The 50227-nt window shown below is 68.7% G+C and carries 49 protein-coding genes, 8 tRNA genes and 1 other RNA gene; 33 read left to right on the top strand and 25 right to left on the bottom strand.

The window, feature by feature from the left end; genetic code table 11:
• The coding region (locus ACIBB8_RS24685) for a DEAD/DEAH box helicase (protein WP_398955513.1) at positions 1–1723 on the bottom strand (1723 nt) is incomplete at its 3' end.
• A 369-nt stretch (positions 1724–2092) separates the two neighbouring features.
• On the opposite strand from ACIBB8_RS24685, the gene ACIBB8_RS24680 reads away from it, so the two are divergent.
• Positions 2093–2509, top strand: a complete 417-nt coding sequence (locus tag ACIBB8_RS24680) for a hypothetical protein (protein WP_398955511.1) — start codon at positions 2093–2095, stop codon at positions 2507–2509.
• 153 nt (positions 2510–2662) lie between these two features.
• Here ACIBB8_RS24680 and ACIBB8_RS24675 read toward each other — a convergent pair whose 3' ends face one another.
• Positions 2663–3013 (bottom strand): metallopeptidase family protein, encoded by a 351-nt coding sequence (locus tag ACIBB8_RS24675; RefSeq protein ID WP_030929660.1) that lies wholly within the window; start codon positions 3011–3013, stop codon positions 2663–2665.
• A 119-nt stretch (positions 3014–3132) separates the two neighbouring features.
• On the opposite strand from ACIBB8_RS24675, the gene ACIBB8_RS24670 reads away from it, so the two are divergent.
• The 4 genes from ACIBB8_RS24670 to ACIBB8_RS24655 all read left to right on the top strand — a co-directional run bounded on the left by ACIBB8_RS24670 (position 3133) and on the right by ACIBB8_RS24655 (position 3890).
• Positions 3133–3354: a hypothetical protein gene (locus tag ACIBB8_RS24670; protein ID WP_398955508.1), complete on the top strand. Its 222-nt coding sequence runs from the start codon at positions 3133–3135 to the stop codon at positions 3352–3354.
• Between the two features lie 254 nt (positions 3355–3608).
• Positions 3609–3681 (top strand) — tRNA-Glu (locus ACIBB8_RS24665).
• A 38-nt stretch (positions 3682–3719) separates the two neighbouring features.
• Positions 3720–3794, top strand: a tRNA-Asp gene (locus tag ACIBB8_RS24660).
• Between the two features lie 22 nt (positions 3795–3816).
• Positions 3817–3890: transfer RNA gene (locus tag ACIBB8_RS24655), tRNA-Phe, on the top strand.
• Positions 3891–3931: 41 nt separating this feature from the next.
• On the opposite strand, the gene ACIBB8_RS24650 is transcribed toward ACIBB8_RS24655, so the two are convergent.
• The 3 genes from ACIBB8_RS24650 to ACIBB8_RS24640 form a co-directional block, all read right to left on the bottom strand.
• Complete coding sequence (locus ACIBB8_RS24650; protein WP_398955506.1) at positions 3932–4780, bottom strand: cytochrome c biogenesis CcdA family protein; 849 nt, start codon at positions 4778–4780, stop codon at positions 3932–3934.
• Positions 4777–5568 carry a DsbA family protein gene (locus ACIBB8_RS24645; protein WP_398955503.1) on the bottom strand — a complete coding sequence of 264 codons (792 nt, stop codon included), beginning with the start codon at positions 5566–5568 and terminating at the stop codon, positions 4777–4779. The genes ACIBB8_RS24650 and ACIBB8_RS24645 overlap by 4 nt, the downstream gene beginning before the upstream one ends.
• Positions 5569–5630: 62 nt before the next feature.
• Entirely contained in the window at positions 5631–5993 is a 363-nt protein-coding gene (locus ACIBB8_RS24640; RefSeq protein ID WP_398955501.1) for a hypothetical protein, read from the bottom strand.
• A gap of 153 nt (positions 5994–6146) precedes the next feature.
• On the opposite strand from ACIBB8_RS24640, the gene hrpA reads away from it, so the two are divergent.
• The 3 genes from hrpA (at position 6147) to ACIBB8_RS24625 (ending at position 10735) form a co-directional block, all read left to right on the top strand.
• A complete protein-coding gene (gene hrpA / locus ACIBB8_RS24635) occupies positions 6147–10079 on the top strand; it encodes an ATP-dependent RNA helicase HrpA (protein WP_398955499.1) in 3933 nt (1310 codons plus the stop codon).
• Positions 10080–10227: 148 nt separating this feature from the next.
• A tRNA-Asp gene (locus ACIBB8_RS24630) sits at positions 10228–10302 on the top strand.
• A gap of 139 nt (positions 10303–10441) precedes the next feature.
• Entirely contained in the window at positions 10442–10735 is a 294-nt protein-coding gene (locus ACIBB8_RS24625; protein ID WP_398955497.1) for a DUF6274 family protein, read from the top strand.
• A 465-nt stretch (positions 10736–11200) separates the two neighbouring features.
• On the opposite strand, the gene bldC is transcribed toward ACIBB8_RS24625, so the two are convergent.
• The gene (gene bldC, locus ACIBB8_RS24620; protein WP_003949541.1) at positions 11201–11407 is read right to left on the bottom strand and encodes a developmental transcriptional regulator BldC; all 207 of its coding nucleotides are present in this window, start codon (positions 11405–11407) and stop codon (positions 11201–11203) included.
• Between the two features lie 546 nt (positions 11408–11953).
• Complete coding sequence (locus ACIBB8_RS24615; protein ID WP_398955495.1) at positions 11954–12799, bottom strand: hypothetical protein; 846 nt, start codon at positions 12797–12799, stop codon at positions 11954–11956.
• 176 nt (positions 12800–12975) lie between these two features.
• Here ACIBB8_RS24615 and ACIBB8_RS24610 point away from each other — a divergent pair, with 176 nt between their 5' ends.
• Both ACIBB8_RS24610 and ACIBB8_RS24605 read left to right on the top strand, forming a co-directional pair.
• Entirely contained in the window at positions 12976–14058 is a 1083-nt protein-coding gene (locus ACIBB8_RS24610; protein ID WP_358858234.1) for a Glu/Leu/Phe/Val dehydrogenase dimerization domain-containing protein, read from the top strand.
• Positions 14059–14385: 327 nt separating this feature from the next.
• Positions 14386–14643 carry a DUF3073 domain-containing protein gene (locus tag ACIBB8_RS24605; protein ID WP_358858233.1) on the top strand — a complete coding sequence of 86 codons (258 nt, stop codon included), beginning with the start codon at positions 14386–14388 and terminating at the stop codon, positions 14641–14643.
• Positions 14644–14997: 354 nt separating this feature from the next.
• Here ACIBB8_RS24605 and purM read toward each other — a convergent pair whose 3' ends face one another.
• The 7 genes from purM to purS form a co-directional block, all read right to left on the bottom strand.
• Positions 14998–16071, bottom strand: a complete 1074-nt coding sequence (purM, locus tag ACIBB8_RS24600; protein ID WP_398955493.1) for a phosphoribosylformylglycinamidine cyclo-ligase — start codon at positions 16069–16071, stop codon at positions 14998–15000.
• A gap of 60 nt (positions 16072–16131) precedes the next feature.
• The gene (purF, locus tag ACIBB8_RS24595) at positions 16132–17658 is read right to left on the bottom strand and encodes an amidophosphoribosyltransferase (protein ID WP_398955491.1); all 1527 of its coding nucleotides are present in this window, start codon (positions 17656–17658) and stop codon (positions 16132–16134) included.
• A gap of 527 nt (positions 17659–18185) precedes the next feature.
• Positions 18186–18383: a hypothetical protein gene (locus ACIBB8_RS24590; protein WP_398955489.1), complete on the bottom strand. Its 198-nt coding sequence runs from the start codon at positions 18381–18383 to the stop codon at positions 18186–18188.
• Positions 18384–18435: 52 nt separating this feature from the next.
• Complete coding sequence (locus ACIBB8_RS24585; RefSeq protein ID WP_398955487.1) at positions 18436–19236, bottom strand: sterol carrier family protein; 801 nt, start codon at positions 19234–19236, stop codon at positions 18436–18438.
• A 93-nt stretch (positions 19237–19329) separates the two neighbouring features.
• The gene (purL, locus tag ACIBB8_RS24580) at positions 19330–21579 is read right to left on the bottom strand and encodes a phosphoribosylformylglycinamidine synthase subunit PurL (RefSeq protein WP_398955484.1); all 2250 of its coding nucleotides are present in this window, start codon (positions 21577–21579) and stop codon (positions 19330–19332) included.
• Positions 21576–22256, bottom strand: a complete 681-nt coding sequence (gene purQ, locus ACIBB8_RS24575; RefSeq protein ID WP_398955482.1) for a phosphoribosylformylglycinamidine synthase subunit PurQ — start codon at positions 22254–22256, stop codon at positions 21576–21578. Before purQ ends, purL begins: the two co-directional genes overlap by 4 nt.
• The gene (gene purS / locus ACIBB8_RS24570; protein WP_037695153.1) at positions 22253–22513 is read right to left on the bottom strand and encodes a phosphoribosylformylglycinamidine synthase subunit PurS; all 261 of its coding nucleotides are present in this window, start codon (positions 22511–22513) and stop codon (positions 22253–22255) included. The genes purQ and purS overlap by 4 nt, the downstream gene beginning before the upstream one ends.
• 383 nt (positions 22514–22896) lie before the next feature.
• Between purS and ACIBB8_RS24565 the strand changes: the two genes are divergently transcribed.
• From ACIBB8_RS24565 to ACIBB8_RS24530, 8 genes are all read left to right on the top strand, one after another.
• Positions 22897–23232 (top strand): Lsr2 family protein, encoded by a 336-nt coding sequence (locus tag ACIBB8_RS24565; protein ID WP_398955480.1) that lies wholly within the window; start codon positions 22897–22899, stop codon positions 23230–23232.
• 125 nt (positions 23233–23357) lie between these two features.
• Positions 23358–23429, top strand: a tRNA-Gly gene (locus ACIBB8_RS24560).
• Positions 23430–23510: 81 nt separating this feature from the next.
• Positions 23511–23583, top strand: a tRNA-Gly gene (locus ACIBB8_RS24555).
• A gap of 144 nt (positions 23584–23727) precedes the next feature.
• Positions 23728–24654, top strand: coding sequence for an ABC transporter ATP-binding protein (locus tag ACIBB8_RS24550; RefSeq protein WP_398955478.1), 927 nt, complete (start codon positions 23728–23730; stop codon positions 24652–24654).
• A complete protein-coding gene (locus ACIBB8_RS24545) occupies positions 24651–25418 on the top strand; it encodes an ABC transporter permease (RefSeq protein WP_398955476.1) in 768 nt (255 codons plus the stop codon). Before ACIBB8_RS24550 ends, ACIBB8_RS24545 begins: the two co-directional genes overlap by 4 nt.
• Before the next feature lie 130 nt (positions 25419–25548).
• Entirely contained in the window at positions 25549–26793 is a 1245-nt protein-coding gene (locus ACIBB8_RS24540) for a sensor histidine kinase (RefSeq protein WP_398955474.1), read from the top strand.
• Positions 26790–27410 carry a response regulator gene (locus tag ACIBB8_RS24535; RefSeq protein WP_398955472.1) on the top strand — a complete coding sequence of 207 codons (621 nt, stop codon included), beginning with the start codon at positions 26790–26792 and terminating at the stop codon, positions 27408–27410. Before ACIBB8_RS24540 ends, ACIBB8_RS24535 begins: the two co-directional genes overlap by 4 nt.
• 22 nt (positions 27411–27432) lie before the next feature.
• A tRNA-Gly gene (locus ACIBB8_RS24530) sits at positions 27433–27508 on the top strand.
• 43 nt (positions 27509–27551) lie between these two features.
• On the opposite strand, the gene ACIBB8_RS24525 is transcribed toward ACIBB8_RS24530, so the two are convergent.
• The 6 genes from ACIBB8_RS24525 to ffs all read right to left on the bottom strand — a co-directional run bounded on the left by ACIBB8_RS24525 (position 27552) and on the right by ffs (position 36408).
• On the bottom strand, positions 27552–28451 hold the full coding sequence (locus ACIBB8_RS24525; protein ID WP_398955470.1) for a phosphoribosylaminoimidazolesuccinocarboxamide synthase: 900 nt from the start codon (positions 28449–28451) through the stop codon (positions 27552–27554).
• A gap of 323 nt (positions 28452–28774) precedes the next feature.
• A complete protein-coding gene (locus ACIBB8_RS24520) occupies positions 28775–30238 on the bottom strand; it encodes a N,N-dimethylformamidase beta subunit family domain-containing protein (RefSeq protein ID WP_398955468.1) in 1464 nt (487 codons plus the stop codon).
• Between the two features lie 417 nt (positions 30239–30655).
• Positions 30656–32416, bottom strand: a complete 1761-nt coding sequence (locus ACIBB8_RS24515; RefSeq protein WP_398955466.1) for a hypothetical protein — start codon at positions 32414–32416, stop codon at positions 30656–30658.
• A gap of 280 nt (positions 32417–32696) precedes the next feature.
• On the bottom strand, positions 32697–33947 hold the full coding sequence (purD, locus tag ACIBB8_RS24510) for a phosphoribosylamine--glycine ligase (RefSeq protein WP_398955464.1): 1251 nt from the start codon (positions 33945–33947) through the stop codon (positions 32697–32699).
• A gap of 83 nt (positions 33948–34030) precedes the next feature.
• Positions 34031–36196 carry a DNA polymerase III subunit gamma and tau gene (locus ACIBB8_RS24505; protein ID WP_398955462.1) on the bottom strand — a complete coding sequence of 722 codons (2166 nt, stop codon included), beginning with the start codon at positions 36194–36196 and terminating at the stop codon, positions 34031–34033.
• Between the two features lie 115 nt (positions 36197–36311).
• Positions 36312–36408: signal recognition particle sRNA small type (gene ffs / locus ACIBB8_RS24500), an RNA gene on the bottom strand.
• Between the two features lie 109 nt (positions 36409–36517).
• Between ffs and ACIBB8_RS24495 the strand changes: the two genes are divergently transcribed.
• Both ACIBB8_RS24495 and ACIBB8_RS24490 read left to right on the top strand, forming a co-directional pair.
• Positions 36518–36605, top strand: a tRNA-Ser gene (locus ACIBB8_RS24495).
• A 305-nt stretch (positions 36606–36910) separates the two neighbouring features.
• Positions 36911–37894 carry a tyrosine-type recombinase/integrase gene (locus tag ACIBB8_RS24490; protein ID WP_398955460.1) on the top strand — a complete coding sequence of 328 codons (984 nt, stop codon included), beginning with the start codon at positions 36911–36913 and terminating at the stop codon, positions 37892–37894.
• Positions 37895–37980: 86 nt separating this feature from the next.
• Here ACIBB8_RS24490 and ACIBB8_RS24485 read toward each other — a convergent pair whose 3' ends face one another.
• Positions 37981–38232 carry a GntR family transcriptional regulator gene (locus tag ACIBB8_RS24485; RefSeq protein ID WP_398955459.1) on the bottom strand — a complete coding sequence of 84 codons (252 nt, stop codon included), beginning with the start codon at positions 38230–38232 and terminating at the stop codon, positions 37981–37983.
• A 196-nt stretch (positions 38233–38428) separates the two neighbouring features.
• Here ACIBB8_RS24485 and ACIBB8_RS24480 point away from each other — a divergent pair, with 196 nt between their 5' ends.
• Positions 38429–38767 carry a hypothetical protein gene (locus tag ACIBB8_RS24480; protein ID WP_398955457.1) on the top strand — a complete coding sequence of 113 codons (339 nt, stop codon included), beginning with the start codon at positions 38429–38431 and terminating at the stop codon, positions 38765–38767.
• A gap of 260 nt (positions 38768–39027) precedes the next feature.
• On the opposite strand, the gene ACIBB8_RS24475 is transcribed toward ACIBB8_RS24480, so the two are convergent.
• Positions 39028–39216 (bottom strand): hypothetical protein, encoded by a 189-nt coding sequence (locus tag ACIBB8_RS24475; protein WP_398955455.1) that lies wholly within the window; start codon positions 39214–39216, stop codon positions 39028–39030.
• Positions 39217–40425: 1209 nt separating this feature from the next.
• The gene (locus tag ACIBB8_RS24470) at positions 40426–40824 is read right to left on the bottom strand and encodes a hypothetical protein (protein ID WP_398955453.1); all 399 of its coding nucleotides are present in this window, start codon (positions 40822–40824) and stop codon (positions 40426–40428) included.
• A 272-nt stretch (positions 40825–41096) separates the two neighbouring features.
• On the opposite strand from ACIBB8_RS24470, the gene ACIBB8_RS24465 reads away from it, so the two are divergent.
• The 7 genes from ACIBB8_RS24465 (at position 41097) to ACIBB8_RS24435 (ending at position 44119) form a co-directional block, all read left to right on the top strand.
• The gene (locus tag ACIBB8_RS24465) at positions 41097–41483 is read left to right on the top strand and encodes a hypothetical protein (protein ID WP_398955451.1); all 387 of its coding nucleotides are present in this window, start codon (positions 41097–41099) and stop codon (positions 41481–41483) included.
• Positions 41484–41637: 154 nt separating this feature from the next.
• Positions 41638–42069 (top strand): hypothetical protein, encoded by a 432-nt coding sequence (locus ACIBB8_RS24460; RefSeq protein ID WP_398955449.1) that lies wholly within the window; start codon positions 41638–41640, stop codon positions 42067–42069.
• Positions 42070–42073: 4 nt separating this feature from the next.
• Positions 42074–42661 (top strand): hypothetical protein, encoded by a 588-nt coding sequence (locus tag ACIBB8_RS24455; RefSeq protein ID WP_398955447.1) that lies wholly within the window; start codon positions 42074–42076, stop codon positions 42659–42661.
• 56 nt (positions 42662–42717) lie between these two features.
• Positions 42718–42951: a hypothetical protein gene (locus ACIBB8_RS24450; protein ID WP_398955445.1), complete on the top strand. Its 234-nt coding sequence runs from the start codon at positions 42718–42720 to the stop codon at positions 42949–42951.
• Complete coding sequence (locus ACIBB8_RS24445; protein WP_398955443.1) at positions 42948–43172, top strand: hypothetical protein; 225 nt, start codon at positions 42948–42950, stop codon at positions 43170–43172. Before ACIBB8_RS24450 ends, ACIBB8_RS24445 begins: the two co-directional genes overlap by 4 nt.
• A 202-nt stretch (positions 43173–43374) precedes the next feature.
• The gene (locus tag ACIBB8_RS24440; protein ID WP_398955442.1) at positions 43375–43518 is read left to right on the top strand and encodes a hypothetical protein; all 144 of its coding nucleotides are present in this window, start codon (positions 43375–43377) and stop codon (positions 43516–43518) included.
• Positions 43505–44119: a hypothetical protein gene (locus tag ACIBB8_RS24435; protein ID WP_398955440.1), complete on the top strand. Its 615-nt coding sequence runs from the start codon at positions 43505–43507 to the stop codon at positions 44117–44119. Before ACIBB8_RS24440 ends, ACIBB8_RS24435 begins: the two co-directional genes overlap by 14 nt.
• A gap of 260 nt (positions 44120–44379) precedes the next feature.
• Here the strand turns inward: ACIBB8_RS24435 and ACIBB8_RS24430 are convergent, their stop codons facing one another.
• Positions 44380–44712: a hypothetical protein gene (locus ACIBB8_RS24430; RefSeq protein ID WP_398955438.1), complete on the bottom strand. Its 333-nt coding sequence runs from the start codon at positions 44710–44712 to the stop codon at positions 44380–44382.
• Between the two features lie 140 nt (positions 44713–44852).
• The gene (locus ACIBB8_RS24425) at positions 44853–45092 is read right to left on the bottom strand and encodes a hypothetical protein (protein ID WP_398955436.1); all 240 of its coding nucleotides are present in this window, start codon (positions 45090–45092) and stop codon (positions 44853–44855) included.
• Positions 45093–45458: 366 nt separating this feature from the next.
• Between ACIBB8_RS24425 and ACIBB8_RS24420 the strand changes: the two genes are divergently transcribed.
• From ACIBB8_RS24420 to ACIBB8_RS24400, 5 genes are all read left to right on the top strand, one after another.
• Positions 45459–45896 carry a hypothetical protein gene (locus ACIBB8_RS24420; protein WP_398955434.1) on the top strand — a complete coding sequence of 146 codons (438 nt, stop codon included), beginning with the start codon at positions 45459–45461 and terminating at the stop codon, positions 45894–45896.
• 327 nt (positions 45897–46223) lie between these two features.
• A complete protein-coding gene (locus ACIBB8_RS24415) occupies positions 46224–46406 on the top strand; it encodes a hypothetical protein (RefSeq protein ID WP_398955432.1) in 183 nt (60 codons plus the stop codon).
• A 41-nt stretch (positions 46407–46447) separates the two neighbouring features.
• Positions 46448–46759 (top strand): hypothetical protein, encoded by a 312-nt coding sequence (locus tag ACIBB8_RS24410; RefSeq protein ID WP_398955430.1) that lies wholly within the window; start codon positions 46448–46450, stop codon positions 46757–46759.
• A 67-nt stretch (positions 46760–46826) separates the two neighbouring features.
• The gene (locus ACIBB8_RS24405) at positions 46827–48812 is read left to right on the top strand and encodes an AAA family ATPase (RefSeq protein WP_398955428.1); all 1986 of its coding nucleotides are present in this window, start codon (positions 46827–46829) and stop codon (positions 48810–48812) included.
• A 222-nt stretch (positions 48813–49034) separates the two neighbouring features.
• Positions 49035–50227 (top strand): IS1380 family transposase (locus ACIBB8_RS24400; protein WP_398955426.1); only part of this gene is annotated, 1193 nt, incomplete at its 3' end.

The following is a 50227-nucleotide window of genomic DNA, read 5'->3' as shown; positions in this document are numbered from 1 at the left end:
GGTCGTCACGACGCTGGAAACCACCACGGTCGCCACCGCGGTACCCACCGCGGTCGCCGCCCCGGTCGTCCCGGCGGTCGCCGCCCCGGTTGTCGCGGCGCTCGAAGTTGCCGCGGTCGTCGCGACGGTCGTCGCGCGCCGTGGGCTGCTCCGGTACGGAGACGGCGGCCTCGATCGCGGCCTCCGCCTCGGCGGCGACCTCGGCGACTGCTGCCTCGGGGTCCTCGCCCCGCTCGCGCGCGGCACGGGCGACCAGGCGGTCGGCCTCCTCGCGGAGCTCACCGGCGCGGCGCTGGACGCGCTCCAGCTGCCTGGTCAGGTCGGCGACCTCGCGCTCCGCCTGCTTGGCGGCGTTGTTCGCGGAGTCGGCCTGGACCTCGGTCAGCGAACGGGCACCGGTGATCTCGGCGACCTCCGGGTCGAAGGCGCCCGCGCCGCCGACGATGTGGCGCGAGGCGTCGACACCCGCGTCCTCCATCAGGCGGAAGATCTGGCGACGCTGGTGCGGCAGCGCCAGGGAGACGACGACACCGGACTTGCCGGCGCGGGCGGTACGGCCCGAGCGGTGCAGGTAGTCCTTGTGGTCACCGGCGGGGTCCACGTTCAGCACCAGGTCGATGCCGTCGACGTGGATACCGCGGGCGGCGACGTCGGTCGCGACGAGCGCGTTGACGTAACCGTCCTTGAAGTCGGCGAGCACGCGGGTACGGGCACCCTGCGTCATGCCGCCGTGCAGCGCGTCCGCCTTCACGCCCGCCTCGACGAGCTGCTCCGCGATGCGGTCGGCGCCCAGCTGGGTGCGGACGAAGATGATCGTGCGGCCCTTGCGGGCAGCGATCGCGGAGGTGACCGGCGCCTTGTCCTTCGGCTTCACGACGAGGACGTGGTGCGTCATGGTCGTGACGTTGCCCTGGGCGCTGTCGACCTCGTGGCTCACCGGGTTGCTCAGGTAGCGCTTGACCAGCGTGCCGATCTCGTTCTCCATGGTGGCGGAGAAGAGCATGCGCTGACCGCCGACCGGAACCTGGTCGAGCAGCTCGGTGACCTCGGGCAGGAAGCCCAGGTCGGACATCTGGTCGGCCTCGTCGAGGACGGCGACCTGGACGTTCTCCAGGGAGCAGGCGCCCCGGTTGATGATGTCGCGCAGTCGGCCCGGGGTGGCGACGAGGATGTCGACACCGCGCTCCAGCGCGTAGATCTGGTTGCCCATCGACGTACCGCCGCAGACGACCTTCATCTTGAGGCCGAGCACGTCGCCGTAGGGCTGCAGCGCGTCCGCGACCTGCATCGCGAGCTCACGGGTCGGGGTGAGGATGACCGCGCGCGGCTTCTTCTTCTCGGTATGACCGCCGGCCAGCGTGGCCAGGGTCGGCAGACCGAAGGAGAGCGTCTTGCCGGAGCCGGTGCGGCCGCGGCCCAGGATGTCCTTGCCGGCCAGCGCGTCCGGAATGGTCGCGGCCTGGATCGGGAAGGGCGCGGTCACACCGTTCTGCGCGAGCTTGCGGACGACGCCCTCGGGCAGGCCCAGGTCGGCGAAGGTGACGGTCGGCTCGGCGTCGGTGGCGGAGTCGGTGGTGGCCTCGGTGGAACCGGCGAAGTCGACGGACTCGGCCGTCTCGACCGGCTCGGACACCTCGGCGGCCTCGGCCACTACGGCCTCGGCTTCGGTGACAATCTCGTCGTTCTCGGGCACGACGGTGTTGTCAGAGCTGAAATTGGACATGCGAAATGCGAAACCTTCCGGAGTCTCGGCACGCGCCCATAACTCCGTGATTCGCAATTTCGACCGCCTCAATGCGGTCCAGCCACGGCAAGGGAGAGTACGCGCCACACGGCGCTCTTCTGTGTCGGCGCCGGGCAATGGGATCAAACGATCTACTACCATACGCACTCTCACCCGCATCGCGCAAACCACACGCTCCGGACCACCCGCTACACCGGCCCCACCTGCGGTGATGCCTCGGGAGTCCGCAGCGCCTCCAGGTCGTCCGGCACGCTCATCGCCTCACTGCGGAACTGCGCGGCCGGAGACGCGGAAGGCACCGGAGCCGGACTTGAAGGTTCCGGATCAGGTGAGCTCGGCGGCTCCGGGGTGACCGGCGCGGACGGCCCGGAGGACACCGACGGCTCCGCGGACGGCACCGGCTGCTGCGACCCCCCGCCCCCCGGCGGGGACGGCACCGGCGGATGCCCGCCCCGGGTCGGCAACGGATCACCGGACCCCACGCCCGCATGCGCGCCACCGGGCACGGCCGAGGCACGCGCCGACGCGCTCGGGCTCGGCGATTCGGCGGCCTCCCGGTCGGAGTGCGCCTCCGCGCCCCCTCGGGTACGGGCCCGTCCCGTACCCGCCACCGTGGAGCCGTCCGGTTCACCCGACGGGCCCTTCTGCTCGGCCGACCGCGACGGGGCCGGCTTCCCGGCGTCGTCGCTGATGCTCATGCAGCCGGTGGACGCGGCAATCGTCACTGCGGTGACGGCTGCCCATCGGACAGGGGATGGCAACTGACGCACGGCGGGCACCTCCGGGAGGCGGGAGCGAAGCAGGGCGGGAACGGACAGGGGCGCTGTGCCCAACTCCCGTTCCCCCGCATGGGACACGCCCCACGCACCACCGACCGTTTCGCCGCCGGCCCCTCCGCCGCCGCTCTCCCGGGTGTACTCAGCCGTAACCGAGCGCGTGCAGCCGCTCGTCGTCGATGCCGAAGTGGTGGGCGATCTCATGGACGACCGTGATTTCCGTCTCGGCCACGACGTCCTCACGCGACTCGCACATCCGCAGCGTCGGCCCGCGGTAGATCGTGATCCGGTCCGGGAGCACCCCGGCGTACCACTCGCCGCGATCGGTCAGCGGCGTGCCCTCGTACAGCCCGAGCAGCTCCGGATCGCCGGGGTCCGGTTCGTCCTCGACGAACACCGCGACGTTGTCCATCAGCCGTGTCAGCTCCGGCGGAATCCGGTCCAGGGCCTCGGCGACCAGTTCCTCGAACTCTTCGCGCGTCATCTCCAGCACCCCGCCATTGTCACGTACCCCCGCCGGACCGGCCCCGGACCGCCACTCCCTGCTCTGCCCCGCAATCCCGAATCCCGCGCCCGCGCATGGCCGCCCCCGAACCCGGACACAGGCATCCAATGGCCCGCGCCTCGTTCCGCGCCGCAGTCGCCCGCATCCGCCACGACTGCCGCTCCCGCTCCACCGCCCCCGGCAGCGCCCTCACCCCCGCTCCGCACCCCTACGGGCGCGCCGGGTCTGATCGCCGTCGTCGTGTTCGGCGCCTGGCCGGGCTGCTGCTCGTCGGCAGTGTCCGTACGCCCCTCGGCCCGATGGACACCCGCTCGGCGGGCTCGGCCTGACAACGGCCGAGGTCAGCCGCCATCTGCCGGAGGGAAACCAACCCGGAGCGACCCCTTCGCCTATTCGGTTTGGCTGACACCGAAACGCCGTAGTACAGTCTCCGACGTGCCCAAGGGCGCCGGTCAGGGCTTAACCGTTCCGATACCCCAGAGGTTGAAGAAGAAGCGGAACCTCTTGAGGGGAAGCGGAGTCACATGCTTCTCACGTCCCCTTTCCGGGGGGCGATAGACGCAGAAGCGACACCAGCAGTTCTGCCCTCATCGTCTAGTGGCCCAGGACGCCGCCCTTTCAAGGCGGTAGCACGGGTTCGAATCCCGTTGGGGGCACGCACCACCTTGTGCGACACTTAGTCGCACAAAAGCTTGGTCCTGTGGAGCAGTTTGGAGTGCTCGCCACCCTGTCAAGGTGGAGGCCGCGGGTTCAAATCCCGTCAGGACCGCTGCAGCTCGTAAGTGCTGCGTGGCTGGGTAGCTCAGTTGGTACGAGCGATCGCCTGAAAAGCGATAGGTCGCCGGTTCGATCCCGGCCCCAGCCACCTCTCGAAGGCCCCATCCGGCGGATGGGGCCTTCGTCGTGTCAGTCCTCTTCCCGGTCCACGGAGTTCAGGTCCCGGCTGCGCCACGCCCGCACCCCGAGGACCAGCAGCACCACCGCGACCGCGGCCACCAGCGCAAACGCGTCCGGCACCTGCTCGCCGATGCGCCGGGCCCACTGTTCGACGGCGAACGAATCGTCCACATCCAGCAGTCCGGGCAGCGCGGTCGTCCCGTCGTAGGCCAGGAACAGCGCGCCGAGCCCGATGAAGAACAGCCCCGACAGCAGGGTCGTGGTGTGCAGTTCGAAGCGGCCGAGCCGGAAGGCGCGGCCGCGCAGCCAGGCGCGGCGCCCGAGGTCGAAGCGCTCCCAGACCAGCGCCAGCAGGAACAGCGGGACCGCCATGCCCAGGGCGTAGACGGCGAGCAGCAGTCCGCCGTAGACCGGGCTGGCGCTGACCGCCGCCACCGTCAGGACGCTGCCGAGGATCGGCCCGGCGCAGAACCCGGCCAGCCCGTAGACGGCGCCGAGGGCGTAGACCGACACGGCGGTCGTCGGCCGGATCCGCCCGCTGAGGGCCGCGATCCGGCGTGAGGTGAAGCCGAGGCCCACGATCTGGGCCACGCCGAGCCCGATGATCAGCCAGCCGGCGCCGAGGACCAGCTGGTCGCGGTGGCTGTAGAAGAGCCGTCCGGCGTACGAGCCCGCGGCGCCGAGCGGCACGAGGGTGGTGGCCAGACCGGCGTAGAAGATGCTGGTACGGGCCAGTAGCCGCGAGGCCGAGTCGATGGAGTAGGCGAAGAAGGCGGGCAGCAACAGGGCGCTGCAGGGGCTGACCAGGGCCAGCAGCCCGCCGAGGAAGGCGGCGAAGTAGCCGATGTCCGCCGTCACTTGTCAGCGCCCCCGGAGCCACCGGAGTCCTTGGAGCCGCCCTCTCCCTTGGCGTCCTTGGTGTTGGCGGCCTTGTCGGCCGCCGCCTGGATGGCCTGCTCGAAGACCTCCACCGGCTGCGCTCCGGCCAGCGGGCGGCCGTTGATCAGAAAAGACGGGGTGGAGCTCGCGCCGATCCCGTACCCCTCCTCCTGGTCCTTGCTCACCGCGGCGGAAGCAGCCGCGCTGTCCGCGTCGCGTACGAACCGGCCGATGTCCCGCACCCCCGCCTCCTTGGCGAGCTCCTTCAGCCGGTCCTTGCCGAAGCCCTTCTCCTTGGCCCCTTCGGTGTAGGCGGCTGCGTGGAACTGCCAGAAGCGGCCCTGCTGCCCAGCGGCCCAGGCGGCGCGCGCGACGGCCTCGGATTCGGCGCCGAAGATCGGGAAGTTGCGCCACTCGATGCGCAGGGTGCCCTTGTCGACGTACTTCTTCACCAGGGCGGGTTCGGTGTCCCGGGCGAACTTGCCGCAGTAGCCGCACTTGAAGTCGGCGTACTCGATGAGGACCACGGGCGCGTCGACCGGGCCCTGCGCGAGTTTGTCGGCGGGGTCGCGGCGGGCCAGCCTCGCCAGTTCCGGGAAGACACCGGCGTCCGGGTCGGCGGTGACTTCGGCGACCGAAGTCGAGGAGGAGCGGTCGGCGGGGGCGGTGGCGCGGTAGGAGACGAAGCCGAGCAGCGCGGCGGCGAGGACGACACCGGTGCCGTAGAGCAGCGGCTTCCTGGACGAGGAGGTTGCGGGCGTGGGCATGGCGAAACTCCGTGCTCGTGGTGCGGGAGGGGGAAGGGGACGACCGGATGGCGGGCATCCCCCTAAACCCGCAGTACGGAGAGTTCCACCGGGGATGGCGCGGCAGGTTCCGGCCCAAGCGGCCTGACGCGTGTGCGTGGCTCCGCGGGCCCCTGCCCGGGAGCGGCGCTCGGACCCCATTCGGCGAGACCGGGCGCCTGGTCGTGCGCGGCGCGGGCCCGAACGGGTACGCCGGGCTCGATGCCGTCGCGCTTCGTGCCCTTGCCGCAGCCGGGCATCCCCTGACCGCCGACGGCCGGGCCGGCCACCGCGGTGCCGGAATCCCCGGGCGCGGTCGCCGCCGTCACCGCCGTGGCGGGCACGCAGAACAGCCCCAGCACGACCGCGAGCACCGCCACCAGGCAGCACCACTGCGTACGGGACATGGACGAGGGCCTTTCCACGGCGGTACGAAGATCGGTTGCCCGAAATGGTACGTGCTGTGATCAGGAGCTCCCCCGCAGTCAGCGCGGCCGTGACGCAGACCGCGCGAAATAGGTTCGCCGTTCCTCGGGCCCGGGTGCGATCCTGGGATCCGTATGTCTACTTCCTTTGCCGATCTCCAGTCCCAGCTCGGACACGTCTCGCTCCGCGACGCGCACCGGCTCGGCCGCCGCCTCGAAGGGGCGCGCCGGATCCGTAAGCCCGAGGCCCGGCAGGCCGTGCTGGACGAGATCGCCACCCAGGCCGGGAAGGCAGCCGAGCGGCTCGCGGGGCGCGCCGAACGGATGCCCGCACTCTCGTACCCGGAAGAACTTCCGGTCAGCCAGAAGAAGGACGAGATCCTGGAGGCGATACGCGACAACCAGGTCGTGATCGTCGCCGGTGAGACCGGCTCCGGCAAGACCACGCAGATCCCGAAGATCTGCATGGAGCTGGGGCGTGGCGTCCGGGGCATGATCGGGCACACCCAGCCGCGCCGGATCGCGGCCCGTACGGTCGCCGAGCGCGTCGCCGACGAGCTGAAGACCCCGCTCGGCGAGGCAGTCGGCTGGAAGGTCCGCTTCACCGACCAGGTGAACCCGGACGCGACGTATCTGAAGCTGATGACGGACGGCATCCTGCTGGCCGAGATCCAGACGGACCGCGAGTTGCTCGCGTACGACACGATCATCATCGACGAGGCCCACGAGCGGTCGCTGAACATCGACTTCCTGCTGGGCTATCTGGCCCGGCTGCTGCCCAAGCGCCCCGACCTGAAGGTCGTCATCACCTCGGCGACCATCGACCCGGAGCGCTTCGCCCGGCACTTCGGTGATGCGCCGATCGTCGAGGTCAGCGGGCGTACGTACCCGGTCGAGGTGCGCTACCGCCCTCTGCTGGAGGCGGACACGGAGGACTCCGACCGCGACCAGATCACCGCGATCTGCGACGCCGTCGACGAGCTCCAGACGGAGGGCCCCGGCGATGTCCTGGTCTTCCTCTCCGGTGAGCGCGAGATCCGCGACACCGCGGACGCCCTGAACAAGAAGAACCTCCGCCACACCGAGGTGCTTCCTCTCTATGCGCGCCTGTCGCACGCCGAGCAGCACCGGGTGTTCCAGCGCCACACCGGCCGCAGGATCGTGCTGGCGACGAACGTCGCCGAGACCTCGCTGACCGTCCCCGGCATCAAGTACGTGATCGACCCGGGCAACGCCCGCATCTCCCGCTACAGCCACCGCACCAAGGTCCAGCGGCTGCCGATCGAACGGATCTCGCAGGCCAGCGCCAACCAGCGCAAGGGCCGCTGCGGCCGTACCTCGGACGGCATCTGCATCCGGCTGTACTCCGAGGACGACTTCCTGACCCGCCCGGAGTTCACGGACGCGGAGATCCTCCGTACGAACCTGGCGTCCGTCATCCTCCAGATGACCGCGGCCGGCCTCGGCGACATCGAGAAGTTCCCCTTCATCGACCCGCCGGACCACCGCAACATCCGCGACGGTGTGCAGCTGCTCCAGGAGCTCGGCGCACTCGACCCGGACGAGAAGGATCCGAAGAAACGGCTGACGCAGCTGGGGCGGAAGCTCTCGCAGCTTCCCGTGGACCCGCGCCTCGCCCGCATGGTCATCGAGGCCGACCGCAACGGCTGCACGCGCGAGGTCATGGTGATCGCCGCCGCGCTCTCCATCCAGGACCCGCGCGAGCGGCCCTCGGACAAGCAGACGCAGGCCGATCAGCAGCACGCCCGCTTCAAGGACGAGACGTCGGACTTCCTGGCGTTCCTGAATCTGTGGCGGTACATCCGCGAGCAGCAGAAGGAGCGCGGCTCGTCCAGCTTCCGCCGGATGTGCAAGCAGGAGTATCTGAACTTCCTGCGCATCCGCGAATGGCAGGACATCTATGCGCAGCTGCGTACGGTCGCGAAGCAGATGGGGATCCATCCCAACGAGGAGGATGCGCCCGAGCAGGCGGTGCACACCTCGCTGCTGGCCGGGCTGCTGTCGCACATCGGGCTGAAGGACACCGAGAAGAACGAGTACCTGGGCGCGCGCAACGCCAAATTCGCGATCTTCCCCGGTTCGGCGCTGTTCAAGAAGCAGCCGCGGTTCGTGATGTCGGCCGAGCTGGTCGAGACGTCCCGGCTGTGGGCGCGGGTCAACGCCCGGGTCGAACCGGAGTGGATCGAACCGCTGGCCCAGCATCTGCTGAAGCGCACCTACAGCGAGCCGCACTGGGAGAAGGACCAGGCGGCGGTGATGGCGTACGAGCGGGTCACGCTGTACGGCGTACCGATCGTCGCCCAGCGCAAGATCAATTTCGGCCGGATCGACGCCGAGACGTCCCGCGATCTCTTCATCCGGAACGCACTGGTCGAGGGCGACTGGCGGACACACCACCAGTTCTTCCATGACAACCGCAAACTTCTCGGCGAGGTCGAGGAGTTGGAGCACCGGGCGCGGCGCCGCGACATCCTCGTGGACGACGAGACGCTCTTCGACTTCTACGACCAGCGGATCCCGGAGCACGTCGTCTCCGGCGCGCACTTCGACTCCTGGTGGAAGCACAAGCGCCGCGACGAGCCGGACGCGCTCGACTTCGAGCGCTCGATGCTCATCAACGAGAAGGCCGGGGCCGTCACCAAGGACGACTACCCGGACTCCTGGCGGCAGGGGAAGCTCAAGTTCAAGGTGACGTACCAGTTCGAGCCCGGCGCGGACGCGGACGGTGTGACCGTCCACGTCCCGCTCCAGGTGCTCAACCAGGTCACCGCCGAGGGCTTCGACTGGCAGATCCCCGGCCTGCGCGAGGACGTGGTCACCGAGCTGATCCGTTCCCTGCCCAAGCCGATCCGCCGGCACTACGTCCCCGCGCCGAACTACGCGGGCCGGTTCCTGGACCGGGCGGTGCCGCTGCAGGAGCCGCTGCCGGTGACCCTCGCGCGTGAGCTCCAGCAGATGGTCGGGGTCCCGGTCTCCGCCGACGACTTCGATCTCTCCCGGATCCCGGACCACCTCAAGGTCACGTTCCGGATCGTCGACGAGCGGCGCCGCAGGGTGGCCGAGGACAAGGACCTGGAGGCGCTGAAGCTCCAGCTGCGCCCCAAGGCCCGTCAGGCCCTCTCCAAGGCCGCTGCGGCCACCGCGGGGCCCTCGGGCGAGTCCATCGAGCGTTCGGGGCTCACGGACTGGACGATCGGCACGCTGAACCGGGTCTTCGAGACCCGGCGGGCCGGCCAGCCGGTCAAGGCCTACCCGGCGCTCGTGGAGCAGGAGGGAGCCGCGGCGGGCACCGTGGCCGTACGGCTCTTCGACACCGAGGCCGAGCAGCAGCAGGCGATGTGGCGCGGCACCCGGAAGCTGATCCTGCTGAACATCCCGGTGAACCCGGCGAAGTTCGTCTCGGACAAGCTGACGAACCAGCAGAAGCTCGCCCTGTCCCGCAATCCGCACGGCTCCGTCCAGGCGCTGTTCGAGGACTGCGCGACCGCTGCCGCGGACCGGCTGATCGGCGCCCACGGCGGGCCGGCCTGGGACGAGGAGTCGTTCCGGAAGCTGTACGACAAGGTCCGCGCCGATCTCGTCGCGCTGACCGAGCACACGGTCGCCCAGGTGCAGCAGGTGCTGGCTGCCTGGCAGTCCTGTGAGCGGCGCCTGAAGGCCACCAACAGCCTGGTCCTGGTCAACAACGTCACCGATGTACGGAACCAGCTCGCCGCCCTCGTACCGCCGGGCTTCGTCACGAGGACCGGGCTGCGCAGGCTCCCCGACCTGATGCGCTACCTGGTCGCCGCGGACCGCCGGCTCCAGCAGATGCCGACGGCCGTCCAGCGCGACACCACGCGCATGGAGAAGGTCCACGAGATGCAGGACGAGTACGCCTGGCTGCTCGAGCAGATGCCGCAGGGCAGGCCCGTTCCGCAGGATGTCCTGGACATCCGCTGGATGATCGAGGAGCTGCGGGTGAGCTATTTCGCGCACGCCCTGGGCACCGCGTACCCCGTCTCGGACAAGCGGATCGTGAAGGCGATCGACGCCGCGACTCCGTGATCGGGCACCCCTCGGGGGCGTAACTCCCCCACTCCCTGTCGTGGGGCAGGCCGTAAGGGAGCCATCACCAGGAGTGAAGTCGACTGGAGCCGCCAATCTCCTGTACAGTCTGGTTTCGCAGGCAGCCGCAAGGAAGCCGCGAAAACCTGGTCCTGTGGAGCAGTTTGGAGTGCTCGCCACCCTGTCAAGGTGGAGGCCGCGGGTTCAAATCCCGTCAGGACCGCAGTAACGAAAGCCCGGATCCTTCTGGATCCGGGCTTTCGCGTGTCTTGACTCCGGCAACTGCCGACGGGTACTCAGACAGCAGGGGCCGCCCCTGTTCCTCGGCGCGGGGCGGCGCGGTCCACCGGGAGGTGGCGCGGATGGCGGCGTCCACGGCGAGGCATGAGACCCGAGCGCTGCTGCGCGCCCATCTGGCGGCCGCTTCCGGCTACCGGCATCTCACCCGGCACTGTCCGATCTGCCACCTGCTCCTGAGGCTCGCCATGGAGCCCGTGGCAGCCTCCCGGCCCGCCCCGCCCCCGGAACCGCCCGCGTCACCGGGCAGGGCCCCAGCGGCCGTTCAGGAGTCCGCGGCGCTCGCCGCCCCCATGGCCACCCACGGAGAACAGAACTGCGCCGACCGGACCGAGGAGGAAAGCCCTGCCGGCACGTGACCAATGGCGAGGGCGTCCGTCTCCCGGCAGTGGCAGGCTCGACCTTGGCAAGACTCAGGCCATGTGACGGGTGTCACTGAATGAGTTTTGAGAAAGCGTGACTTTACACCCTTCCTACAACTGGCGAATTTAATATGTGCAATTGCACTCCCCGGAAGATGCTTCCGCAGGGAGGCCCGGGGGCAGCCCACGAGCCCCCGGCATCCCCCGGGGGACCCGTGCGTCCGAGTCGGATGCGCCCGGACGGCACTCCACGCAAAGCCGGAGCCCCGGCCCACCGACCGCCCCGCGGGCACAAAAAGATCGCGCTGGACCCGGCGGAGTCCAGCGCGATCGAACGACATACCCCGTATTGCACAGGTATGGCGCCCGTTGGGGCGGGCGCCCGTCGTGTGGAGCTATGGGTGGGCGGACGCGGGTTGGGGGACCCGGGCAGCCCGGTTGTGACGCGGCGACAGGGGTGTGTCAGGCCTCGCTGCGCTGCTGCGGAATACCCGCAAGCAGTGCGCGGACCTCTGCCTCGCGGTACCGGCGGTGTCCACCGAGCGTGCGGATGGACGTGAGCTTGCCTGCCTTGGCCCAACGGGTGACCGTCTTCGGGTCCACGCGGAACATCGTGGCAACCTCAGCCGGGGTCAGCAGCGGCTCGGCATCAGGGGTGCGAGCGGTCATGAGCGGCCTCCTCGGGAGAACCGAACCATCTCGGTTCTTTCCTCTAAATTCTGCACCTTGACCCGCGTTGCCCGAAATGGCGGACGCGGGCCGAGTCGGTTATAGGACGAACGGCTTGTCCTCGGCACTACAACTACACCATCCGTCCAGCCGCGTCGGCCAAACCGATGGAATTGCCCTCCCAGGTGTTCATCAGCGACGGAAGCCGATGGACCATGCCATAGCGGACAGTCACACCACCGTGACGATCAGTCACAGAGCGATCAGGAGCCATCAGACCCCCCATAGCGTGCAATGCAGAGCAATCCGCCCACACTTGGACGGATGGAGTCCTCCCCGGACTCCTTGTCCTATTTTGGCACGAGGAGTGGGGAAGGGCGCAAGGGCCCAGTTAGTGCTATCCATCACCCTTGAGGCAAAGGCCCGGTTCGGGACGTAGGTCCTAGCGCCTCAGGAGTACGCTCCCGCCACTTTGCCCTCACCACTCCCATGAGTCACACGGACGAGCCGCGGGTGAGGCCGGTTTCCGACCCTGCACCGCCGGACTCAGCTGGCGAACTGACGGTCTCTCACGGCCCGCCAGCGCTCGGCCAGCCGCCCGTACGCCGCACTCGCCCCTTCGGTGTCACCGGCCCGCAGCGCCGCGATGCCCTCGGCGACATCCGCGGCCGACCGGTCCCCGGCGAGCTGCTCGGCCGACAGTGCGTGCACCAGTCCGCCGTAGTCGAGCTCGACCAGCGCGCGCGGATGGAACTCCTCCAGCCACCGGCCGACGTCCACCAGGCCCTCGGTCAGCGACCCCTCGTCGACGGTCTCCCTCAGCGTCCTCAGCGACCTGGCCAGCCGGCGGCGCGCCTGCACCATCGGGGTCCGGTAGCGCAGCACCGGCGCTCCCCCGCCGTCGGCCGCCTCCCTGTGTTCCCGCTCCTCGTCCGAGAAGAGGACGAACCAGCGCACCGGTACCTGCCACACCGCGGTCCGGATCCACGGCCGGGCGTCCGGATTGCGCTCTGCCCACCGCTCGTGGTCCGCGAGCGCCTGCCCGCGCACCACCGGCGGCAGCACCGCGTCGAGCACCGGGGCGGGGAACATCTCCGCCAGCTCCTCCAGCGCCAGCCAGCCGCGCAGCCGGGTCCGCCACGGACAGACGCACACCACACCGTCCACCTCGGCGACGAACGCGTCCCTGCTCTCGTGCACCGGCACCCCGACCGGCGGGGTGGCCGCCAAGTCGGCCAGCGAACGGCGGAGTTCGTCCTGTGCCGTGGGGATGCGGTCGCGCCCCGCGTAGCGGGCCCAGTGGGCCCGCTCCGGCTCCGGAAAAGCGGCCAGCGGTTCGTACACCCGGAGGTAGGACGCGTAAGGGACGAGCACCGAAGACACCACCGACATGCCTCAGATCGTGTCACGCCGGTACTCCGCCGGGGGGTGATCCTTGGCACTGGAACAGATCTACGGCCGCGTAGGACTTACGCTCATGCCCAGTCGGACCGTCCGTGCCGGTCGGTCCGGGGCCCTCCCCACCTTCAGGAGGGTCTTCCGCCGCTTCGTACTTGGGAGTCACCACCGTGACCGATGTGACCGACGGCGTCCTGCACACCCTGTTCCACTCGGATCAGGGGGGACACGAGCAAGTCGTGCTCTGCCAGGACCGCGCCAGCGGCCTCAAGGCCGTCATCGCCATCCACTCCACCGCCCTGGGCCCGGCCCTCGGCGGCACCCGCTTCTATCCGTACGCCTCCGAGGAGGCGGCCGTCGCGGATGCGCTGAACCTGGCGCGCGGCATGTCGTACAAGAACGCCATGGCCGGTCTCGACCACGGCGGCGGCAAGGCCGTCATCATCGGCGACCCCGAGAAGATCAAGACCGAGGAACTGCTGCTGGCCTACGGCCGGGCCGTGGCCTCGCTCGGCGGGCGCTACGTGACCGCCTGCGACGTCGGCACGTACGTCTCCGACATGGACGTCGTCGCCCGCGAGTGCCGGTGGACCACCGGCCGCTCCCCGGAGAACGGCGGCGCCGGCGACTCCTCCGTCCTCACCGCGTTCGGTGTCTTCCAGGGCATGCGGGCCTCGGCCCAGCACCTCTGGGGCGACCCGACGCTGCGTGGCCGAAAAGTGGCGGTCGCGGGCGTCGGCAAGGTCGGCCACCACCTCGTCGAACATCTGCTGTCGGACGGCGCCGAGGTCGTGGTCACGGACGTCCGGGAGGAATCGGTACGCCGGATCACCGATCTCCACCCCGAGGTGGCCGTCGCCGCGGACACCGCCGCGCTGATCCGTACCGAAGGCCTCGACATCTACGCCCCGTGCGCGCTCGGCGGTGCGCTGAACGACGAGACCGTCCCGGTGCTCACGGCCAAGGTGGTGTGCGGCGCGGCCAACAACCAGCTGGCACACCCGGGCGTCGAGAAGGATCTCGCGGACCGTTCGATCCTGTACGCCCCCGACTACGTGGTGAACGCGGGCGGCGTCATCCAGGTCGCCGACGAGCTGCACGGCTTCGACTTCGACCGATGCAAGGCGAAGGCGTCGAAGATCTTCGACACCACGCTGGCCATATTCGCACGTGCGAAGGAAGACGGCATTCCGCCGGCCGCTGCGGCCGACCGGATCGCCGAGCAGCGGATGGCCGAGGCGCGGCGCGCCTGACCGCTCGTCACCGACGGTCACAGAGCCCCCACCGGGCGTCGCGGCCGTTCCTCGGACCGCTGCCCCGCCGACCGGCGAGACAAGACTCACGCCGGTCGGCGGGTCGCATGCCGAGAAGAGGTTAAAATCGCAGTTGACCAGCGAGGACGGGGCTTCTCGTTGGCCCTGTTCCGGGGCGTGTGATGCGGGCGGCGTACCGTATGGCCACGGAAGCAGGTACCGTTAAAGCCCTACGGGCACGGTCTCTCTGCCGAGAGTCCGTCCTGAAACATGAACGCGTGTCAAGACTCTGGGGCCGTCGAGCCCCGTCACCGAGGGGGTCGAGCCATGGGGCGCGGCCGGGCAAAGGCCAAGCAGACAAAGGTCGCCCGCCAGCTGAAGTACAGCAGCGGCGGGACTGACCTGTCGCGTCTGGCCAATGAGCTGGGCGCATCGCCTTCGAGTCAGCCACCGAACGCAGAGCCGTTCGAGGACGACGACAAGGAAGATGACCCGTACGCACAGTACGCGGACCTGTACAACGATGACGACGACGAGGACGAGGACGACCAGTCCGGTCCGTCGTCACAGCGCCGCGGCGCTTGACCTCGCGCTGACACAGAACCCGGTCCGGGCCTGCCCGGACCGGGTTCTGTGTTGCGCTTTTCGGGGCCGATCGGCAGCTTGAGCCTGCCCGGCGACCAAGAGCAAGATGGTCACCGGACGGGATCGGTGTGCCCTGCCCCCGCCACGTGTCCCACTCCCCCTCCCGACAGGCTCTGCCCCGTCGCGCCGCCCGGCACGCACACTCGCCGCGTCGGCCGGAAGCCCTGGTAGCTCCTTCCCCAAGCTCTCAGCTTCGTTCGAGCAGGGGAGAACCCACCTCAGGGCGTCCGGCAGCCCTGCGATCGCACGCACCGGACGCCACTTCGCATGGGGCAAACGCTGCCGGTCATTGCACTAGCGCGCGTACGTGCCGACCAGCTCGGCACCCGAGCCGTGCGTACCGCGGTCCGTGATCTCGCCAGCCACCCAGGAGTCGACCCCGCGGTCGGCCAGCGTCGTCAGAGCGGCATCCACGGATTCCGCCGGGACGATCGCGATCATGCCGACGCCCATGTTGAGCGTCTTCTCCAGCTCCAGCTGCTCGACCTGACCGGCCTTGCCGACCAGGTCGAAGACCGCGCCGGGCGTCCACGTGGAGCGGTCGACAGTGGCGTGCAGGGCGTCCGGGATGACCCGGGCCAGGTTGTTGGCGAGACCGCCGCCGGTGACGTGGCTGAAGCCGTGTACCTCGGTCGTACGGGTCAGCGCCAGGCAGTCCAGCGAGTAGATCCTGGTGGGCTCCAGGAGCTCCTCGCCGAGCGTGCGGCCGAACTCCTCGACGTCGCGGTCCAGCGTCCAGCCGGCCCGGTCGAAGAAGACGTGGCGGACGAGCGAGTACCCGTTGGAGTGAAGTCCGGACGACGCCATCGCGATGACCGCGTCACCCTTACGGATACGCTCCGGGCCGAGCAGCCGGTCGGCCTCGACCACACCCGTACCGGCGCCCGCGACATCGAAGTCGTCGGGGCCGAGGAGGCCCGGGTGTTCGGCGGTCTCGCCGCCGACCAGGGCGCAGCCGGCGAGCACGCAGCCTTCGGCGATGCCCTTCACGATGGACGCGACACGCTCGGGGTGCACTTTGCCGACGCAGATGTAGTCGGTCATGAAGAGCGGCTCGGCGCCGCAGACGACCAGGTCGTCGACGACCATGCCGACGAGGTCGTGGCCGATGGTGTCGTACACGCCCATCTTGCGGGCGAGGTCGACCTTCGTGCCGACGCCGTCGGTGGCGGAGGCGAGCAGCGGACGCTCGTAGCGCTTGAGGGCCGAGGCGTCGAAGAGGCCGGCGAATCCGCCGAGGCCGCCAAGGCCCGCAACCTCTGCGCGCTGCGTCTTCTTCACCCACTCCTTCATCAGCTCGACGGCACGGTCGCCGGCCTCGATGTCGACGCCCGCTGCCGCGTAGGAAGCACCTGTTGTCTCAGACATTGCCTGGGATCTTTCGTGTGGAAATACGGGGCTGGTGGCAGGGCTGGTGTGCGTGGCCGGTCACGGACGACGCAGTGCGTCGGCCGCCGCGGTCGCCGCAGGGCCTGCCGCCAGCTCGGTCTCCAGCAGCTGCTTGCCGAGCAGCTCCGGGTCCGGGAGCTCCATCGGGTACTCACCGTCGAAGCAGGCGCGGCACAGGTTCGGCTTGGCGATCGTGGTCGCCTCGATCATCGCGTCGAGCGAGATGTACGCGAGCGAGTCGGCCCCCATGGACGTGGAGATCTCGTCGACCGTCATGCCGTTGGCGATCAGCTCCGCGCGGGTCGCGAAGTCGATGCCGAAGAAGCAGGGCCACTTCACCGGCGGGGACGAGATCCGGATGTGGATCTCGGCGGCACCGGCCTCGCGGAGCATCCGGACCAGTGCGCGCTGGGTGTTGCCGCGGACGATCGAGTCGTCGACGACCACCAGGCGCTTGCCCTTGATGACTTCCTTGAGCGGGTTCAGCTTGAGGCGGATGCCCAGCTGGCGAATGGTCTGGGAGGGCTGGATGAAGGTCCGGCCGACGTACGCGTTCTTGACCAGGCCGGCGCCGAACGGGATGCCGCTTGCTTCCGCGTAGCCGATGGCGGCGGGCGTGCCGGACTCCGGAGTCGCTATGACCAGATCGGCCTCGACCGGGGCCTCGGCGGCCAGCCTGCGGCCCATCTCCACGCGGGAGAGGTACACGTTGCGCCCGGCGATGTCGGTGTCGGGGCGGGCCAGATAGACGTACTCAAAGACACAGCCCTTGGGCTTCGCTTCCGCGAAGCGCGAGGTGCGCAGGCCGTTCTCGTCGATGGCGACGAGCTCGCCCGGCTCGATCTCGCGGACGAAGCTGGCACCGCAGATGTCGAGGGCGGCGGACTCGGAGGCCACCACCCAGCCACGCTCCAGCCGGCCGAGGACGAGCGGGCGGATGCCCTGCGGGTCACGGGCTGCGTAGAGGGTGTGCTCGTCCATGAAGACGAGGGAGAAGGCACCCCGGACATCAGGGAGCACCTTCGCGGCGGCCTGTTCGATGGTGAGCGGCTTGCCGTCGTCGTCGGTCTGGCCGGCGAGCAGGGCGGTCACCAGATCGGTGTCGTTCGTCGCGGCGACCTGGGTGGCGCGGCCGTCCTTGCGGGGAAGGTCGGCAACCATCTCGGCGAGCTGGGCCGTATTGACCAGATTGCCGTTGTGACCCAGGGCGATCGAGCCGTGCGCGGTCGCACGGAACGTCGGCTGCGCGTTCTCCCACACCGAGGCACCGGTGGTGGAGTAGCGGGCATGACCGACCGCGATATGGCCCTGGAGAGATCCCAGAGACGTTTCGTCGAAGACCTGCGAGACCAGTCCCATGTCCTTGAAGACCAGGATCTGGGACCCGTTGCTCACTGCGATGCCCGCGGACTCCTGTCCACGGTGCTGCAGGGCATACAGTCCGAAATAGGTGAGCTTGGCGACCTCTTCACCCGGAGCCCAGACACCGAAGACGCCGCAAGCGTCCTGGGGGCCCTTTTCTCCGGGGAGCAGGTCGTGGTTGAGTCGTCCATCACCACGAGGCACACCACCGAGTGTAGGCGAGGTCGACCACTGGTCCGAATTGGGGATACCCCGTCGGAGCACCGGGGAAGAGGCCCGAAGTGCCGTTCCGGAGGCCACGTGCGCGGTCACGGGCAGTGACGGAATTCGGCTGTCGGCGGGGGGCGGAGGCGGGGCAGGATCCGCTACAGGGCGGCTGACGCCCGGCCTCCCGGCCGTTTACCGGCTAGTTCAAGCCAGGGGGTGCCCCCGGGGGTGCCGGGCCCGGTGGTGGCGCTCGGTGAGTCCGCCGACGGGGCGCCGGGGGCGCTGGCCGAACGCTCGTTTCGTGGCGAGCCTCACACCGGGTGCGTGCCGCCGAGGCCGGTATGCGGCTTCTCCGCGCCGGCGGCGTCACCGTCGGGTCCGCTCCGCTGTGCGCGGGCCGCCGGTGCGCCGCGCGCGGGGTGCTGGTGCGCCTCGCCCCTGCGTCCGGACTGCGAGACCGCACTGACGGGCGCATGCCCCCTTGGCGGCCTCCTGACCCGCGCAGCCCCTCGGTGACCGCTCGGTCACGGGAGCGGGTGCTGCGGCGCGGCGACCGGAAGTACCACCGGGGCGAGAACGGCGCCGACCGGCTCTTCCAGCTCGCCCCAGACCCGCGGGAACAGGCGAACCGGGCAAAAGCCGAGCCGGAGCTGCCGGCCGAACTGCGGGCGTGCCGGGAGAAGACGTACGCCGAGGGCCAGGACGCCGACGCTGACAGGCATGCGGTGTCTGAGCATGGCCATGTGACGACACGAAGGGCCGGTCCGGTTCCTCTCAGCGGAGCAGCGGCAGCAGGTCGCCGAGATCGGCCCGCTCGCCGCCGGCACTGACCTCTGCCGCATCGAGCGCCGCCCGCCACCGCGTACGCCCGGTCGCGAGCCGGATCCAGGTCAGCGGATCGGTCTCGACGACGTTGGGCGGCGTACCGCGCGTGTGCTTCGGGCCCGGGACGCACTGGACGACGGCGAACGGCGGAACGCGCACCTCCACCGAGCCGCCGGGCGCCTTCTCCGCGAGGGCGTCGGCGAGCAGTCGGGTGCAGGCGGCGAGTGCCTGCCGGTCGTACGGGATGTCGAGCCCGGTCGCCGCGCTCAGGTCGTCCGTGTGCACGACGAGTTCGACGGTGCGGGTGACGAGGAAGTCACCCAGCCGCATCACACCGACCCGGGTCGGCAGCAGCCGGTCCTCACCCACGCCCGGCACCACCGCGTCGAACCGGTCGGCGACCTCCGCGTACAACGCGTCGAGGTCGGGACGGTCCGCGGCGAGCGCCCTGGTGGCGTCGGCGATCCGGCCGGCCCGCCCCGCGGTCGAGAACGGCCACTCCAGCAGGGAGACCTCGGGCTTGTCCCCGGGCGGCTCGGGCAGCTCCAGGTTCCGGCAGACGTTCGAGACCGCCATGGTCAGATGGACGGCCAGCTCCCGCACCGTCCACTCCCCGAGCCGGGTCGGCAGGGCGAGCTGATCGGGCGTCAGCGTGCTGACCGCTGACCGGACATGGGCGAACTGCGCCTGTACGGCGGTGCGGGTCCGGGCGAGGTCGTAGCGGCGGGCGCGCTTCTGGGACGGCGGCATGGGAGCGAGCCTACGGGGTGTCCCCACGACGAAGCCCCCGCCCGGCGGACCGGGCGGGGGCTCAGATGCCACGCAGTCGAACAGCGCTCCGGCTCAGGCGAGCAGACCGGGGATCGTCGCCTCGTGGGCCGTGCGGAGTTCGCTCAGCGGGATGCTGAACTCGCCCTGGACCTCGATCTCCTCGCCGTCCACGACACCGATCCGGGTGACGGGCAGACCCCGCGCCCCGCACATGTCGTTGAAGCGGAGCTCCTCGCTGCGCGGAATCGAGACGACCGCGCGGCCCGCAGACTCGGAGAACAGGAACGTGAACGCGTCCAGACCGTCCGGCACCACCAGCCGGGCACCCTTCCCGCCGCGGAGGCAGGACTCGGTGACCGCCTGGATCAGGCCGCCGTCGGAGAGGTCGTGCGCCGCGTCGACCATGCCGTCGCGGGACGCCGAGATCAGGATCTCGCCGAGCAGCTTCTCGCGGCCCAGGTCGACCTTGGGCGGCAGCCCGCCGAGGTGGTTGTGGACGACCTCGGACCAGGCCGAGCCGCCGAACTCCTCACGCGTGTCGCCGAGGAGGTAGAGGAGCTGGCCCTCGTCCTTGAAGGCGACCGGGGTACGCCGCGTCACGTCGTCGATCACGCCGAGCACGGCCACGACCGGTGTCGGGTGGATCGCCGTCTCACCGGTCTGGTTGTACAGCGACACATTGCCGCCGGTGACCGGGGTGCCCAGCTCCAGGCAGCCGTCCGCGAGACCGCGGGTGGCCTCGGCGAACTGCCACATGACGTCCGGGTCCTCGGGCGAACCGAAGTTCAGGCAGTCCGAGATGGCGAGCGGCTTGGCGCCGGATGTGGCGACATTGCGGTACGCCTCCGCCAGCGCGAGCTGTGCACCCGTGTACGGGTCGAGCTTCGCGTACCGGCCGTTGCCGTCGGTCGCCATGGCCACGCCCAGGTTCGACTTCTCGTCGATCCGGACCATGCCGGCGTCCTCGGGCATCGCGAGCACGGTGTTGCCCTGCACGAACCGGTCGTACTGGTCCGTGATCCATGCCTTCGAGGCCTGGTTCGGGGAGGCGACCAGCTTCAGCACCTGCTCGCGCAGCTCGGCGGCGTTCGCCGGGCGGGGCAGCTTGTTCGCGTCGTCGGCCTGCAGCGCGTCCTGCCAGGACGGGCGGGCGAACGGGCGGTGGTACGTCGGGCCCTCGTGGGCGACGGACCGCGGCGGCACGTCGACGATCTGCTCGCCGTGCCAGAAGATCTCCAGCTGCGAGCCCTCGGTCACCTCACCGATGACGGTGGCGATGACGTCCCACTTCTCGCAGATCTCCAGGAAGCGGTCCACGTGCTGCGGCTCGACGATCGCGCACATGCGCTCCTGCGACTCGCTCATGAGGATTTCCTCGGGCGAGAGGGAGGAGTCGCGCAGCGGAACGGTGTCCAGCTCGACGCGCATACCACCGGAACCGGCGGAGGCCAGCTCCGAAGTGGCGCAGGAGAGACCCGCGCCGCCGAGGTCCTGGATGCCCGCGACGAGCTTCTCGCCGAAGATCTCCAGGGTGCACTCGATGAGGAGCTTCTCCTGGAACGGGTCGCCGACCTGGACGGCCGGGCGCTTCGCCGGACCGGTCGACTCGAAGGTCTCCGAGGCCAGGACCGAGACGCCGCCGATGCCGTCGCCGCCGGTGCGGGCGCCGTACAGGATCACCTTGTTGCCGGGGCCGGAGGCCTTGGCCAGGTGGATGTCCTCGTGCTTCATCACGCCGATGCAGCCTGCGTTGACGAGCGGGTTGCCCTGGTAGCAGGCGTCGAAGACGACCTCGCCGCCGATGTTGGGCAGCCCCAGGCAGTTGCCGTACCCGCCGATACCCGCGACGACACCCGGGAGGACCCGCTTGGTGTCGGGGTGGTCGGCCGCTCCGAACCGCAGCGGGTCGACGACCGCGACCGGACGGGCACCCATGGCGAGGATGTCGCGGACGATGCCGCCGACGCCGGTGGCCGCGCCCTGGTAGGGCTCGATGTACGAGGGGTGGTTGTGCGACTCGACCTTGAAGGTGACCGCGTACCCCTGACCGACGTCGACCACACCGGCGTTCTCGCCGATGCCGACGAGCATCGCGTCGTTGGCGGGGACCTTCTCGCCGAACTGCTTGAGGTGGACCTTGCTGCTCTTGTACGAGCAGTGCTCGGACCACATCACGGAGTACATGGCGAGCTCGGCGCCAGTGGGACGGCGGCCCAGGATCTCGCGGATCCGGGCGTACTCGTCCTCCTTGAGGCCGAGCTCCTTCCAGGGCTGCTCGACGTCCGGGGTCTCGGCCGCGTGCTTGACCGTATCCAGGCTCATGCGTTGACCAGCTTCTTGATGATCGAGGTGAAGAAACCGAGACCGTCGGTGCGACCGGTTCCGACCAGCGGCTCGACGGCGTGCTCCGGGTGCGGCATCAGACCGACGACATTGCCCGCGGCGTTGGTGATGCCGGCGATGTCGCGGAGCGAGCCGTTGGGGTTCACGTCCAGGTAGCGGAAGGCGACGCGGCCCTCCGCCTCCAGCTCGTCGAGGACGCGCTCATCGGCGACGTAACGCCCGTCCATGTTCTTGAGCGGTACGGAGATCTCCTGGCCCGCGGAGTAGTCCGAGGTCCAGGCGGTCTCCGCGTTCTCGACGCGGAGCTTCTGGTCGCGGCAGATGAAGTGCAAGTGGTTGTTGCGCAGCATCGCGCCGGGCAGCAGATGCGCCTCGGTCAGGATCTGGAAGCCGTTGCAGATGCCGAGGACCGGCATCCCCGCCCTGGCCTGCTCGATGACGGTCTCCATGACCGGCGAGAACCGGGAGATGGCCCCGGCCCGCAGATAGTCGCCGTAGGAGAAGCCGCCCGCCAGGATGACCGCGTCGACCTGGTGCAGGTCCTTGTCGCGGTGCCACAGCGATACGGGTTCGGCGCCCGCGACCCGTACGGCCCTCAGGCTGTCCTGGTCGTCGAGCGTGCCCGGAAAGGTGACGACTCCGATACGAGCAGTCACTTCGACTCCTCGGCCTTCTCCACCTTCACGGTGAAGTCCTCGATGACGGTGTTGGCGAGGAACGTCTCGGCCATCTCGTGAATGCGACCGAGGGCGGCATCATCGACCGGCCCCTCGACCTCCAGCTCGAAACGCTTTCCCTGACGTACGTCCGCGATTCCCTCGAAACCGAGACGGGGCAGTGCACGCTGCACCGCCTGTCCCTGCGGGTCGAGGATCTCCGGCTTGAGCATGACGTCGACTACGACGCGTGCCACTGGCACTCCCGGTGGTGGTGTGGTGCGGCTGTTTCTCCGGGGGGCTCCCCAGACCCCCGCAAGTCCCCTCAGCCTACCTGCCCAGAAATTCTACGCGGGTAGATATCAAACGGGCTCGATCACGTGGAGATATCGGCTGTGACAACAGGCGGGAAAAGTTCCGCAAAGAGAAATCCTCACGGCACTTACATAGAAGGCGGACACGCGGAGGCAATTGGCCGGGCTTCACAATGCGGTGCCTGTCGCTGTACAAATGATTACCGGGGAAAGCAGGATTACCCCTAAACAGTCGACACCGGTCGACCCGCATCCGCCTAGCAGCCGGAAGGCCGGTCATCAGCGCATGCCAGACGCGCCGATGCCGTAGGAAAGGACCGATATCCGTGGCTCAGCGCGTAGTGGTCACCCTCTCCGACGACATCGACGGGGGAGCAGCGGCGGAAACGGTCACCTTCGCCCTGGACGGGAAGTCGTACGAGATCGACCTGAATCCGTCCAATGCAAAGAAACTGCGCAAGGCCCTCGCGCCGTACATGGCGGCCGGCCGCAAGCAGACAAATACCGGCAAGCGCGGCAGGACTCCCGCCTCATACCGGCACACCTCACTGGAACCCGACCCGGCGGCCGTGCGCGCCTGGGCCCGCTCGCACCGGATGGACGTGCCGGCCCGCGGCCGGATCCCCAAGAAGGTCTACGAGGCGTTCCGCGAGGCCAGTTGAACGACACCCTGCACGGACCCCGCGGCGACACCCCGCGGCACCGACTTGCGCGACACCCCATCAGTTCGGCTAGAGTCTGGAGCACGCCGAGGGGCAAGGCCGAAAAGCCGGGCCTCACGCAGCGTGCGGGTGTAGTTCAGTAGCAGAACATCCCCCTTCCAGGGGGAAGGCGCAGTGTGCAATTCCTGTCACCCGCTCTGCATCGCTCTCAACAACCACTCCGGTGGATCGGGTAGAGTGGTGTTCGCACCGCCCAGTGAAAGCTGAGCGGCAGCAATGCGGACGTGGCTCAGTTGGTAGAGCATCACCTTGCCAAGGTGAGGGTCGCGAGTTCGAATCTCGTCGTCCGCTCTTGATCGAAGGCCCTGGTCGATACAGACCAGGGCCTTCGTCGTATTCCGGCACCCGTCGGCCCCGGTCCCGCATGACGTTTGTCATGGGCAGTGGTGACAGCTCGCACTGCTCACCGCCATGATCCGGCGGAAGTCTGAGGACATGACCAGCGATGAATGCGTGATCGAGGCGGACGGGGTGCGGCGCCGCTATGCCGGCGGCTTCGAGGCTGTGAGCGAGATCTCCTTCTCTGTGGCGCGCGGCGAAATCTTCGCGCTGCTCGGAACGAACGGCGCGGGCAAGACGTCCACCGTCGAATTGCTGGAGGGCCTGGCCCGGCCCGACGGCGGGGTCGTACGAGTGCTCGGCCACGACCCGTACCGCGAGCGCGCCGCCGTCCGCCCCCGGATCGGGGTGATGCTCCAGGAGGGCGGCTTCCCGTCCGATCTCACGGTCTCCGAGACCCTGCGGATGTGGGCGGGATGCACCAGCGCACCGCGGCCCACCGGTGAGGCGCTGGGGCTCGTCGGTCTCACCGGCCGCGCGCGCGTCCGGGTCAAGCAGCTCTCCGGCGGCGAGAAGCGACGCCTCGACCTGGCGCTGGCGCTGCTCGGCAGGCCGGACGTGCTGTTCCTGGACGAGCCGACCACCGGACTCGATGCCGAGGGGCGGCGGGACACCTGGGAGCTGGTGCGCACGCTGCGGGACGGCGGCACGACGGTCCTTCTCACCACGCACTACCTGGAAGAGGCGGAATCACTCGCCGGCCGGCTGGCAATCATGCACCGGGGCCGGATCGTGGTCGCGGGGACCCCCGCCGAGGTGACCGCGTCCCGTCCGGCCCGGATCCGGTTCGAGCTGCCCGTGGGGGTCGGTGCGGGGCGGCTGCCGCTGGGGCTGCGGGCCGCGGCCGACGGGCGGCGGATCGGGATCCGCACCCGCCGGCTGCAGGACTCACTGGGCGAACTGCTCGGCTGGGCAAGGGAGTCCGACGTGGAACTCCTGCGGCTCGACGCCCGTTCGGCATCGCTCGAAGAGGCATTTCTCGATATCGCGCGGACGGCGCAGGAAGCGGCGGTGACGGCATGACCGGCACGACGGTCCGGGGACGGCTGAGCGCTCTCGGACGGGCCGAGCTGACGCTGCTGCTGCGGAACAGATCGGCGGTCTTCGTCGCGCTGCTCGTCCCCGTCGTGATGGTCGTGGCGATGAAGTCGTCGCTCGAATCGGTCGACCTCGCCGGGACCGGGGTGACCGTGGCCGGAGCGGCGCTGAGCGGCGGTGTCGGCATGGTGCTGATCCAGGTCGTCTACATGAACCTGGTCGCCGCCTATGTCGCGCGGCGCGAGGATCTGGTGCTGAAGCGGCTGCGTACCGGGGAGGTGCCCGACCGGGAGATCCTCACCGGGACCGCGATGCCGTCGGTGGCGCTGGCGCTCGCACAAACCGTACTGATGATCTCGGTCGGCGCGGCCGTGTTCGGGCTCGGCGGGCCGCGGCGGCCCGAGCTGCTCGCAGCCGGGCTGCTGGTGGGTGTGGTGATGCTGACCGCGCTGGCGGCAGCGACGTCCGCGGTGACCCGCACCGTACAGACCGCCCAGCTCACCACCCTGCCGCTGTTCCTCGTCTCGATGGTGGGCTCCGGGCTCTTCGTGCCCCTGGACGTGCTGCCGGACGGGATTGCAGAGGTGTGCGAACTGCTGCCGATGACCGGTGTGATGACCCTCGTGCGGACCGGCTGGCTCGGCGGCGAGGGCGCCGGCCTGCTCGGGGCGGGGCTGAACGCGCTGGCCTGGACGGCGCTCGCGGTGTTTGCTGTGCAGCGGCGGTTCCGCTGGGAACCGCGGCGCTGACGGCCTCCCCTGCGGTGGGGAGTGGATCAGCAAGCGGCGTCATGCGGCTTCGACGACAACGCCGCACGCGCAGCCGCAGGGTGTCGGGAGCCCGTCCCCGTCGTGGGGCAGGCCGTGAGGGGGGTGTGCTGTGTGGGAGCGGATACGGGGCCGGTGCGGCCGCAGCGGGCTCGACAAGGTCGATCTTTACACCCGCGGGACGCTGTACAGCCTGGTGTGGCTGGGGGTCGCCGTGCAGTCGGCCCTGTCGCTGACCCGCCCGGTCCGCGCGTCCGCCGCGCCCTGGCTGATCATCACCGTCTGTCTGCTCGCGGTGGCTCAGGGCGTGCACGCCACCCGGATGACGTCACCCGCGCTCGACACGTACCTGGGCCGGGCGGTGGCCGGCAGCGGGCAACTGCTCTGCGGGGGCGCGCTGATGGCCGTGAACCTGGCGACCACGGTGGCGCTCGCCGAGAGTGCCGGGCCGGACGGGTTCCCCGATCTGTGGGTGGCGCTCGGAGGAGCTGTCCTGCCGTTCGGCATGTGGTTCAGCCTGAGTGTGCGACGGCGGACCGTGGCCCTGGCGCACGCGATCCTGCTGGCGGCGCTCTGCGGGGTCTGCGCGCTCGTCGGAGGCAGTGAGCGGGTCTTCGACGTTCTGCTGTCGGTCGGTTTCTGGGGCGGCTGGACCGTGCTGACCTCGCGCTGCTCCGCCTGGACGCTGGATGTGATGTGGAAGCTCCAGGAGGCCCGGGACGTGGAGGCGCGGCTGGCGGTTGCCGAGGAGCGGCTGCGGTTCGGCCGGGACATGCATGACGTGCTGGGCCGCAATCTCGCCGTGATCGCGCTGAAGAGCGAGCTGGCGGTGGAGCTGGCGCAGCGCGGCAAGCCGCAGGCCGTGGACCAGATGGTGGAGGTGCAGCGGATCGCCCGCGCCTCCCAGCAGGAGATCCGCGACGTCGTACGGGGCTACCGGGAGGCAGATCTGCAGACGGAACTCGTCGGGGCGCAGAGCGTGTTGCGGGCGGCGGGAATCGAGTGCGCCATCGAGGGGACCGCCGGTACGGGCCTGCCCACGCCCGTGCAGTCGGCCCTCGGCTGGGTCGTGCGGGAGGCGGCGACCAATGTGCTGCGGCACGGCGATCCGCGGCGCTGCACGATCCGGCTCGGGGCGACCGCGGACTCGGTGGTGCTGGACATGGAGAACGACGGGGCGGGCGCGGGGGTGGCGATGGCCGGTGCGGGTGGTTCCGGGCTGGCCGGGCTACGGGAGCGACTGGGCACGCTGGGCGGTTCGCTGGACGCGGGTCCGGCGGGGAACGGGCTCTTCCGGCTGACGGCAACCCTCCCGGTACCGCGGCCGCGCACGGCCCCCTTGCCGGAGGAACGATGACGACCGCGCAGACCGTACGGGTGCTGCTCGCCGACGACGAGCATCTGATCCGGGGCGCGCTGGCCGCGCTGCTCGCGCTGGAGGACGACCTCGTGGTGGTCGCGGAGGCCGCGACCGGTCCGGAGGCGCTCGCCATGGCGCGCGCCCATCGCCCCGATGTCGCGGTCCTCGATCTGGAGATGCCGGGCGCGGACGGTGTGAGTGTGGCCACATCGCTGCGGGCTGAACTGCCCGGCTGCCGGACCATGATCGTGACGAGTCATGGCCGCCCCGGACACCTGAAACGGGCGCTCGCGGCGGGCGTGCGGGCGTTCGTCCCGAAGACGGTCAGCGCCCGGCAGCTGGCCGGCATCATTCGTACCGTCCACGCCGGAAACCGTTATGTGGACCCGGAGTTGGCTGCCGACGCGATCTCCGCCGGGGACTCGCCGCTGACGGTGCGCGAGGCCGAGGTGCTGGAACTGGCGGCGGACGGGGCACCGGTCGCGGAGATCGCGGAGCGGGCGTCGCTGTCGCAGGGAACCGTCCGGAATTACCTCTCCGCGGCCGCTTCGAAGCTCGGCGCGGAGAACCGTCATGCGGCGGTGCGTCTCGCGCGGGAGCGCGGATGGGTATAGTAGGCATCGCGCTTCGGCGCATGCGAACGTAGCTCAGCTGGTAGAGCGCAACCTTGCCAAGGTTGAGGTCGCGAGTTCGAACCTCGTCGTTCGCTCCACGCAAGAAGGCCCCGGTCCTGTGACCGGGGCCTTCTTCATGTCCTACTGCCAGGTGTGGCCGGTGAGGACTTCGTACGCCTCCACGTACTTCGCCCGGGTCGCGTCGACGATCTCCTGCGGCAGCGCCGGCGGCGGCTGCTCGCTCTTCCGGTCCCAGCCGGAGGCCGGTGAGGTCAGCCAGTCGCGCACGAACTGCTTGTCGTACGAGGGCTGCGCCTTGCCCGGCTCCCAGGCAGCGGCCGGCCAGAAGCGGGACGAGTCCGGGGTCAGCACCTCGTCCGCGATGATCAGGTCCTCCCCGTCGAAGCCGAACTCGAACTTGGTGTCGGCGAGGATGATGCCGCGCTCGCGGGCGATGTCGCGGGCCCGGGCGTAGATGTCGAGGGTGGCGCGACGCAGCAGGGCCGCGGTCTCCGCACCGACCTCGCGGGCCACTTCCTCGTACGACACGTTCTCGTCGTGGTCACCGACGGCCGCCTTGGTGGCGGGGGTGAAGATCGGTGCCGGGAGTTCGGATCCGTTGACGAGCCCCTCGGGGAGGACGAGTCCGCAGACCGTACGGGACTCGTTGTACTCGACGAGGCCCGAGCCGGTGAGATAGCCGCGGGCGACGCACTCGACGGGGACCATTCGCAGCGACTTGCAGATCAGTGTCCGCCCGGCCCAGTCGGCGGGGGCTCCGGCCGGGAGCTCCGTGGACAGGACGTGGTTCGGGACGAGATCGGACAGCTGGTCGAACCACCACAGCGAGAGCTGGGTGAGGACGCGGCCCTTGTCGGGGATCTCGGTGGGCAGGACCCAGTCGTACGCGGACATCCGGTCGCTGGCGACCATGACGAGGTCGCCCGCCTCGTTCCGGTACAGCTCGCGCACCTTGCCGGTGTGGAGGTGGGTGAGTCCGGGGACCACCACCGGCTCGGGCTTTTCTACAAATCCGGACACGCTGCCTCCGCGTAGGTTGATCCAGGAGTCGTTCCGATTCTCCCGTATCCGGTGGGATGGGGCGGAGCGGGGGGTTGAGGACACCCGCAGGTGACTCCGGACGGCCCTTCTCAGAGCCTGCCGAGTGACCTTCGACCGGAGAGCGGACGCGGCGTGGTGCGTGCGATTCCAAGGCGCCGGAAGGTCCTCGGATGGGGTCTCCCCTGCTCGAACGAAGCTGAGAGCCCGGCCAAGATCTTCAGTGCCCTCCTAGGCCATTTCGGCAACGCCGGAAGCGTGCGTGCCACACCGCGTCCGGCCGATCAGAGGCCGCCCGACATCTCTCAGCCGCGTTTGCAGATGCGGTCGAGGAGATTGGCAGTGGCGCGCTGGATGCGGGTGTCCACGTGGCCCGGGCGGTCCAGGGCCGGGGACCAGGCGAAGGTGCCGGAGGCGAAGACGAGTGCGCCGGACGGGGCGCGGTAGAGGGACGTCTCCTGGTGGCGCGTCGCGCCTTCGCTGTCCTGGTACGGGGAGTGGGCGAGCAGAATGCGGCTGTCGTGCTCCGGGAGGGCGGTGCGCGGGAAGTAGCGGTCGGCCTCGCCGGCGACCAGTCCGTCGATCTCGTCGCCCTCGTCCGCCCCGGTCGCGTCCCAGAGCCAGTGCTCCGCGTTCCGTACGACCAGGGGGTGGGGGTCGGGAACCCGGCCCGCGTACTGGATGCCGAGGACCTGCTGCTCGGCCCGGTCGACCTCGCGCCAGAGTGCGGGCCTGCCCGGGCCGCGGCGTTTGCGGCAGGTGAGCAGCCGGTCCGGGACACCGGACGGCGACGGGGAGAGGCTGACCTGCCAGTACATGGTGTTGGCGGAGAGGAAGACGAGCGAGGTGCCGCCGCCGCGCGCCGCTTCCACGGTGCGGCGCATCGGGACCGACCAGTACTCGTCGTGGCCGGGGAAGATCAGGCCCCGGTACCGGCCGGCGTCGATCCGGCCGGCATGCAGATCGCGGGTGTCGGCGTACCCGATGTCGTAGCCGTACCGCTCGGCCCAGCGGATGAAGTCGTAGGCATGACCGACGTGGAGGGGCAGCCCGGCGCCCGCGTACGGGCGGTCGAAGGAGACGGTGACCGCCGCGTCCTCCTCGCCGAGCAGCCGGCCCTGTTCGTCCCACGCGTGGTAGAGGCTGGCGCCGGTGCGGCCGTCCTCGGGGTAGAGGTTGTACGCCTGCCAGGTGATGTCCGGCAGGACGAGCAGCAGATCGGCCGGGTGGTCGTCGCGGACGGTGAACGGGATGTGGGAGCGGTAGCCGTCGACCGTGGTGAGCACGGCGACGTAGGCGCCGATCGACCAGTAGGTGGGGATCTGCAGCCGCCAGGACTGCCACCAGTGGTGGCAGGAGACGGTGCGGTCGGCGGTGAGCGGGGCGGGCTGGACGATGCCGGAGAGCCGTGGGCTCGTGGTGATCTTGGCGGCGCCGTCGCCCCCGTAATGACCGATCCGGTAGATGTCCACGGTGAACTGCTGCGGCGGGTCCACGGTGATGTGGAAGTCGATCGCCTCACCGGGGGCTGCGGCGCCGGTCGAGGCGAAACCCTTGATCTGGCGGTGGACGTCGTCGGCGGTACGGGTGCCTCCGCCGGTGGAGCCGCGGGCCAGGGCGGGATCGGCGTACCAGGGGACGACCTGGCCGGTGTCGTCGAAGTAGTTCTCGCTGCCGCGGAGCCAGGGCAGGGGGCCCTGGCCGAACGGATCGGAGACGGCATGCGCGAGGGCACCCGATTCCCATCGGCGAATCTGCTCCGCCCCCATGGCGCTTCCCTCCCTCGAGTCCCCCGGGACAACAGTGGTGCGTTGACTGTCGGCGTCGATCCCCAGCACATCACATAACGCATGCACCTCGTCACCGTTCGTCGTGAATTGACGTGAACGGAACGCTTTTCTCCGGATCGTGGGGCCGACGAGCCCCTGACCCGCGGGAGCGCGCCCGTGGGTCACGGCCTCCCCCGCGACAGGGAGTGGATCGGCGAGCGGCGTCGTGCGGCTTCGGTGGCAAGGCGGAGGACGGGGTCGACGCGGAGGGGGCACCTCCCACGCCCTTAAGGCTGTGGGGGAGTCGGTGACCGACGACAACGCCGAAGGGGGCCCCTCCCTGCTCGAGCGAGGCCGAGAGCTTGGGGGAGCAGTCGCAGGGCGTCGGGAGCCTGCTCCCTGTCGCGGGGGAGGCCGTCAGACGAGGCGGACGGGTTTGTCGGTGCGGACGCCCACCGAGGCGAGCCACGAACGCAGCGGTCCGGCGTCGCCGTCCTCGACCAGGCTGAGGACCGGGCTGCCCAGATCGGCCCGGCGCTCGCCGTCGACCAGCAGCGCGGGTCCGTCGAGCCAGTCCAGGCCGGGCGCAGCACCCGCCGTGTCCACGGCGGCGCAGCAGACCATCGCCGCGACATGGTCGGCGAGCAGCTCCGCACCCGTACGGGGCGGCTGGAGCGGGAAGAGCGGCAGCGGGTCGGGTCCCCAGAAGTCCAGGACGTCGCCGCCGGGGGCAGGGCACGCGCCGGAGACACCGGCCGCCGGGGGGCACGGCGGGGCCGCTGCCTCCTCGCGGGCCACCGCGGCACTGATCCCGGCGGCGAGCTCCTCGCTGCGGCCGCTCCGGCCGGCCAGATGCTCGACGACCCGGGCCAGTGTGGGCACGGCGACGTCCACGGGATCGGCGCCGTGCGATCCGGGCATCGCGTGGGCCCCGTTCTCCTCCGCGGCCGCCGGCGCATGTCGTACGCCCAGCGCGTCCAGGACGCGGTGCAGACGGGCCGCTTCGGTGCGCCACTTCCGGTCGACGACTTCTTCCGGGTACTGGTGCCAGTCGACCGGTGACCAGTCGGGACCGGTCTCCGCCGGGCCGCCGTGGAAAAGCCGGGCGGCCAGCAGCGAAGCGGCTTCGTCGGCCGCTCCGGGCTCCTCCAGGAGGTCGCAGGCGGGGCGCTCACCGAGCCGGGAGGCGAAGCTCTCGGCGAGCCGGTCGCGCCGGGAGAGCTCAGTGAGGGCGGAGACGACGCCGGCGTCGAGCCGGGACGGCCAGCGGCCCATCCGCCAGGCGGGCAGCGCGACCCGGGTGAGCAGCCGGTCCCAGCCGGCGTAGGCAAGTCCGACCTGCTCCTGGGCAACGATCCGCAGCCCGTAGTCCACAGCCTGTGCGCGCTCGGACGCGGCGGCGGCGACAGCCCGCTCCATCGCTGCGGCATGACCACGACAGGCGCGGAGCAGCAGCCGTGCGATCCGGCCGACGAAGCGGCGCGGCACTCTGCGCAGCGTCGCGAGCGGTCCGGGCACGGGGGTGTCCGCGTCGGCGACCGCGCCGTCCAGTCCCCGTACGAAACGGCGGGCGGCGGCTATGTCGGGATGGGCGGAGGGACCCGTGCCCGCGACGACCGGGGCGAGCACCGCCCGTAGCTCCGCGACCCGCATCCACCACAGGAACGGCGAACCGATGACGAGCACGGGCGCCGTCTGCACGCCATGACGGCGGCCGCCGGAGACGGCGGGCCGGCCCGCGGAGCTCCAGGCGGGCTGCGCGGCGGGGTGGGTGCGGTCCTCCAGCCAGCTGTCGCAGTCAGGCGTGAGGGCTATGGCCGACGGCGCGGGGACGCCGAGCCGGTCGGCAAGATCCCGGACCAGCCGGTAGAGGTCGGGGGCGGCCTGCTCGCTGAGCGGGACCGTAGGGCTGACCGCAGGTCTCGCCCGCACGATCGCGACCGAGACCGCGACGGCGCCCAGCAGCACGAGCACGGCGCAGGCCGTCACCGCCCAGCGCACGGCGTAGAAGACGCCACCGCCGATACGGCCCTGCGCACCCGCGACGAGCAGCACGACGGCGACCGCCGCCGGCAGCAGGGCCGCGGCCATTGCCCTGCTGCGAATGCGCAGCAGGGCGAGAGCTCGGGTGCGCGCAGCCTGCGCGCCCAGCTCCTCACCAGCACCGGTACCGGACACGGCCGGACGTCACCCCCTTTGCCCCCGCGGCGGTATTGCTCACTCCCCCACTGTGGCACCCGTCACAGACATCGCAATGCCGGTGGGCCAAGTGCCGGAACGCCTGCGCCGCACCCTAGTTGGGGCCTCGGCGGACGTCATCCGGATAGCCCAGCCGTCACTCGATGGAATGGCTTTGGGTAAAGGTGCTGACGTGCCGGTACCCATAGGGCAGGGGCACGACGTCGCCCCCTCGGGCCCGAGGTGCGAGGGGGCGAAATGGAGGTACCGGACCGACCGATCAGGCTTCGGCGGCCTTTCGGGCGATGTCCGTACGGAACTGCGAGCCGTCGAGCCGGATCCGAGCGGCCGCCGTGTAGGCGCGCTCCCGGGCGGTGGCGAGGTCCTCGCCCGTCGCGGTCACGGACAGCACCCGGCCGCCCGCGCTGACGATCGTGTCGCCGTCCCGCCTGGTCCCGGCGTGCAGGACGTACGCGTGCGGAGCATCCTGCGCCGCGACGTCGTCGAGGCCGCCGATCGGGTCACCCGTCCTCGGTGTGCCCGGGTAGTTGTGCGAGGCGATGACCACGGTGACCGCTGCGGCGTCGCGCCACCTGAGCGGGGGCAGCTCGTCCAGGGTGCCGTTGGCGGAGGCCAGCAGAACACCGGCCAGCGGGGTCTTCAGCCGGGCCAGGACCACCTGGGTCTCCGGGTCGCCGAAGCGCGCGTTGAACTCGATGACCCGGACGCCCCTCGAGGTGATCGCGAGTCCCGCGTACAGCAGCCCGGAGAAGGGGGTGCCACGGCGGCGGAGCTCGTCGACGGTCGGCTGCAGGACCGACTCCATGACCTCGTCGACCAGCTTGGGGTCGGCCCACGGCAGCGGGGAGTAGGCGCCCATACCGCCGGTGTTCGGGCCCTCGTCGTTGTCGAGGGCCCGCTTGAAGTCCTGGGCGGGCTGGAGCGGCAGCACGGTGGTGCCGTCCGTGATCGCGAAGAGGCTCACCTCGGGGCCGTCGAGGAACTCCTCGATGACCACGCGGTCGCAGGCCAGCGCGTGCTCGCGGGCCGCCTCGACATCGTCCGTGACGACGACGCCCTTGCCCGCGGCGAGTCCGTCGTCCTTGACGACATACGGGGCGCCGAAGGCGTCGAGGGCCTCGTCGATCTCGGCGGGGGTGGTGCAGACATAGCTGCGGGCGGTGGGAACGCCGGCCTCGGCCATCACGTCCTTGGCGAACGCCTTGGAGCCCTCCATCTGAGCCGCCTCACGGGACGGACCGAAGCAGGGGATGCCTGCGGCGCGGACGGCGTCGGCGACGCCGGCGACAAGCGGCGCCTCCGGGCCGACGACCACCAGCTCGGCGCCCAGTTCGGTGGCGAGGCGCGCGACGGCGGCGCCGTCGAGTGCGTCGACCGGGTGCAGTTCGGCCACCTCTGCGATGCCGGCGTTGCCGGGAGCGCAGTACAGATCGGTGACGTCGGGGTCGAGGGAGAGAGAGCGGCACAGGGCGTGTTCGCGGGCGCCGCCGCCGATGACGAGGACCTTCACGGGGTGCAGCCTAGCCGCCGGGGCACGGCCGTCCTGACGGGCGCCGCTCCGTGGGCACCCCGTGGAGCGGCTGCCGGGCACTCTTACTCGTTGGTGAACTCCTCGACGACCGTGGCACCCAGCTCCCGGACGATCAGGTCGTGGCCGGAGAGGGCGGAGTCGACCAGGTCCGGGTCGTCCGCCTCGGGGGTGTCGTCCTCCGGCGCGACCGAACGCGGCGGCTCGGGGGCCTGGTGCGGCTGGGGTGCGGGCGCCGCGGCGGGTGCGGGACCGGTGCCCGGCTGCTGGTGCGGGGCCGGCGCGGGCGCGGGCCGGGACTCGTACTGCTGCGGGGCGGGGGCGGCCGGACGCTGCGGTGCGGCCGCGGCGGAGGGCCGGCCGCCGCCGGTCTGCGGAGGCTGCCCCGCGCCGCCCGACGGGTCGACGATCGCCTCGACCTTCCACTGCGCGTTGAACTGCTCGGCGAGCGCCTGCTTCAGTACGTCCTCGCTGCCGCTGCTCGCGAAGTTGTCGCGGGCGCCCGCGTTGAGGAAGCCGATCTGCAGGGTGGTGCCGTCGAACCCGGTGACCTGCGCGTTCTGGCTGAGCAGGATCCAGGTGAACCGGCGCCGGTTCTTCACGGCCTCCAGGATGTCGGGCCACATGTTCCGCACCTGTGCGGCGCCCTGAGCCATCCCCGGACTCGGCTCGGCCGCAGCGGGAGCCGGCGCGGCGGCGGGCACGGGAGCGGGGGCCGCAGGCGTGACGGGGGCGGGTGCCTGACCGGGGGCGGAGGCGGTCGGCCAGCCGCCGGGACGGCGCCCCGGCTCCGGCGCGGCCGCGGCGGGCCAGGCCCCGGGACGCTGACTGCCGGAGGGAGCCTCTGCGGGCGGCTGCGGTGCGGGCGCGGCGGGCGCCGCGTACTGCGCAGGCGCGACCGGTGCCGTGGGCGCAGCGGGCACGGGCGCGGCCTCGGGTACGTCCCCCCGTACCGCGGCCCGCGCCGCAGCGGCGCCGCCGCCCGGCGGAACCATGGCCACGGGCGCATGCGCCTGGGCCTCCCGCCCCGGTACGTACCCCATGGCGGGCCCGGCTCCGGCGGTCGCGAACGAAGCACCGCGCTCCAGCCGGTCCAGCCGGGCCTGCAGCGAACGCTCGTCGTCGAAGGCGGCGGGCAGCAGCACCCGGGCGCAGATCAGCTCGACCTGGAGACGCGGCGAGGTGGCCCCGCGCATCTCCGTAAGCCCTTCGTTGACGAGGTCGGCGGCGCGGCTCAGCTCGGCGGCGCCGAAGACGGACGCCTGGGCCTGCATCCGCTCGACCACGTCGGCGGGTGCGTCGATCAGCCCCTTCTCCCCGGCGTCCGGCACGGCGGCCAGGATCACCAGGTCGCGCAGCCGCTCCAGGAGGTCGGCGACGAAGCGCCGCGGGTCGTTGCCGCCCTCGATCACCCGGTCCACGACCTCGAAGGCCGCGGCCCCGTCGCCCGCCGCGAACGCGTCCACGATGGAGTCGAGCAGCGAGCCGTCCGTATAACCGAGCAGCGAGGTCGCCATGGCATACGTCACACCGTCGTCGCCCGCGCCGGCCAGCAACTGGTCCATGACGGACATCGAGTCACGCACGGAACCTGCGCCGGCCCGCACGACCAGCGGGAGGACGCCGTCCTCGACGAAGCTGTTCTCCTTGCCGCAGACCTCGGCCAGATAGTCGCGCAGCGTCCCGGGCGGTACGAGGCGGAACGGGTAGTGGTGCGTACGCGACCGGATCGTGCCGATGACCTTCTCGGGCTCGGTGGTCGCGAAGATGAACTTGAGATGCTCCGGCGGCTCCTCGACCACCTTCAGCAGGGCGTTGAACCCCGCCGATGTGACCATGTGCGCCTCGTCGATGATGTAGATCTTGTAACGACTCGACGCGGGCCCGAAGAAGGCCTTCTCCCGCAGATCACGAGCGTCGTCCACGCCACCGTGCGATGCGGCGTCGATCTCGATGACATCGATCGATCCCGGGCCGTTGCGCGCGAGGTCCTGGCAGGACTGGCACTCCCCGCACGGCGTCGGCGTGGGGCCCTGCTCACAGTTCAGACAGCGGGCGAGGATCCGCGCGCTGGTCGTCTTCCCGCAACCGCGCGGACCGCTGAACAGGTACGCGTGATTGACCCGGTTGTTCCGCAGGGCCTGCTGCAGCGGGTCAGTGACATGCTCCTGCCCAATGACCTCGGCGAACGACTCGGGGCGGTAGCGGCGGTACAGCGCAAGGGACGACACACATACGAGGTTATCGGGGCGGACCGACAACCGGCCCCGGACCGGGGACACCACCAGGAAAGGAACGGCCGCGGAGGCCCGGAAGCCGCAGGAATCGACGCCACGGGCCCGAACACGCAAGGGCCCCCCACGCACCCGCCAGAGCCAACCTACCCTTGCTGCCTTCCGGCCCTGGGGGAGTTCAGTCAGATAGCGCCACGTGAGGGGCTGATGCCCACCTTAGCCGATCCCCACCCGGTCAAGTCCACTCGCCCGCCCTCCCGACCCCCCTCGTGGGAACGGGTTCGCGAGCACTCCTCAACGTCTTGTATTGTTTGCCGCGGAGGATTCGCCTAGTGGCCTAGGGCGCACGCTTGGAAAGCGTGTTGGGGGCAACCCCTCACGAGTTCGAATCTCGTATCCTCCGCCATTGCTCTCACCGGGCAATACAAGGTAGCCCTGATCTGCGATTACGTGGATCAGGGCTACTTTGCTTGGTGACGGCTCGTGCTGCGGCTCACTGTCCGCAGGTCGCTACGCAAGACGCTTCGGTAACCGGCACTTGTCTAGCGGCCCAGCCAGAGGAGCCCGCAAGACATGGCAGCACGCAATCCACTGCGCGCACAGACGCGCGTCAGGGCATCGAGCACGACGCCCGCACAGTCTCAGTCGCACTCACTCTCTCCCGCTCCCGTACGCGCAGTGCGGAGCGCTGAGGACGTACGTCTCGCACTCGTGGCAGAGCTTGAGTTGCACCTGAGCACGACCACGAACAAGCAAGGCCGTCCGTTCCAGCGCCGGACGATCAACGCCTACAAGTACGCGGCGGTCCAGCTCCACCACTGGCTGACCGCATCTCCGCAGATCAACGCGGTGGGTGTGGAAGTCGCATCGTTCACCGACGTGGACACCGCCACGCTCAACCGCTATTTCCGCTGGTACTACCAGGAGCACGACGTGCCCAAGTCGCAAGACGGCAAGGGCGGGTACACAGGCGGGACGAACACGACGCAACGCAACCTCCGCGCCCTGTTCGCCTACCTCGCCGAGGAGTACGACGTCCCCGACCCGTACGCAGACCCCAAGCTCCAGCGCTACGCCACGCCTCCGATGGGCAAGCCCAAGACCCTGTCCGAGGAGTTCGTGAGAGACACCCTGGCAGTCACCGCGTGGGGACCACAGCCAGGACGCAAGAACTTCCACTCTGTCCGCGATCACGCCATCCTGCGCGTGCTGACTGAGGGCCTGCGCTCCGATGAGCTGCTGAATCTCCGGGTCCAGGATCTCGACCTACGCGCCGCCACTCTCGTCGTGGTCCCGATCAAGATGGACCGCAACAGCACCGACGGTCGCGTGATCCCGCTCCAGCCCAAGACAGTCAAGGCACTGACCCGCTATCTCCGCGTGCGAGCACTGCATCGCCGTGCCGACGACGAGTGGCTGTGGCTCGGGACACGTAACCGCTCTCGGTTGCTGTACGCGGGTCTCCACCGCATGACCAAACGGCGAGCCGAGGAAGCCGGGTACGACCCAGCCGCAGTCTCGCCCCACTCCTTCTGTCACACGTGGGCGGATGACCTGAAGGCCAAGGGCGTGAGCGGCGAGCACATCATGGCCATCCGAGGCTGGCGCTCACCCGCGATGCTCCGACGCTACGGCGCGGACATGGCCACCCGCCGAGCAGTCGACGCGGTGCAGAGCCTGGGCGATCGCTACTGACCCAGCGCTGACCAGCGGCTAAGCGCACGCCGGCGAGCACGAGTAGGCGGGTGTGGAAGGTCCCGATGGATCTACCACACCCGCCGTCACGTCTCCGTGCTCTGCCGGTCCGGGTACGAGACGAACGAGCCGAGGCCCGGCTCGGTGTACGTCAGGCCCTCGTTCCTCAGCGCGGACAGAACCTTGTGCGCCGTGGCGTTGGCGATGCCGAACTCCGCCGTGATCTGCACGACGGACGGCACACGCGTACGGGGCGGATAGGTGCCGTCCTCGATCCGCTTACGGATCACTTCGGCTACCTGCTTCCAGCGCGGGATGTCCGGTGCGAACTCGATCATCCGTCCAGCATGGGCATACCTGGACATCCACGCGATTCGTAGAATGCGTAGCATCCCTAGAATGCCCTAGAACACAGGGCTACTGTGTGACGAGCACTACACGCACAGCAGCAAGACCCGCATCAAACCGAAGGACCCCGGCAACCGATGCAAGCGGTCCCGGGGCATGGCCACCAGCTACTGAGGAGCTGACGACATGAGCCAGACTAACCACCTTCGCCTACTGCCCTGGAGTGGTCCTGAGGGCAAGCTCGCACACCTCATCACGGATGGCACCGAGACGTTCCTCTCTCGGCTCGCCGACACGGTGGAAGCCGAGCAGATCGAGACGGCCACCGTCATGCGGGACCTGGCCATCTCATACGGCGTGGACGTAGTGAACCCCTCGGCCGATGAGCTCCGGTTCATCATCCGCCGTCTGTGCGAGTCGGTGACCGACCTACTCAAGATCGCCGAGAGCCGGGCACAGCGCATCCCCGCGTACGAGGGCGCCGACGACGACACGACCACAGGCGACGGGGGTGATGGCGAGTGACCCCGCGCAGCGACGTGACCCCCGTGCAGGCCGCCTTCGCGGCGATCGGGAAGCACTGCGCTTCCTGCCCAACCTGCATGACGGTGAACGCAGACGGCACGAACCAGAACCTCCCCTGCGAAACGGCAGACCGACTGGGCCAGGCGTACAAGGACACGCGACGGGCTGCCGCTCGCTCTGCCTCTAGCGCGTAACCACCCACAGACGAGAGCCCCGAGACTCCCCCAACGCCGATGGGTCTCGGGGCTCTTGCGTGGGCGTCAGGCGTTGACGCCGCTGCCGACGTTCTGCACCTGCTCCGGGTAGGACAGGCTCTCGGTACGGGAGAGCTCCTTGTAACCGCCCTTGCCTTGCAGCTCATCCAGGGAGTTGCGCTGGCTCTCAGCGGGCCACGAGTCGAACCCATCGGGAACGTTGAACTCCTGCACCGTCGTAACGACCTTGATCACTCGCACAGCCATCCCTCCGCCGTTGGTGCGCCGATGGTAGCGACGCGTGCTCTGTCGAGACGTACGCAGTGCAGACGCATCGTTAGGGCGCTCTGAGCGCGTCTCTCGGCTCCCAGCAGAGCGAGAGCGACAGAAGATACGCGCTCAGCAACCGATCTCGCCTGACGCTCGCACAGAGCTTTTTACTGACGTCAGTAAAAACCGCGGCAGAGTTCCCATCACTTTCTGCACGCTCAGAAAGTGATCCTGGCTGGTCAGCGGGTGCCGGCGAGCACGTCTCGGCAGACCCGGCGGGGATGCTTCTGCACCATCCCATCCACGGGTAATAGGTGAGGTGCGCACCTACTCCTTACTGTCTGGGTTGTTGCGTGGACTTTCGTGCACGGGTTGAAGGGATCTTGGTCCGGCTGGGAAGTTTTTCTTTTGCACAGCCGGTGGGCGGGGAAACGTGCTGGTCAGCGTGGCTATACCGTGCGGTGTTGCCAGCTATCCACAGGTCTCTCCCGCAGGTTGCGCACAGCCGTGGGTCAAGTGTCCCCAGAATCGCGGATGTTGCGCACAGGGCCTGTGGACAACCAGATTGGGGACGGGCCGGGAGCGTGCCACTATCAACGAACCGAGCGGCTAACTGCCCCTCTGAGCAGCACTGTTGATGATGAGCAGGTTTCACGTGAAACGGCACGTGGGGCAACCCGACTACGCGTAAGCGGAATCGAGCGTCTCATTTGTCGGGTGCGTGCCGTAGAAAAGACAACCAAGACAAGACGCGAGGCGCACCCGAAGCACTTTGACGAGAGAACGGGCGCACCCCGCCAGAGAGCCAGGAGGAACATGAACACGCCCCGCCCGACTCACGGCACCTCGCTCCCGGATGGGAGCCTGGGCGCTACGACCACTGTTCCAGAAGCCAGTGACAACACCCAATGGCTGGCGCTCGCCGCGGTAGCCAGCTGCGTGATTGGCGCCGACCGTCTTGGCGCAGTGCTCGACTCTGCGACCCAGCTAGTCACGGTGATTATCGTGCTGCTGCTGGTCCGAGCCCGGCTGAAGAGCCCGAGTCCAGCTCCGGTCCCGGATGGTCAAGACGTCCGCTGACGTCTGACGCCAGCGGCTACGACTGCTGAAGTAGTTGTAGCTGCGTGGCTCCATGCGAAAGCCCCGATCACTCGGGTGAGTGTCGGGGCTCTCTGCTCGGGCTGGTGTGGTACGTCAGACAGTCACGCGCTCAACCGTGCTCGCGGGGATCTGCTGGCGCTTGCCGTCGGCGTCGGTGAACTGAAGGAACTTGATGCTCCAGCCGGTGACGCCCTGGGCGGCGAAGGGCTCTTCAACGCCCTTCACGTAGACGCTCGCGGCCTTGCCCTTGTTGTCCTTCCACGTCTCGCGAGTGACCTCGATGGGCTCGGCGGCAGGGGTACTCACAATCTGAGTACCCTCGGCAGGCGCGCTCTCGGCCTGTGCCACACCAGCCTTGGGAGCGGCAGCCTTCGCGGCGCTCTCGGTGGTCTTGCCCATCGCCGCGTCTCGCATTGCCTTACGGCATCCGGCTCGCCCGGCCTTCGTGCTCGGGTGTTCGCAAGCGGCGTGAGAGAAACGGGCCTTGGTCATCGTGTGCTCCTCGGGTTCGTCGTTGTCGTGCTGGCAGGTCGACACTCTCGGAGTACGCGATACGTCCGAAGGCTCACGGCACGATTCCGTGGCGAATCGTGATGGCAACGCTGCCAATGAGAGCGGCTGGTGTGGCACGAGACCTGATAACGATTTGCCCCGGAATCCTTGACGCCAGACCCGCGCCCTGAATATCGCACCTTTCCGAGCTATTCAGAATGCACGTACAGTGAATCCAAGAATTCACAGAGTCCGTGCACGGAGGAGGTGACATGGCGCAGCACGACATCCAGCGGCGTAAGGCTGAAGCCTTGCTGGTGCAGAAGTACCAGGCGGCTGGAATGAGCAAAGCCGAGATCAGTCGGAAGACTGGCCTTTCCCGCACGCAGATCTCCCACAGGCTCAACGCGGCGAACAACGACCTGGAGGAGTACACCAGCCAGGAACTACGGAACCAGACTGAGATCCTCCTGAACGACGTTATCCGCCGAGCCTATGAGCGGATCGAGAGCGGCGAGTTGGACGACAGGGAAGCGGCCTCGTATCTCAAGGTCATCTCCGACACCGCCATGAAGAAGTCGCGGCTTCTCGGAATCGAGGCCCCGGCCAAGCTGGTGCATGAGCTGGAGCAGCAATGGGGGTCGGACGATGCCCGTTAAGGCTGTATCGGCTGTGTCACGCAAGGCAGCGCGAGACACCGTGGATTTCTGCGAGGTCCACCACGAGGGTTGCAAGAAGTACCGCAATCCTGACCCGGAGTTCTGGGGCCACCGTAATACTGATGGTCGGGGACGAGTGAGGCCCGGCTGGATCATGACTCCCGAAGAGATGCTTGACGTCCACCTGGATTCCCTGGCTGACGGAATCCACCTCTTGGGAGGTTCCCGAGAAGAGTTCCTGGCGCGACCGTGCAGGGTCGTGCAGATGCCTCGCGCCGAATATCGGAAGAGGTTCGGCAAACCCTCGGACGAGGAAGAGAAGAGGCTACGGGACTTGATCGACCGCAGGTTCCGGGAGAACCCGCCGGAATACCACCGACGCCTGTATCCCGAGACACCCGAGTACTGGGCCTGGGTGAATTCACTGCCGCCCACCCAGAACAGGGCCTCTTACACGCTGAAACCGCTTATCCGTGAAGCGATGGCGCGGGGGCACAACCCGTACACCGACGGCCCGGAATTGGACCGCCACACCCAAGACGTACGCGAGGGCTACGGCAACGCCGTCCCGGATTTCGAGGAGTAGGACCATGGCCGACAGTGCATCCGAACTGATCCTCCGCCAGATGCGCGGCGAGGTCTCGTCCAGCTACGTACCGCCCCGCGCCAACCCGAGCCAGGTACCCATGCGCCACGGCGTGGACCCGGAGTCTCAGATGCTCATGGACTTGATGCGCGGAGGCACCGAGGAGGAGATCGGCGAGGCTCGGGCCGAGCACAACCTCCAGACCCACCGGGGCCAGCGGGCGTATGAGGCTCGTGTCCATCAGCGCGCGGGGGACAACCTCGGCCTCCTCTACGGGGCGGACCGCGAGGTGGCCTTGCAGCGCGCCCGCCAACAGCTCCGCATCGAGGACGCCCAGGCTGCCGAACCGGCCAAGCGGAAGGCCGCCTACGACGCGATGGTGGCGATCACCCGCCGGGAGAACGAGGAGAACTCCACGGAGGGCATCACGCGCCGTCTCCGCGAGCACGGGGCCAAGCAGCGCGAGGACGGCATGGACAGGCTGGCGAAGAAGATCGTGGCCGAGCTCCGGGGCGACCAGACCACCGCACAGAGCGACGCCGAGCTGGTGGCCAAGCTGCGGGACATCGCCGACGGCGTGGCCACCGCCTAGCCGGCCGACTGCACCACCCAACCAATAACTCGCGTAACTGAAAGGTAGGCCCAGCAATGGCAAACATCACGATGGATCTCCAGGACTTCAACTCCCTGATGGCGCTGGGCACCACCAGCCGCCGGGCTCTGTTCCTGGACCTCTACAACACCGGCCGCACCAAGCTGAGCGCGTCCACCGCGACCGGCCGGGCCAGCGTCATCGTCGCCCCGACCAGCCCCAGCATCAACCAGGACCCGGAGAACACGGTCATCACCCGCGTGAAGACCGCGATCCAGGCAGCGGCATGACGACCGCGCCCGACCTGGAAACGCGGGTCCTCGACTTCATCCGGAACAACCGCAGGGAAGACGGCGGGATCTACCTGTCCCGAGTCGTCGGCGGGTTCAACGTTGAGGTCGAGACCGCCGAGATCGAGGCCGCCCTAACCCGGCTGCACGACCAGGGTCGCATCCAGCGAGTAGGCCGCGAGAAGACCATGCAGCGAATCTTCCTGGCCGACTGGCGGTAACACAGACCGGCTGGTGTGGGAGGGCTTCAAAAGCCCCACTATCCACTCCCACACCAGCCTTCAATTCCCGTGAGTGAGGACGGGATTCCCGGAGTGCGAGCCGGGAACACGAGCGGGGGGTGTGGTACGTGGGGGTTTTCTCGTCGTTCTCCACCCGTACCACACCCCCCGTTCTGCATATCCATTCCTCAGGAGGTGAGTCGTGGTCAGGAAGAAGAACAAGGCCCGTAAGCGGTTCATGGCCACGAAGAAGCCGACCGAGCAGCGAACCAAGGACCAGCAGCCGTACGCCGACACGATATGGCACGCATTCATGAGAGCGGTGGTAACCGATGGGCGCCGTTGACGTAGACCCGGAACTCAAGGGCTGGATCCTGGAGTTCGTCTGGGAAAAGCGATGGGTTAACCATCGGCGCATCACCCGGGAGTTCTTCCCCGATGACCCGGGCGCCGCCCAGCGCTATCTCGACCAGCTCAAGGCCGAGGGGGCGATCCGGGACGTCACCAACGGCGGTGGCCAAGTGGCCTGGCGTCCTGCCACTGAGGCCACCGCTGGTCCGATCATCCCGGTCAAGTGGGCTCAGTACGCCGACGGCAAGACCCACACTCTCACCGAGGACGAGATCCGCGAGAAGTACGGGATCAGCGTTCCGCAGTTCCGCCAACGCCTGAGTTACACGACGGACAAAAATCCGTGGACGGCATCTTCCCGTGTCGAGAACGGCACAATTCAATTCCGCATCGAGCCGGACGAATTCGACTCCAGGAGCCCGAGCGTGCGGAATCGAAATCGAAATCGGGAGCGGTACGTTTCTCATGCCCACTGCGACCACCCGATCACGCGCACGGACCGGCTTGCGTGCGAGAAGGACCGTAAGACCCTCAACCGATACCAACTCAGCCGGGAAAGGAGATTCCCGGACGAGGTAGCCAATGGACGCCGTTGACCCCGAGCGACTTTCCTTTGGAGCGTGGATTTCGCGCTGATACGCTCTTGATGTTGGCCGCACTGCCAGCCCCGGAAAGCCCCCGAATGACGCCAGCCATCGGGGGCTTTCTGCTGGAATCGCTCTTGTGCGCATCTAGGGCGCTCTCACGTCTCGACTGTGAGTGTGTGTCGGCGAGCGCTCAGAGGAGCCGAGAGGCGCTTTCTAGACGTCCTAAAACGTACAAGCTCAGCTTGTGTCGAGACGTTGAGCGCGCGCGCTTAGTCGTCGTCCTGCTCCAGCATCTCGGCCCAGAGATCCAGGAAGGCGCTGTAGTCGGCACAGGCTCGGGAGTGCCTCTTGACGTCCTCATCCTCGATGCCTTCCAGGGCGTCCTGGCAGTCGGCGCACAGGCCCGTCATCTGCCACTCGGCTACGTACTCCTCCGGCGCATCGTCCGGCATGGTGTGGCGCAGGTTCCCCGCCGTGTCGAATACCGGCAGACCGCAGCCGATGGGCTCACTGACGCAGCGGCCCTCTTGGACGGCAGCGCTCACGGAGTCGCCCCCGAGAATCGCCGCCATGAACTCGTCCAGGGATATGTGGCTGCTCACTTGACCCTCCCCGCGATTCCGTGATTTTCAGCGCGGGGAGAGAGTGCTTTACGATGCATTTGTGTGTCCTTTGATAGCGGGTGCACAGTGAGCCCCGAGAGTGACTTGGCGGTTATCTCGGGGCTCATTTATGGGCTGGCTCAGACCTGTTCGTGATGCTTGACGAACTGGAAGCGCATCCGCGCTCCGAGCGTGCGTGTGGTGACCGTCAGGGAGTTCCGGCGCGCGTAGCTGTAGAGAGTGCTACGGAAGCCGGTCAGGCTGCCCGAATAGCTCTCGGCTTCCTTTGCGGTGATCTCCCACCAGAACCCGTCGGTGAACTCATCCCACGGGATCTGCTCGGGCTCTTCCAGTTCCGACGAATCAATCCGCGTTGCCATTTGTCGCCTCCTTTCAATGACTGCGACAACACGAATAACGCTAGAGAACTCGAATAACACGCACAAACACTCAAGAGTCGGGGCGAATTAATGGCCACCCAGAATAAGAGGTGGCTCTATATTGCTCGCCGGTAACTTGATGTGTTGTGCGTCACAGAGGGGTGGGTACGACGACGCGCGAGGCACGAAACGGGCTGGTGTGGCACGCCTCACACAAACTCCGTTCTCCCAGGTCACAGCGTTACATGGCATATACACCGACCGAGGGTACCTACCCGCGAGTAACAAACTCGGCTTGATTCCCACACCAGCCCGCAGCCATCGTTTCTCCATCGCCGACAACGGGTCGACAGGGAAGGGAAAACCATGGCCAGGCTGATTGACGCGGAATGGTTGGATCAATTCAAGGCAGGCGTGGGGATCCCTCGGGACGACTGGCCCACAATCGCTGAGAGCGACTCGTGGGACGAATGGATGAAGGGCGGGACCTGGGTTGCCCGCGAGGGGGAGGACTTCACCGGCTCGGCAGAGGAGTTTGGCAATGAGGTGTGGCGCCGGGGCGAGGCGGCAAACCTGTTCGCAGAGGTGGAGACGCGGCCACAGCCGCGTCAGGCGGGCGGGCGAGTGGTCTTCCAGTTCCACCACCTCCTGACACAGGAGGGGAAGGTCCTGGACTTCTCGAAGCCTGCACCGGTGCATGATGCGGAGACTGGGGAATACCTGGGCTACTGGTTTATGCCAGGCGGTTGGCGGATCCCTTTGCCTGACGGATGGAGTCCACGGTGGACGGACGACGCGGCCTAAAGCTCTGTGCGCTTCTCTCGGAGCCTGTGAGTCGTCGCCTATCGAGTTCATCGCACACGCTCTGTCGTGAGCCTAGAACACTGCTCACGCTCGCCTAACGGGCGTCGATAACGTCTACGTCTCGTACGCGCGCACATCGATTCACGAGAAGCCCCGTACTGAATTCCGGTGCGGGGCTTTCTCTATGCCGCAGGACTTGAATTGCAAAGTCTGAGTAAAGAATTGCGGCCGCACGTCAGCAAGGGGTGATGCGGACATTTTGAAGTGCGGATTTTCCACTGAGACGATTGATCTACGGGAACGCCACCGAAAGAGAAAGGACGGGAAATGCCCGAGCAGAAGGAACCGCGTCGGTTTTTGAGTCACGCCCACTGCAATCACCCGGCGACCAAGGTCGCTCGCAGGGAATGCCGGATGGCCCTGCGCCACGCCGACTGTGACCACGGCCCGACTCAGCATGAGCGGATCTGGTGCACGCGCCGGAAGAACAAGGCCGCCGAGGCCGAGTAACCCCCATCCGCGAACCGAGGGAAGAAAAGGAACCATGAGCCATGAACACGCTAACGCGGCTGAAGGTATACCGCCGCCATCACTGCAACCGCCAGCACCGGACCCACGAGACATTCGCCAAGTGCGTGTGGCGGAACGCTATCTGGGTCCGCGCATTCGAGCCGGGCAACGACCTGCCCTATGCCCTCGTCTCGAACTGCCGGAAGCCGTATCTGTCCGGGGATCAGCGCATTGTCAGCCTCTGGGGTTCCCAGGGAAGAGCGGAGCTCCAGAAGGAATGGATCGATCGCACGGGATGCGGCGGAGGCTGCTATCGAGCCCACGAAGTGATCCGGCTGGAAATGGAGCCATGAGAAAACCCCTGCCTGGGAACAGGGGCTCTCGTGGAATTGAACTGCCAGGAAAGGAAAGGCAACGGCTGTGAGCGTAGCATCGCTCTTTGCGGATACACAATTCCTCGTCATCTCGGGGAAGCGCAATTCTCAAGACAAACTCCGGCTTCAGCCGCGGGGGCTCATAGACGCTTCGGGACTCGCCACGCTCGAACCCGAGAAGGAGCGCCCGGAGCTTCTGTTCGCTCCGTTCCCGATGACGGACGACAACGCCATGCCGTCCATCGCCCGCGCTGGTGACGGCGGCTGGCTCGTCTGGTCTGACGTGGACCACACCCTCAGCACGGAGCGGAGGGACTGGGCTAAAGGGCTCGGCGCCTGGCTCCTGGCCTCGGGCACGCCTGGCCATCGTCAGGTGTTCATCCGCCTGGACCGTGCCACACCGCCCCATCACATCGAGGCGCTGAACCGCGCCCTCTGCGAGAAGCTGGACGGCGACGAATCCAAGATCTCCCGCGCAGCCATCATGCGCGTGCCGGGGTCGCTCAACACCAAGGGCGGGCAGCGCCGTCGTGCGCATCTCGTGCACGAGTCAGAGCGTGTCTGGAGCGCCCCTGAGCTTGCCTCAGCGCTCGGTATGGAGCTTCCCGACACAGATACGCACTCTCGCTCTGTCGCCGTCTCTGAGACGCCTACAGCGATCCGCAAGAGCGACCCGCGTTACCAGCACGTGGCTAACAAGCTCCGCATTGCCAACCAGAGGTTCCGCGCGGGCAATTACAAGAACCGGCACGCCCTCATGTGCTGGCTCGGGCTGTCCTGCATCGAGGCTGGTGTGGGAGACCCCTCGGAGCTCCTGTGGGTCATGGAGCAGTGCGACGCGGCCGTGTCCAAGTGCTCGGACGAGGGCAAGTCCATGTCTCACCACGTCGGCCTCATCCTCAAGAGAGCGGGCACGGCCAACCTCGCGCCGGTGCCCGAGCGTGAGAGTGCCGGCGAGCGTGACGAACCGGGCGTGACCAGCGCGGATGATGACGAGCCGGGCCAGCGGAAGGCCAAGGCGCGGAAGCGCAAGAGCCGGTTCCTCACTCGCCAGGAGCTCCGCGACCGGCCCGAGCCGAAGTGGCTCATTGAGCGGCTGCTGCCTGAGTACGGCGTCGGTCAGCTCTTTGGACCGACCTACGGCGGCAAGACGTACGCGGCTATCGACCTGGTCATGCGGATCACCACGGGGATGAGCCACTGGATCGGGCACACGATCCGCGTCAAGGGGCCGGTGTTCTACGTCCTCATGGAGGGCGGGTTCGACTTCGCCAAGCGGCTCGACGCCTGGGAACTCAAGCACGGGCGCAGCTCGGATGAGCTGTACGTGATGGTTGAGGAGGAACTGAACCTGGCCGACCAAGGGAGCCTGGATCAGCTCGCCAAGGACATCCGCGCCGTCTCTTCCACACCCCGCCTGCTGGTCATCGACACTCAGAGCCTCGCTATCCAGGGCGTGGACGAGAACGACAACACCGGCATGAACGAGGTCATGCAGCGGCTCAAGGTTCTGTCCAAGTCGCTCGGGTGCTTCGTTCTCCTGGTCCACCACACCGGCCACGCGAATGGCGAGCGCGGCCGTGGCGCGTCAGCCATGCCCGCGGCGCTGGACACGATCATCCGCATCAACGGCTCGGACAAGGACGGGCGGAAGATCTCGGTGCCGAAGGTCAAGGCTGGGCGCGAGATCCAGGATCGGGACTTCCGCTTGGAGGAGCAGGCGAACGGCTGGCCCGTGTTCGTGGAGCTGTCCGTGGGTGACGCCCTGCTCCAGAACCTGACCAACGAGGAGAAGATCATCCGCTTCCTCAAGTGGAACGGGCCGCTGGCACCGCCACAGATCGCCGAGGGGATCGACGGGGTTGCCTACAGCACCGTGCAGAACCTCTGCCGGACCATGGCCGACCCGGAGAAGTGCCCGAGGGGCGAGAAGCCGAAGCTGGTCATCACCAGAACGGTGGGGAAGAGCAAGTTCTACGCCGTCGCGGATCACCTGAAGAACGCGGATGAGCCGGACCCGGCTGATCTCTGACGGCTGAGAGAGCCGCGTGTATGCGTGATGCGTCGCTCCGCGCTATCGCTGAGCTATCGCTGAGCATGATCGGTAAAGCTCAGCGCTGAGCATCGCTGAGCCCGGATCCACCGGTTTGATGTCTGTGGACGGCTTCTCTCGGAACGAAGAAGTGCCTTGTGACCTGCGATGATGGGGTTTCTCTAGGACCACATCAGGCACGATCAGCAAGGCACTTCCGAGATGCAATCTTCCCATGCCGCAGCGGCGGTCTCATCCGCGTTCGACGACCCGAACCTGATCGCGTACGGCGGCCTGGAGCCGGTGGTGCGGTTGGCCGAGCGGTGCGGTCTGCCCGCACTGGTCGGGGAGTACATCCGTCTGCCGGCCTCGAAGGACGGCACCGGTGCCTTCCCCGCGGCGAAAGTGATGTCGCTGGTGGGCGGCATGGTCGCGGGCGCCGACAGCATCGATGACATGCACCGGCTGCGGCACGGCGCGATGAGCCGCCTGTTCTCTGGCGTGCGGGCCCCGTCCACGCTGGGGTCGTTTCTGCGTTCCTTCACGCACGGGCATGTGAAGCAACTGCACGCTGTGGCCCGCCGGTTCCTTCCCGAACTGGCCCGTCACGCCCCGCTGCTGCCCGGCGCGGACCAGGTCGCCTACGTGGACATCGATGACACCATCCGCCGCACCTACGGCTACGCCAAGCAGGGCGCCGGCTACGGATACAGCAAGGTCAAGGGCCTGAACGCGCTGCTCGGTATCGTCTCCACACCCCTGGCTGCCCCGGTGATTGCCGCCACGAGGCTGCGCAAGGGACCATCGAACTCCGCGCGCGGGGCGGCAGCGTTCGTCGCCGAGACCATCCGCACCGCTCGCGCCTGCGGCGCGAGCGGCCTCATGGTGCTGCGCGCGGACTCGGCGTTCTACGGCGCCGATGTCGTGAACTCCTGCCGGGCACTGGGCGCGCGGTTCTCCATCACGGTGCGGATGAACGCTTCCGTCAAGGCCGCCATCGCCCGCATCGACGAGGACGCCTGGACGCCGATCAAGTACCCCACGGCGGTCTGGGACGAGGAAGGCCAGTGCTGGATCTCCGACGCCGAGATAGCCGAGACCGGCTACACCGCGTTCACTTCCAAGCCGAAGAAGCAGCAGGTCACCGCCCGTCTGATCGTGCGCCGCGTCAAGCGCCTGAGCACTGACGCCGTCCCCGCTGGGCAGGGCACGCTGTTTGACACCTGGCGCTACCACGCCGCGTTCACCGACTCCCCGCTCTCCTTGACCGATGCCGAGCGTGATCACCGACGGCACGCTGTCGTCGAGCAGGTGATCGCCGATGTCAAGAACAGCGCCTTCGCCCACGTGCCGTCCGGGCATTTCCAGGCCAATGCCGCGTGGCTGGCCCTGGCGGCGCTGGCGCACAACCTGAC

This window comes from Streptomyces sp. NPDC051286, from assembly GCF_044455345.1.
Classification (GTDB): Bacteria; Actinomycetota; Actinomycetes; order Streptomycetales; family Streptomycetaceae; genus Streptomyces.
The sequence above is the reverse complement of the archived record's forward strand: the minus strand, read 5'-3'. Positions and strand labels throughout refer to the sequence as shown.

Bases quoted from the DNA above. Each gene is read 5' to 3' on its own strand.
- ACIBB8_RS24670 (WP_398955508.1), top strand. From the start codon at position 3,133: ATGGCCCGCGCCTCGTTCCGCGCCGCAGTCGCCCGCATCCGCCACGAC.
- ACIBB8_RS24645 (WP_398955503.1), bottom strand. From the start codon at position 5,568: ATGCCCACGCCCGCAACCTCCTCGTCCAGGAAGCCGCTGCTCTACGGC.
- ACIBB8_RS24640 (WP_398955501.1), bottom strand. From the start codon at position 5,993: ATGTCCCGTACGCAGTGGTGCTGCCTGGTGGCGGTGCTCGCGGTCGTG.
- hrpA (WP_398955499.1), top strand. From the start codon at position 6,147: ATGTCTACTTCCTTTGCCGATCTCCAGTCCCAGCTCGGACACGTCTCG.
- ACIBB8_RS24625 (WP_398955497.1), top strand. From the start codon at position 10,442: ATGGCGGCGTCCACGGCGAGGCATGAGACCCGAGCGCTGCTGCGCGCC.
- bldC (WP_003949541.1), bottom strand. From the start codon at position 11,407: ATGACCGCTCGCACCCCTGATGCCGAGCCGCTGCTGACCCCGGCTGAG.
- ACIBB8_RS24615 (WP_398955495.1), bottom strand. From the start codon at position 12,799: ATGTCGGTGGTGTCTTCGGTGCTCGTCCCTTACGCGTCCTACCTCCGG.
- ACIBB8_RS24605 (WP_358858233.1), top strand. From the start codon at position 14,386: ATGGGGCGCGGCCGGGCAAAGGCCAAGCAGACAAAGGTCGCCCGCCAG.
- purM (WP_398955493.1), bottom strand. From the start codon at position 16,071: ATGTCTGAGACAACAGGTGCTTCCTACGCGGCAGCGGGCGTCGACATC.
- ACIBB8_RS24590 (WP_398955489.1), bottom strand. From the start codon at position 18,383: ATGCCTGTCAGCGTCGGCGTCCTGGCCCTCGGCGTACGTCTTCTCCCG.
- ACIBB8_RS24585 (WP_398955487.1), bottom strand. From the start codon at position 19,236: ATGCCGCCGTCCCAGAAGCGCGCCCGCCGCTACGACCTCGCCCGGACC.
- purL (WP_398955484.1), bottom strand. From the start codon at position 21,579: ATGAGCCTGGATACGGTCAAGCACGCGGCCGAGACCCCGGACGTCGAG.
- ACIBB8_RS24550 (WP_398955478.1), top strand. From the start codon at position 23,728: ATGACCAGCGATGAATGCGTGATCGAGGCGGACGGGGTGCGGCGCCGC.
- ACIBB8_RS24545 (WP_398955476.1), top strand. From the start codon at position 24,651: ATGACCGGCACGACGGTCCGGGGACGGCTGAGCGCTCTCGGACGGGCC.
- ACIBB8_RS24535 (WP_398955472.1), top strand. From the start codon at position 26,790: ATGACGACCGCGCAGACCGTACGGGTGCTGCTCGCCGACGACGAGCAT.
- ACIBB8_RS24520 (WP_398955468.1), bottom strand. From the start codon at position 30,238: ATGGGGGCGGAGCAGATTCGCCGATGGGAATCGGGTGCCCTCGCGCAT.
- ACIBB8_RS24485 (WP_398955459.1), bottom strand. From the start codon at position 38,232: ATGATCGAGTTCGCACCGGACATCCCGCGCTGGAAGCAGGTAGCCGAA.
- ACIBB8_RS24480 (WP_398955457.1), top strand. From the start codon at position 38,429: ATGAGCCAGACTAACCACCTTCGCCTACTGCCCTGGAGTGGTCCTGAG.
- ACIBB8_RS24470 (WP_398955453.1), bottom strand. From the start codon at position 40,824: ATGACCAAGGCCCGTTTCTCTCACGCCGCTTGCGAACACCCGAGCACG.
- ACIBB8_RS24465 (WP_398955451.1), top strand. From the start codon at position 41,097: ATGGCGCAGCACGACATCCAGCGGCGTAAGGCTGAAGCCTTGCTGGTG.
- ACIBB8_RS24460 (WP_398955449.1), top strand. From the start codon at position 41,638: ATGACTCCCGAAGAGATGCTTGACGTCCACCTGGATTCCCTGGCTGAC.
- ACIBB8_RS24455 (WP_398955447.1), top strand. From the start codon at position 42,074: ATGGCCGACAGTGCATCCGAACTGATCCTCCGCCAGATGCGCGGCGAG.
- ACIBB8_RS24450 (WP_398955445.1), top strand. From the start codon at position 42,718: ATGGCAAACATCACGATGGATCTCCAGGACTTCAACTCCCTGATGGCG.
- ACIBB8_RS24445 (WP_398955443.1), top strand. From the start codon at position 42,948: ATGACGACCGCGCCCGACCTGGAAACGCGGGTCCTCGACTTCATCCGG.
- ACIBB8_RS24435 (WP_398955440.1), top strand. From the start codon at position 43,505: ATGGGCGCCGTTGACGTAGACCCGGAACTCAAGGGCTGGATCCTGGAG.
- ACIBB8_RS24425 (WP_398955436.1), bottom strand. From the start codon at position 45,092: ATGGCAACGCGGATTGATTCGTCGGAACTGGAAGAGCCCGAGCAGATC.
- ACIBB8_RS24420 (WP_398955434.1), top strand. From the start codon at position 45,459: ATGGCCAGGCTGATTGACGCGGAATGGTTGGATCAATTCAAGGCAGGC.
- ACIBB8_RS24415 (WP_398955432.1), top strand. From the start codon at position 46,224: ATGCCCGAGCAGAAGGAACCGCGTCGGTTTTTGAGTCACGCCCACTGC.
- ACIBB8_RS24410 (WP_398955430.1), top strand. From the start codon at position 46,448: ATGAACACGCTAACGCGGCTGAAGGTATACCGCCGCCATCACTGCAAC.